Genomic DNA, 57,671 nt, shown 5'->3' on the forward strand with positions numbered 1-57,671 from the left:
TGTGGATGGCGGACAATATATTTATGTATTCAACCTGAAAGGAGAACCTCTCTGTAAATATGTACTCGACCATTTTATTTATGGTATATTTGTAAATGAGCAAAAAGGGACGATTCTTGCTACGGATGTGAACAAGGATGAACCGATAGTAGAATATCAAATGAAATAAAAGAAAATATAAATGGGAATGGAGAGGAGCGGACGGCAAACGTCTTGTTGGTGCATTACGAGCCGTCCGTTCCGATAGATTGGCGGAAGACAAGCTTTTCGGGATGCTAAAATCCTGATATCGTTATGCAAGCTTTATGCTTGCAAATTAATTAATTACAAAAGAAATGATACAATGAAGAGAATTATAAAACTTACTTTTGTTGCTGCCTTTGCAGCAGTAGCGGGATATGGCGTTTATGCCAATCAAAATTCAGAAGCAATGTCGGACATTATGCTGGCGAATGTGGAAGCATTGGCAAGTGGAGAAAGCCAAATAACTTGTGAATATGATCCGGGAGACACTTGTCGTGTTGGTTCTACAGACGTTAAAGATTGGGATGAAAAAAGTAACCCTTGGGGTTGATTAGAAAAAATAAAAAGAATGACATATATGCCGGATGGGATGAAATCTCTTCCGGCATATATAAATGGAAGTGGTGTATGAAGAATTTTTTTTATGTTTTATTATCGGCTTTTTGTATCGGGTGTACGGATGTGGAAAACGCGATCAAGCTTAATGATATACAAACAACTTTTGATGAATTCCCTTTAGTTGATTCGTTAGAGTTTATTCCTTTTTCAGATTCGTTATTGGAAGAGCCTTCTAATATGTTTATCAGCAACGACATGTTACTGATTCAAACATTTTGCAGGGCTCAAGATACGTATCTTTCTGTATTTTCATTGGATGAGAATCGGATAATTCGTGACATTGTAAAGAGAGGAGGAGGACCTAATGAAATGTTGTCTTGTGAAATGGGTTTAATGGATAATCAATTATGGTTATACGATATAAGTAAAAAGCGTGTGGGTATTGCTCCTATAGACTCTTTTGTTTTGTCGGAGAATCCGGATATAGCCTGGCATGAATTAAGCCACGGCTATTATAACACTGCAATGCTTAATGATTCCATATTCCTGGGGACGAATGATTTTGAGAGTAAGTTGAAGATAAACTTTGTGAATCTTTTTAGTGGGGAATTTTTTGAGAGAGGAAATTATTCGTATTTGGACAGCAGTATTGATTTAGGGGCATTGATAGATGCTTGTACTTGTTATGCAGATGTTAATCCTGTAACAAAAGACATTCTGTTGTCTTATCGTTATACCGATGTGATAGAAATTTATGATTCTAAAGGAAATATCAAGCATGCATTGCAAGGTCCTGCAAACTTTGCTCCGAAATTTCATATCCGTAGCAAACATGGTATGGGAAAGACACCGGAAACCAGAAAGGCGTTTGTGAATACTTATGTGACAGAAAATTACATTTATTTGCTATATTCCGGTTGCAAAAGAACAGAGAGAAACTGGCCTTATGGAAACGAGATTTTTGTATATTCTTGGGATGGTAAACCGCAAAAAAAATATGTGCTTCCTCAATTTGTTTATACGTTTGCTGTGGATGAATCAAAAGGTATAATTTATAGTTATTCAAGACAAACAGAAGAGCTGGTGAAGGCTGTGATGTAGTTGCTAATTGTGTGATTTGTTAGAATGAAAACGAAAAATATAAAATATCTTCTCTTTTTAATTTTTTTGGAGTGTGTCTGTGCTTGTGTTTCTCCTGAAAAAAATAGGATAAACAATACCGTTAGTTCTTGGAATGGAAAAACTATAAAGTTCCCCGAAGAAATGCGTTTTACTTCATTGATGCAAGACTCTTCAGATTTTTTCTTTTCAGAATCGCATTTCAGGATAGTAAGTTACGTGGATTCTTTAGGATGCATAAGTTGCAAATTACGACTTTTAGAATGGAAAAATTTAATGCAGGAATTAGATTCTCTTTTTGGTAAAAAAGTCTCTGTATTATTTTTCATGCATCCTAAAATCAAGAAACCTTTGGTGCAGACATTGAAGCGTGAAAACTTTACTTATCCAATTTGCATTGATGAAGAGGACTCTTTGAATAAATTGAATCATTTTCCAACAGACATGGCATTCCAAACTTTCTTGCTCGACAAAGACAACAAGGTACTTGCCATTGGGAATCCAGTCCATAATCCTAAGGTGAAGGAGTTGTATTTAAAAATCATCCGTGGCGATGATGTCTTTTCTTCTGAACAGCAAGCCGTAAAGACAGAAATCGTATTTGACAAAACTTCTTTTTCTTTTGGCAAATTTGATTGGCGTGAGGAGCAAAAAATAACTTTCACCTTGAAAAACATCGGTGATAAGCCATTGGTCGTAGAGGGCGTGAGTACTTCCTGCGGTTGTACCACGGTGGATTATCCCAAAGAGCCTGCACAGCCGGGAAAGAGTTTGGTGTTGGTTGTGACTTACAAGGCTGAACAGCCGGAACATTTCAACAAAACAATCACCGTGTATTGCAATGCGGAAACATCGCCTGTCAAACTGACGATTTCCGGTAATGCGGAATAAAAAGTACCGGTAAAAATAGCAGTGCGTATGTCGCTTACCCCCACAGATAAAGTTTTGTTGTGTGCTCTTGCTCTTTGTGGTTTCCTACTGTTTTTTGTGCAAGAATATATAATTCGGTTTTATCGTTATTTCCTTGCCAAGAGAGTGGAAGTTGTGATAGAAAAAGAAGTTCCAATAGTGGTAAAAGAAGAAATTCCGGTGATTGTTACAGATAGAATTGAGTCTCATGTTTATCAAATAGAAGAGGGCTTATGTTTTGATGCCGACTCAAGGATATTGAGAATACGTGGGTATTTGTCTCAAATGTCAAGTTGTACAATCAAAATGAAAATTATACTTATCAACTAAAAAAGCCCCATTTCATCGAAGAAAATCTCGTGTAAGCAGTTCTCTGCCATCGGCTGACAAAAACTGACAACCAAGGAAAAACACCTATTGTCAGTTTTTGTCAGCCCGAAAATTAGGATGAATCTTTTGTTTTCCACTACCTTTGCCATCATCATTCAAATAACAACAATTGATACAATGAAGAAGAAAGTTTTATTTAAATGAAATAAAAGAAAATATAAATGGGAATGGAAGCGTGATACGGATTCACATGGATGTCCGTACTGGAACTGCCTTTCAAACGGAAATGGCAACTCATGCACATGTGGCAGTGTTGAATATTAGTGAATTTATGAATACAGGATGCTTGAAGTCTATGCTTTGAGCATCCTAAATAAAAAATGAAATGATACGTATTCTAGTTATTTTACTTTGCTTTTTTGCCATAAGTTCATGCTCTCATGTAGAAAAAGAAAATGCCAATGCCGTCGTTCCTAATTTAGTTAGTTTCCAGAGTGAAAGTGGCCATCAGAAACTATCTGAAATTTTTACTAATTACAAGCTGGTGCAATTGGAAACCAATGATTCCTGTTTGCTTAACGGAAATGGGAAAATATTGAAGTGCGGCTCTATTTATTATGTTCGGTCGGCAAATAGTGTTTTTGAATTTGGAGCGGACGGGCATTTTATCAGATGTCTTTCGCGCGTAGGAAGTGCACCTCACGAATATGTAGAACTTTATGATTTTGATGTGCTGGAAACAAATAATTTGTATGAGATATGGATTTCCACATTGGGTGGGATAAAGATATACGATTCTGAGACACTGGATTTTAAAAGAGGTATTCCGGTTGAAGGGCATGTCAATCAATTCAAGTATGTAAATGACAATACGATTTTGCTGGTCACCCCAGGAGATATAACATTTAAGGTTTGTGATATACACGGCAATATTCGAAAGGAATTTATGGAGAAGGATTTGGCAAATGGTGCTTTTCAAATAGTCCAGTTTGGTAGATATGATGATAAAATGACGTACCATCTGGACTGTACACAAGAAGGGGTGATATACGATGAGAAGTCTGATTCTCTCTATGTAGGTCATTTATTTCCACCACAAGAAAATTTGGTAACTACTACCGTCAATAGGGAATATTACGAACAATATGGCTGGAAGGAACAGTATAAGAAGGTGGTAGAGAAATATTCTACTCTTGTGTCCTTCCGGACATGGAAAAAAAATGTCGCATTGACTATGAGGCATCCGGATGAGGAAATCACGATAACCCTATTTGATGGCAATAAGGCGAAAACTCATCGTTTCAGTAAAAATCCGTCATTACTGAATGATATAGTGCCGACTACGAGTTTGGGCTTTTTAGCCACTTTGGCTTGTTGCGAAAGTGATAGCGGATTCTTGTTTATGATAGGAGACGAAAGGATTTCGGAAGAGGAACAGGAAAAAAAACCTATCTTATTGGATGTCTGTGGCTTTAATTTATAATATCAAATAAAATATTCAGATGTTGAAATCTTTTTTGCTTGTTTTAGCTTTACTTGTTTTTGTCTCTTGTAATAATGCAGAACAAAATAGATTGGTAGATTTGGTGAAAGAATGGAAACAACATACCATATTATTTCCGGAAAATCCGGTTTTTACAATACAAGGTAAGGATACTGTGGCTTTCCCATTGGAGAACAGCTTGAAAATAGTATCATATGTGGATTCTGCCGGTTGCACAAATTGCAAATTGAGATTGCGCGATTGGACTGAATTTATTGCATATATGGATGTAAATATGCCCACTAAAGTTCCTGTGTATCTCTTTATTCATTCTCAAAAGGTGAAAAATGTCAAGTATTTATTGGAATGCGAAAATTTTGTGTATCCGGTATGTCTTGATTTGGATAATGAATTTTATGAAATGAATAAATTTCCTGATGATACGACATTCCAAACGTTTTTACTTGATAAGGATAATAAAGTGCTTGCTATAGGAAATCCGGTTCACAACCCCAAAGTGAAAGAACTCTATCTGAAGATAATCCAAGGTGGGAAGATTGGAGAAGAGGATAAAGAAAAGCTGATAAGAACCACAGTCAGTATAGACCAAACATTAGTTTCGCTTGGCACCTTCGACTGGCACCAACCGCAAACCGCCACCTTCACCTTGAAGAACGTCGGCGGCAAGCCGCTGGTCATTGAAGGCGTAAGCACCTCTTGCGGCTGCACCACGGTGGACTACCCCCAAGAACCTGTACAGCCGGGAAAGGAATTGCTGCTGACCGTGACCTATAAAGCCGACAAGCCGGAACATTTCAACAAAACAATCACCATGTATTGCAATGCGGAAACATCGCCTGTCAAACTGACGATTTCCGGTGATGCGGAATAAAAAGTACCGGTAAAAATAGCAGTGCGTATGTCGGATAGAGAAAAACTGGAAAAAGTGGCTGAGAAGTGGATGGACAGATTGGTGAATGCCATTTTGGCTTTCGTCTTTTGCTTCGTCGTTTATGTGCTTATGCAAGTATTCGTAGTTTGCTCTTTCAAGATACCTTCCGATTCCATGGAACCTGCTTTGCTTCCGGGTGACAATATATGGGTGGACAAGTGTTCGACCGGTGCACGCCTGTTTAATCTCTTCGATGTATTGGATGGCAAGGAAGTGGATATCCATCGGATGCCGGGCTGGCGGAAGTTTCGTAGGAACGACATATTGGTGTTCAATTTTCCTTATCCGGGTAGTTGGGACAGCATCGCATTGGACATGAGGCTTTATTATGTGAAGCGGTGCATCGCCCTTCCCGGCGATACGCTGGAGATACAGAATGCGCGCTATGCCATCGGTGGGGTGCGTCACCCTTTGGGCTGCGTGGATGCACAGGATAAATTGCAACGCTTGTTGAAGAGTGGCGCTGCGGAAGAGACGGGTATCGTGCTTAAGGCCTATCCCAACCGGGAAGAGGTGGATTGGAGCATTAAGGAGTTTGGCCCCTTCTACATTCCTTGCAAAGGTACTGTGGTGGAGATGGATACCCTAAACAGACTGCTTTATAGCAATGCGATAGAGTGGGAACAGAAGAAGAAACTGTCCTTTCGTGGAGATACGGTGCTTTTGGGTGACAGTGTGATAACCACTTATTGCTTCCGCAAAAATTACTATTTCGTGTCGGGCGACAAGATGGAAAATTCAAGGGATTCACGCTATTGGGGATTGCTTCCCGAGGATTTCATCGTAGGCAGGGTCTGGCGGATAGGCTATTCGGTGGACGAGCTAACGGACAAAGTGAGGTGGAACAGGATATTTAGAAAAACAGATAGATATGATGAAGAATAGACGTAACAGATGGATATACCTGCCGGGAGTATTGGTGGCTTGCCTGACATTGGTCTGCTGTCAAAGTCCGGACACGGCTTTGGAGCGGGCACTCATCCTGGCGGGCGACAACCGTGGGGAACTGGAGCGAGTACTCGACCATTACCGGGATGACTACTTGAAACTGGAAGCGGCAAAATTCCTGATAGAGAATATGTGTGGACATAGCTCTTATCAGGGGAATGAGATTGACGAATACTATGATGCCGTAGATTCTGTTTTGCAGGAGAAACATGGGATTCTGATACATGAACTGGTGGAGGAGATGAACACAGTGGGACGCAGATTTGCCCGGCAATATCGTATGACGTGTGATTTGAAGGTGATAACAGCCGATTATCTGATAGAGAACATAGAATGTGCTTTCGAACAGTGGGAACATGGCAGCTGGAGTACCCATCTCTCTTTTGAGGATTTTTGCGAGTGGATACTGCCTTATAAAGTGGTGGAGCTTCAACCCTTGGACGGCTGGCGCACCTATCTGAAGAACCGGTTTGATGAGGGCGTGGACAACCTGAAATACTGTTATATGTACAAGAAGTCGGCTGTATGGGCTACATGCCGCATTAATTCTAATCTGAAAGACAGCATAAGGCCGGATATACGTGGCAATGAAATGCTTCCGGTCCATCGGCTCTCCACTAAATTGCAGATGCCGTTTGGAATATGTCAGGATTATGTGGAGATTGCTGCAGCGGTGCTTAGAAGCGAGGGCGTTCCGGTAGCCATCGATTTTACTCCCCAATGGCCTTTTCGCGAGATAGGACATTCTTGGAATGTGGTATTGGCAAACAGTGGCAAGCCTATTCCGTTTGGCGGGGTTGAAAGTAATCCGGGAAATCCGCACAAACTTGATGAAAAAATGGCAAAGGTTTATCGGAATACGTATGCTGTCAATCCCGATTTGGAGAAGTTGCATAAAAATGAACAATGTGTGCCGGGAAACTTCCGGACGTTGTGTATCAAGGACGTGACAAGTGAGTATATGGAGACATCCGATGTGGAGGTCAAGGTGGATAGAGGGGCCGGTAAATATATTTATCTGGCCATATTCGATAATAAGGCGTGGAATCCTGTCGCTTTCGCAGAGGTTTGTCATGGCAAAGCTTTGTTCCGTAATTTGGGGCGTGATGTCTTGTACCTTCCGGTGGCTTATCAGAATTATACGGTTACCCCTTTGGGCAATCCTTTTGTGCTGACCTCAAAAGGCGAGGTCAGACAGATTATTCCGCAAAAGGAGACTATGGATGAAATGGTGCTCTATCGGAAATATCCGCTTTTCCCTCATGTGCAAGGCGTTGCCCATCGTATTGTGGGCGGGAAGTTCCAGGCAGCCAATACGGCAAACTTCGAGGACTCTGTTACCATTCATGAAGTAACGGAATGGGGAATAAGGGGCAGGGAGGTAGTGCTGTCTCCCGGAACGGAAGCCTATAGGTATTGGCGATTCTACCAACCGTCTCAAGAGAGCTATTGTAATATATCGGAAATCACTTTTGTGGATAGTAGCTCTCATCGGGCTGTTGCAGGAAAAGTGATAGGTACGGAAGGCTCTTATGGTGATAATCCCGGAACCCGCAAAGAGGTAGCCTTTGATGGAAATCTTCTGACTTACTTTGATGCTCCTATCGAATCCGGTGGATGGGTCGGTATGGATTTTGGACATCCCGTTGCCATGGAGAAGATTATCTATACTCCGAGGGGGATGGCAATACAATTGCTATAGGCGATACTTACGAATTGTTCTATTGGAAAGACGGGCAGTGGGTATCCTTGGGAAGGCAAGTGGCGACAACGGTTTCATTGCAGTTCAAGGATGTTCCGGCAGATGCCTTGTATTGGTTGAGGAATTTGTCGGAAGGCATGGAAGAGAGGATATTTTGTTATAAAGACGGCGAGCAGCTGTTTTGGTAGATAATGCGAATATAGGATGAAAAAACTCATAGGCATTTGCCTGCAAGTGGTGGCTGTAGCCGCGCTGTTCTCGTTGGCGGGTCTGCCTGGCGACGGTCTGGCTGCGGGCGAAACCGTCGGGCAGTGGGTGTGGTTCGACAAAATGGCGGTGCTGGCAGCTGTCTGCCTTTGGGGGGCATTGTTGTTGTGCTCTAAAGGGGATGTGTTGCCGGTTTCCAAAGCTGTTGCCTGGTCGTTGATGTTATGGGGAGCCGTTGAGGCCTTTATCGGCTTGCGCCAACTCTACGGTTTCGAGTCTTCTCGCCATTCGTTGTATGCCCTGACGGGGAGTTTCTTCAATCCCGGTCCCTATTCCGGATACTTGGCGATGGTGCTGCCTGTCTGCCTGTACCGGTGGCTGGGCGGCAAGGAAAGGGAGGAGATGCTTCGTTTGGTTCGGAATGACGGGAGAAGTTGGGAAAGAGTGGTTGCCAAGATAGGAACGATGTTTTCCGGTGGCGTGATGCTTCTTATCCTATGTGTGCTTCCGGCAGGAATGAGCCGTTCGGCATGGCTGGCGGCGGGAGTTTCTTGTTTTTGTGTATATGCATGGCATATGGATTGGACGGATAAGTTCAGATTATTATGGCAGCAGCAAAGGCTGCGGGTGGTGATGGCGGTGATTGGCGGATTATGTGTTTTGCTGTTGGCGGGTCATTTACTGTTTGCCTTGAAGCCCGATTCTGCACGTGGGCGTCTGTTTATGTGGAAGATAACCTGCCGCGCCATTGCGGAGAAACCGTTGGCCGGATATGGTGTCAACAACTTTGCAGTGGCATACGGTGATGCGCAAGAGGCTTATTTTGCGGCAGGCGATTATGAACCGTGGGAGGAGCGTGTGGCAGGAAGTCCCGAATATGCTTTCAATGAATATTTGCAGGCTGCGGTGGAGCTGGGCATTCCTTTGGCTGCTTGTCTGTTGGTTGCCGTCATATTGTGTCTGTATATAGGAGTTAGAAAAGAACGTTACGGCATCTGTGGTGCCATTCTTTCTCTGATGATATTCTCTTTTTCTTCCTATCCGTTGCAGCTACCGGCATTTATCGTTACATTTGGAGGGTTGCTGCTGGCTTGTATATTCGATGGAAGCCGTTGGCAATGGTTGGGATTGGCTGTATTGGTAGGTGTTGTGGGCGGTTTTCGCTTAAAGAATGATTTGCGGACGGAGCAGGCCTGCCGCGAATGGATGAACGCGCGGGTGCTGTATAATGCAGGTGCGTATCAATCGGTAGAGAAAGAGTATGAGCGCCTTTATCCTTCGTTGAGGAATAGGGCGGCTTTCTTGTTCGAGTATGGGCATGGATTGCACAAACAGCAGAAGTTCAATGAATCCAATCGTGTTTTGGAAGAAGCCTTGCGACGTAGTTGCGACCCGATGATACTGAATGTAATGGGTAAAAACTATCAGCAGATGGGTGACTGCTTATCTGCGGAAGACCGGTTTGTCCGTTCCACCCATCGGTTGCCGGGACGTATTTATCCCTATTATCTGCTTGCGAAGCTTTATGCGGAACCAAGCTTCAGGCAACCGGACAAGTTTGAAAAAGTGAAGCGGATGGTATTGACGAAAGAGCCGAAAGTGCATTCTACGGCAATACGACAGATGAGGGAGGAAGTAAAGAAAATACAGATAATTACGCCTTTTAAGTAATTTAACTATGGATGTTAGTTTTAAAACTAAATATTTTAGTTTATTTGTGGAGATATTATGAATATTGAATTTAAACACACGAAAATCATGAAGAAGAATTGGTTGTATATTGTCTGCTTTGCTTGTATGGCAACTGCTTGTTCCGGTACTCCGCAGACTGTGAATGAAAGATTATGTTCCGTTGACGTGGCAAGTGCCATGGAAAATCTTACAGAATTGAAACTTTCCGAATTGGGTAAGGATGTGCGCTATGTGGCTTTGGAAACAACAGATTCGTGCCTGATCGGGGCAGGTCCGGATATCTTGTTGCTGGATAAATATATAGTCGTTTTTTCCCATAAAGATTGTTTTGTCTTTGATAAGGCAGACGGACGGTTCATCAGCAAGGTAGGGCATACCGGAGACGATCCGGAAGCTTATTCTTATGCTGCTGCCACTTATAATGATGTGGACGGATTACTCTATTTTCAGCGTGCCCCGAATATGCTACAGAAGTATGATGTGCAGGGTAACTATCGGGGAAGGGTAACGATACCCACGCCTCCTGCGGCGCCGGGTGATTTTGCTTTCACTGATTCTCTGATTATAGGACATTACAATAATATTGCCATGGGCTATAATGCACGGGCTTTACTGTTTTTTAATGAGGCGGGCGAGCAGGTGGATACGTTCCCAGTCTATTTCCTGTCTTGCCGGAGAAGCAGGTGCAGGATATAGCCAGCATTTCCATTAAGAAGCAGGGAATTTCCGCTATCGTACTGACCATATTCAAGGATGGCAGCCAGTCTGCGGCTATCAGCGGACATCCTTTTTTATGGAAGATGGATGGGAAGATACAGTTTAAGGAGAGCTTCAACGATACAGTCTACACAGTGAAACGTGATATGCTGGAGCCGTCTGTCGTATTCAGTACCGGCAAGTGGCATTGGGGAGCAGAAGCGCGTACCGATTCGAAAGACAATGAATCGCGTCTGCTGGTGGGGGCTGTCTTTGAAACAGAGAATAATATTTTCTTCCAATGCACACGTGGACTGTATACCAGTGAACCGGAAGCATTCAACGGCATTCATGACCGTAAGTCTGGTACTACCCGTATGTATACTGAAAAGGAAGGTATAACAGATGACTTGACAGGATTTATGCCTTTTCACCCCAAGACATGCAGCATGCTGGGGGAATATGCGATGATTGTCGGCTCGGATGAAGTGCTTGGATGGCTGGAAGAGCATCCGGAAGAAGCCGGGAATGAAAAATTGGCCGTGTTAAAGACTCTGACGGAAGATTCCAATCCGGTAGTGGTTATGACATTGCCTTAAAAATATGAATATGAAGACACAGAACTATCGATACCTGCTATGCATGGCCGTTGCCCTGCTTGCCGCCTGCTCCGATGCCGGAAAGGGAAAAGAGTCCGAGGAAGGGGTGGCAACCGTCCTGCCAAGTGAAAGCAATGAAGTGACCGTGAAAGTCCTGAAGCGGGCGACCTTTGAGCATGAACTGGTGAGCAACGGAAAGGTGACAGCCGGAGCCATGGCGGAATTGCGGTTTGAGACGGCCGGCATAGTGGCGCATATCTATGTGAAGAACGGCGAGCATGTGCGCAAAGGGCAGAAACTGGCGGAGCTGGACAAGTTCCGCCTGAAGAACAAGACCGCACAAGCCAAGGATGCCCTGGACAAAGCGGAGCTCGAACTGCAGGATGTATTGATAGGGCAGGGCTATCCGGTGGGGGACACTTCCAAAGTCCCTGCCGACATCATGAAGCTGGCGCGCGTGAAGAGCGGTTACGACCAGAGCCTCTCCCTATACGAACTCGCCGTGTATGAAGAAGAGCACGCCACATTGGCAGCTCCTTTCGACGGGGTGGTGGCGAATCTCTTTTCCAAACCCTTCAACGAGGCAAGTACCTCGGAAGCCTTTTGCTCCATCATCGGCACGCAAGGCATGGAAGTGGACTTCACGGTGCTGGAAAGCGAACTGCCCCTGATAAAGAGTGGCGACAAGGTAATCATTACCCCTTATTCGGATGCCGGTTCCAGGCAGGAGGGGCGCATCACTCAAATCAATCCCCTGGTGGATGACAAAGGAATGGTGAAAGTAAAGGCATCCGTTGGCGGCAAGGGGGGGCTGTTCAGCGGCATGAACGTGAGGGTGAACGTGCACCGCTCTCTGGGCGGGCAGCTTGTAATACCGAAGAGTGCCGTGGTGCTGCGTTCGGGCAAGCAGGTAGTGTTTACCTTGAAAGACGGAAAGGCGCAGTGGAACTATGTGCAGACCGGACTGGAGAATGCGGAAAGCTATAGCATGGCCGATGATGCCTTGAAAGAAGGCGATACGGTCATCGTGACGGGAAATGTGAACCTGGCACACGAGGCGACGGTGAAAACAATTGACAATTGACAGTTGATAATTGACAATTGACAGTTGATGGTTGACAGTTGATGGTTGAAATTAGATAACTCATAACTTATAACTCATAACTCATAACTCTTCTGTGGTAAAGTTCTTGATACAACGGCCTATTGCCGTACTGATGGCATTTACAGCGTGCTTCATTGTCGGGCTGGTGACTTACTTCACCCTGCCGGTATCCTTGCTGCCCGATATTGCCATTCCGGAAATAACAGTGCAGGTGTCGGCGCAGAACACCTCGGCGCGCGAGCTGGAGAATACGGTGGTGAAGCCGCTTCGCCAGCAGCTCATCCAGGTGGCGAAGCTGAAGGACATGGATAGCGAGACGCGTGACGGGGCGGGCATCATCCGGCTGGGTTTTGACTACGGCACGAATACCGACCTTGCCTTTATCGAGGTGAACGAGAAGATTGACGCCGCCATGAACCATCTGCCCAAGGATACCGACCGCCCGAAGGTGATAAAGGCAAGCGCGACGGACATCCCCGTCTTCTACCTCAATCTGACGTTGAAGAACGACAGTGCATACGGCAGGACGGACGAACGCGCGTTTCTTGATTTGTGCGAGTTTGCCGAAAATGTCATAAAGCGCCGCATCGAGCAGTTGGCGGAAGTGGCGATGGTGGATATTACGGGCTTGGTAGAACGCCAGTTGCAGATTGTACCCGACCCGGATAAGCTTGCTGTATTGGGCCTCTCCATTGAAGACATCGAAAACGTACTGGCACAAAACAACGTGGAGCCGGGCAGCATGACCGTGCGCGACGGCTACTACGAATACAACATCAAGTTCTCCACCCTGCTGCGCACGGAGAAGGACGTGAAGGACATCCTGCTGCGTAAGGAGGGGCGCATCATCCGCCTGGGCGACTTCTGCCGGGTAGAGATTGTTCCTGCCAAGGAGAAAGGCGTCTCCATGAGTAATGGCAAGCGTGCCGTTACCCTTGCCGTCATCAAGCAGGCGGACGAGAATATGGACGACATGAAGCTTGCCATCAACAGTACGATGGACTATTTCAGACGGGTATATCCCGACATTGATTTCAATGTCAGCCGTAACCAGACGGAGTTGCTGGACTATACCATCTCCAATCTTCAGCAGAATCTGTCGTTGGGTTTCCTGTTCATCTGCATTGTGGCGGTGCTCTTTCTGGGTGACATCAAGTCGCCGTTCATCATTGGGTTGAGTATGGTGGTATCTATCGTTATCTGCTTCCTGTTTTTCTATCTGTTCGGGATGTCGCTCAATATCATTTCTTTGTCGGGACTTATCCTGGCACTGGGCATGATGATTGACAGCAGCATCATTGTCACGGAGAACATTTCGCAGTACCGCGAACGGGGTTACTCGTTGCGGCGGGCCTGCGTGACGGGGACGAGTGAGGTGATTACCCCGATGCTGAGTTCGTCGCTGACCACCATTGCCGTATTCGTGCCGCTGATATTCATGAGCGGCATTGCGGGGGCGCTATTCTACGACCAGGCATTCTCGGTGACGGTGGGACTGCTGATTTCCTACTTTACGGGTATCATGCTGCTGCCGGTGCTGTACTATCTGGTCTACCGGACGGGGTTGCGCGGCAGGTCTTGGTTCTCGCGCATCCGCATCCACAATCCGTTGAAGGAACATACGCTGGACCGCTTCTATGATGCGGGCATCGACTGGATATTCGCCCATAAGACGGCAAGTGTCGTGTTCTGTGTGGTGTCCGTGCCGCTTTGTGTCTTTTTCTTCTATGTGATAGGTAAGGAGCGTATGCCCGAGATAGACCAGAATGAACTGATAGCCCGCGTGGAGTGGAACGAGAATATACATGTGGACGAGAACCGCAGGCGGGTGGATGCACTGTTCGGCTTGCTGAGGGAAGAGACGGTGGAGCAGACGGCGGCTGTGGGTCGTCAGGACTATCTGTTGAATCGCGAGCAGGCACTCTCATCTTCGGAATCGGAGCTGTACTTCAAGACCCCCTCGCCGGACGGGATTGCCCTTTTGCAGAAGCGGGTGGGTGAGTGGCTGAAGCGGGAATATCCGTTGGCCGTGGTCTCCTTTTCTCCGCCCGAGACGGTGTTCGAGAAGCTTTTCGTGACCGGAGAGGCCGATGTGGTGGCAGAACTCTATGCCCGTAACAAGGAGCAGGCACCGGTGGCAGAGGAGTTGCGCGGACTGGAACTGTGGTTGACGGAGCTTACCGGAACCGCACCCGTGGGCATCGCCTTCGAGAACCAACTGGACATAAGCATCCTGCAGGAGCGGCTGTTGCTCTACAACGTATCGTATGACGAACTGCTGCGCACGCTGCGGACGGCGTTCAAGGAGAACAGTGTGGCGATGCTCCATTCTTACCAGCAATACCTGCCCATCAGCATCGTGGGCGAGGAGCGGACGGTGAATGATGTACTGCAAGAGACGCTGATACAGACCCGTCCGGACGAGAAGGGCGAGGTGGAGCATATTCCGCTTCGCGAATTGGTAAAGGTCCGTCCGACTGAGGACTTGAAGACGATTACGGCAGGCCGCAACGGAGAGTACATCCCTTTCCGTTTCTACGATGTGACGGACGCCCCGGCTCTGATGACGGAGGTGAAGCGGGAGGCGGATGCCACGGGCCGGTGGGATGCGGCCTTCTCCGGCAGTTTCTTCTCCAACCGGCAGATGCTGGACGAGCTGGTAGTGATTCTTTTCATCTCCGTCCTGCTGATGTATTTCATCCTGGCGGCGCAGTTCGAGAGTTTTGTGCAGCCGCTCATCGTGCTGCTGGAAATCCCGATAGATGTCGCCTTCGCTTGGGACTCTTATGGGTTTGCGGGCATACGCTGAACCTGATGTCCGCCATCGGACTGATTGTGACGTGCGGTATCATCATCAACGACTCCATCCTGAAACTGGATGCCATCAATGAGCTGCGGAGAGCAGGCATGCCGCTGCTCGAAGCCATCCATGAGGCGGGGCGCAGAAGGCTCCGGCCCATCATCATGACGTCGCTCACCACCATCTTTGCCATGGTGCCGCTGCTGTTCTCGTTCGACATGGGCTCGGAGCTGCAGAAGCCGCTTTCCATAGCGATGATCGGGGCTATGTCTGTAGGAACGCTGGTCAGCTTGTTCATCATCCCGTTGATATATTGGTTTATATATAAAGGTTCCACCACAGAGGACACGGAGGCGCACAGAGTTTAACTGTCTGTGAAGAAAAAAACTCTGTGCACCTCTGTGTCCTCTGTGGTGAATTATCATTTACTAAACGAAATAGCATGAAGAAACTGTTTTTTATATCTTGTCTTATCTTCGGAGTGTCTTCCGCTTTTGCCCAGCAGCGGATTACGCTTGATTTGCAGCAGACCATTGCCTTGGCAAACGACAGCTCGCTGGAAGCTTTCCGTACCAAGAACATGTATCTGGCCGGTTATTGGGAATACCGCACCTATAAGGCAAACCGCCTTCCCAGCCTGACACTGAACATGACTCCGGCACAGTACAACCGCGACATCACCAAGCGTTACGACTCCGGGCAGGACCTTGACATCTACCGCAGCCAGCAGTCCTTCTATGCCTACGGCAACCTCGCCGTCCGCCAGAACTTCGACTTGACGGGAGGTACGTTCTATCTGGATACGGAACTGGGCTATATGCGTAGCTTCGGCGGTAACAAATACACCCAGTTTACCAGTGTTCCGGTACGTCTGGGCTACTCCCAGAGCCTCGTGGGCTACAACCCCTTCCGCTGGGAATGCAGGATTGAACCGCTGAAGTACGAGAAGGTGAAGAAGGAGTACATCTACAACGCCGAGCAGGTGTCCGAGCAGGCCACCACCTACTTCTTCGCCCTTGCCATGGCGCAGGCGGAGTATGACTTGGCGCAGGACAATGCCCTCTCTACCGACACCCTCTACCGCATCGGCATGCAGCGCCTGAAGATAGCCGCCATCAGCCGCGCCGACCTGCTGACGCTGAAGCTCGACGTGGTGAACGCCCGCAACACCTTGCAGAATGCCTCCAGCGCCTTGAAGCGCGCCATGTTCTCCCTGGCCTCCTTCCTGAATATGGAGAAGAACACCGACATCCGCGTTTCCCTTCCGGGACGTCCGCAGACACTGACCATACCGGTGGACGAGGCTTTGCAGGCTGCCAAAGCCAATAACCCGGATTTTCTGGAGCTTCGCCAGGGCGTGCTGGAAGCCGAGCAGACAGTGGACAAGACGAAGAAGGAATCGCGCTTCAACGCCAGCATCAACGCCAGCGTCGGCTTCAACCAGGTAGCGGAGAAGTTCGGCGAAGCCTACAAGCACCCCATGCAGCAGGAAATGGTCTCCGTCAGTGTCTCCATCCCCTTGGTGGACTGGGGCGTGCGCAAAGGCAAGTATAACATGGCGCGCAACAATCTGAATGTAGTCCGCACCTCTGCCCGGCAGAGCGAAATCAGCATCGAAGAGGAAGTCATCATGACCGTGAGCGACTTCAACGTCCAGCAAGCCCTCGTTGCCAGTGCCGAAGAGGCCCTCGACCTCGCCATCCTGGCCTACAACGAAACCCGCCAGCGCTTCATCATCGGCAAGGCGGACATCAACAGCCTGACCCTCTCGCTTAACCGCCAGCAGGAAGCGCAGCGCAACTACATCTCTGCCCTGCAGGACTACTGGCTGAATTACTATAAGATAAGGAAACTGACATTGCACGACTTTGCCAGCGGATTCTCGCTGTCGGAGAAGTTCGAGTATGACAATTGACAGTTGACAGTTGACAATTGACAATTGAAAATTGACAATTGAAAATTGAAAGAATCATAACCAATAATTAATAACTAAATTTCAACATCTACTTAACCAATAACTAATAACCCCTAATGAAGACCACGTCCTCTTTCACCGTCATCGTCACCTTCGTCTGCCTTGCTTTGGTAGGGGTGGCGTTGATACCGTTGCTTCCCGTCAAGCTGAATCCGTCACGCAGCCTGCCCGGCTTTACGGTGGGTTTCAGTATGCCGGGCACCTCGTCGCGGGTGGTGGAGATGGAAGTGACCAGCAAACTGGAATCCATGCTGGCGCGTATCCGCGGAGTGAAGCGGCTGAACTCCACCTCGGGCAACGGCTACGGCAACATTACCGTGGAGCTGGACAAGCATGCCGATGTCGAGGCAGTCCGCTTCGAAGCTTCCACCATCATCCGCCAGACGTGGCCCCAATTGCCCGAAGGGGTCAGCTATCCCACCATTCACATGAAAGTGCCCGACGAGAACGCCTCACGCCCCTTCATGTCCTTCACCCTGAACGCCCCCTCTACCCCGATATTGATTCAGCAGTATGCCGAGGAGCATATCAACCGCGGCTGGCAAGTATCCCGGGCATCTATAAGGTGGAACTCAGCGGTGCCACACCCATGGAGTGGAGGCTGCAGTATGACAGCGAGCAACTGCGCCTGCTGGGAGTCACCCTCTCGGACATCAGCACCGCCGTGCAGCGCCACTACCGCAAAGAATTTCTGGGCACGCACAATGTGGATGCCGGCACCGGCGGCCAGGAATGGATACGGCTGGCACTGGTTCCGGAAAGCGACTCTACCGGCTTCGACCCTGCCGCCATCACCGTGACGACTGCCGACGGGAAACTGCTCCGGCTGGACGAACTGGTCTCTGTGGCCCACATGGAGGAGGAGCCGCAAAGCTATTACCGCATCAACGGGCTGAATTCCGTCTATCTATCCATTACTGCGGAAGAGACTGCCAACCAGTTGCAACTGAACCGTGCCGTCACGGACGCGATGGCAGGCATCCGGCAGCTGCTTCCCGCCGGATATGAAGTGCATACCGGCTATGATGCCACCGAATACATACGCCAGGAGCTGGACAAGATTTACTTCCGCACCGGCCTGACGGTACTCATCCTGCTGGTGTTCGTATGGCTCATTACGCGCAAGCTGAAGTACCTCTTCCTGATTGTCACCAGTCTGTCTGTCAATATCGCGGTGGCGCTCATCTTCTACTGCCTCTTCGGACTGGAGATGCAGCTCTATTCGCTGGCGGGCATCACCGTTTCGCTGAATCTGGTGATAGACAGTACTATCGTGATGACCGACCACATCCTGCACCGGCGCAATCTCAAAGCTTTCATGTCGGTGCTGGCGGCCACCCTCACCACGATGGGGGCGCTGGTCATCATCTTCTTCCTCGACGAGAAGATACGGCTCAACCTGCAGGACTTTGCGGCGGTGGTCATTATCAATCTGGCTGTTTCACTGATGGTGGCATTGTTCTTTGTTCCGTCCATGATTGAGAAGATAGGGCTGGTGAAGCGGGGTGCAGGAAAGAAGAAGAGCCGCTTTGCCTTGCCCGGGGTGACACAAATGTTCAGAACAAGGCCGGGACGGATTTTCCGCCGTTTGCCCGTTTACTTCTCCCGTTTCTACTCTGTCCTCATCCGTTTTCTGTGCCGTTGGCGCTGGGCTGTATGCCTGCTGTTGCTGTTGGGTTTCGGTCTGCCCGTATTTCTGCTGCCGGACAAGTTGGAAGGAGACGGGAGATGGGAGGCCGCTTACAATAAGGTGTTCGGTTCGCCGGCCTATAAGGAGTCGGTAAAACCCGTTGTGGACAAGGCACTGGGCGGCAGCTTACGGCTTTTCATACAGAAGGTGTACGAGGGCAGCTACTTCACCCGCAATGAGGAGGTGGTGCTCTATGCCAACGCCAACCTTCCCAATGGCAGCACGCTGGAGCAGATGAATACCTTGATGAAGCGTATGGAGACTTATCTGAGCGGTTTCAAGGAAATCAGGCAGTTCCATACTTCCATCTACAGCCCCCGGCGTGCCAGTATGCAGATTTATTTCAAGAAGGAAGCCCGGAACAGCGGTTTCCCCTATACACTGAAAGCCAATATGATAAGCAAGGCGCTGGAACTGGGAGGCGGCAGCTGGGGCATCTACGGATTGCAGGACCAGGGGTTCAGCAATGATGTCCGCGAGAATGCCGGCTCCTACCGCATCAGGATGTACGGCTACAACTACGACGAACTCTATGAGTGGGCGGAGAAGCTGAAGGCCAAGCTGCTGACGCACCGGCGCATCAAGGAAGTGCTCATCAATTCGGAGTTCTCCTGGTGGAAGGACGACTATCAGGAATTCTACTTCAACCTGAACAAGGAGCGCATGGCGCAAGAGGGCATCGATGCGCAAGTGCTTTTCTCTGCGGTGCGCCCCATCTTCGGCAGGAACCTGGAGATTGGCTCGGTGGCTACGGAGCAGGGGTCGGAGAAAATCAAGCTCTCTTCCCGCCAGTCTGCCGAATATGACATCTGGGCGATGCAGTTCTTTCCCTATGGGGCAGGCAACGGCAAGCATTACAAGCTTTCCGAACTGGCCACGGTGGAAAAGGGACAGATGCCGCAGGAGATTGCCAAAGAAAACCAGCAGTACCGCCTCTGCCTGCAATACGAATATATCGGCTCCAATGAGATGGGCAACAAGATACAGAAACGTGACCTGGAGGAATTCAACCTGCTGCTGCCGATGGGCTATACAGCCGAGTCGGACAGCGACAGTTGGGCATGGGGCGAGAAGGACAACCGCCAGTACCTGCTTCTGCTGGTGGTGATAGCCATCATCTTCTTTACCACCAGCGTCCTGTTCAACTCCCTGAAGCAGCCGCTTGCCATCATCTTTGTGATTCCGGTTTCTTATATCGGGGTATTTCTTACTTTCTATTGGTTCCGGCTGAACTTCGACCAGGGCGGTTTTGCCTCGTTTGTCCTGCTGTGCGGCATCACGGTGAATGCCAGCATCTACATCCTGAACGAGTACAACAGCATCCGCCGCCGCTTCCCCCGTCTTTCCGCCTGCGTGCCTACGTCAAGGCGTGGAATGCGAAGGTTGTTCCCATTTTCTTGACGGTGGTTTCTACCATTCTGGGATTTATCCCCTTCATGGTGGGCACGGATAAGGAGGCTTTCTGGTTTCCGCTGGCGGCAGGCACCATTGGCGGATTGTTGATGTCCGTCATCGGTATCTTCTTTTTCCTGCCGGTTTTTGTGCTGCGGCGGCGTGATTGTCTTCGGAAGTGTGCGGGGATGGAACCGGAAAGACACGGATTGGGCTGATTCAGCAGATTTTATTCTTAAAAGCCCGATTTATGCGCCTAAGCCGCAATATCCTATTATCAACTTACTTTTGAAGTCCTTGCTCCACTTTTACCGTTACATACATCTGGTTACGGCTTGTGGGATTGTTCGGCTCCGTCATTTCCAATACCCCTGCACCAATCATCGGATTGATATAGACATTCATTACATTTTTCCGGGCTTTCAGTCCCAGATACTGCATAATGTCAAACAAAGACTTCGGTTCGGAGCAAAACTCCAAAAGTTGCTGTTTTCTCACATCCTGCTTGTGTCGTTTTCTTGTGTCGTTTTCTTGTGTCGTTTTCTTATGTCGTTTTCTTGTGTCGTTTTCTTGCGTCGTTTTCTTAACGGTGGCTGTACCCAATTGCATGGTCAATACTACATAGTCCGGACGTGTTTCCTCGGCTACAGTAGGAAGCGGCCAGCCCAAAGACTGCCAACCGCTCACAATCTTATCCACGCCGCTACCGGCTTTCTCGGCACGTCCCAGCCGCATGAACATCTTTTGCAGAATCGGATTACGACAAATGCTGCGCCCTCCTTCGAAATACTGCTGTTTAGAAACCAGCATCATCCCCGGATTCATAAAGACAAGGCTCTCATCGGTACGTTCCACAACGATATGTCCTTGCGCATTTACATCTTGGTGGATAATGCAATTGATGAGTGCTTCTCTCACGGCATCGTGAGCCGGTGTCTCTTCCTGACGCACCCCGTCTTTCATCATGAACGGACGTGGCAGGGATTGTATCAGCCGATTATATACCCTTATATAGAATTGATAAAGGTTGGCTTCCCACAAGCCGTCCGGATAGATACGGTTTGTCCACCTTATATCTGGACTGTCAGTCGCTATACGTTCACGATAATCCACAAAATACATCGGGTCGCCCGAATTGTTAGTAATACTGTCGTATTTACCGAACATCAGAATACCGGCCAACGTGAATCCCTCTTTACCGGTTTCATATTCCGTAGCGTATGCTCCTAACTTTTTTAAGAAATCCATGTCGTTTATACCGATCCAAGGATGGGACGGCTGTAAGCTGGCGATGGTTTGTCGATATTGATGCAAGGATTCGATGTCTATGTCCCTTTCAAAGTCAAAGCCCACAAGGATACGTCCGTCCTGTGAATGACGGTCATGTTCGGCGTCCGCAAACATTCGTCTTATCTCCGCATCGGTACAGAGATAATCGCCCTCGTGATTCCTCCGGTAAGTGTTCCCGAATGGATTGGAACCGATATACACGGGACGTAACTCGTAACTCGCACGTGGAATATCGCATATCAGTATATACGATTCTCCGGCTTTTTCTATTCTTATATCTGATTCACGGGGAAGACAGGTGCTTATCTTGCCTCTGTTATGGGCGCAATCCCAAAAGTTCTTTTTATGACGTACAATGGTTTCTTCCGTAAGTCCATCAAAGAAAAATTGGTTGTTTTTTTCCACCACACCCAGTACAATCGTACCACCATTTGTATTGGCAAAAGCCGAGTAGCTCTCCCAAAAACTGCCGGGAAATCCTCCGCGTGCCGATTTGAACTCGATTTCCGAAGTCTCGCCTTGACTTATCAATGCCTTGATTCTTTCGTATTGATCTATTGTATGTTCTGCCATAATCGAACAATTTTAAGGGCGCAACAATTCCCTGCGGCTCACGTTGAGTAACTCTGCAATTCGTGAGAGGGTGTATAAATCCGGCTGACAGGTATTCGTACACCATTTCGATACCGTCGTCGGGTTTACGCCCAACTGTTCGGCCAACCACATATTCGTTTTCCCGGCTTCAGCCAAGACAGCTTTTATACGGTTTATCTCCTTTCCCATTTACCAACAAATTGTTTTTTAATGCAAAGATAATTGTTTTTATTGATAAATCAGCCTTAAATGACAGCTTTATCGAAACAGGGAATTTTCCGTTGTTTGATTAGGGGCGGGTCGCAAATACTCCTTGGTTTTTTTGTCATATTTCTCAGCACTCAGCACGAATCGCTGCAACGGTCTTTAAACCAAAGCATTAGACTGTGTTGAGAACCGTGTTGAGAGCGTGCTGAGAAATCGTCCTCAGCACGCTCTTTTGAGCTATTGGGGACTGTTTTCTTCTGTAACTTCCTTATTTACAGCCTTTATATACACTTTGTGCGACCCCCTTCCGATTATGTCCAAATAACCTTTATTAACAAGCAAATTGAGGTCATTCAGCGCCTTGTTCTTCAAAAGTCCCGTGATTCCACTGTAATTAAGTCGGGTGATGAAGGGATGCGTGTCCAGATACGCCATCAGGCGGCTGTATCGCTCCGCGCCGCTCAACTCCTGGCTTTGGCGGAAACCGTAGCCGGGACGCACGCGTTCCAGGAATCCTGCGCACCGCTTGCGGAAGGCGGGCGAGACGCGGAAATGCACCTTTCCGAAGAAAATGCTTTGCGCATGGATTTCTTTCTTGTCTTCGACGGGGCGGGCGGTGAGTCCGGCCGAGAAATATCCCATGTTTCCCAGTTGCACATGGTGTCCTTCGGAAAGATAATAGGAGATGCGGTCCTCCAGTGCCGCCAACAGTCCTTCGATGTCTCCGGGGCTGAAGCTGGACATCCCGCTGATGTCGCTCACCAGGCGTTGGGTGTCGATGGTGCCCTTGTTCACGATGCGCGGATACAAGAGCTGGGGTTTGTTGCCGTCCTTTGTCGGGTTCGGCATGGGTCGGAAGTCATACTGTGCTGCCATAATGCTACTGTTTTAGTTTAATGAATACCTGTTCTGAACCTTTGGAATATCTGTACTTTTTCTCTCCCGTGTAGATGGAAAATGTGGAAAGGAACCGTGCCGGATGCCCGAAAGCTTTATGCTTTTCTTCGTCCCCCGCACGTGGGCTGTCCGGCACCCGTCCGGCAACCGGCAGGCACACCCTTGTGTGCCCTGCAGCCCACGTCGGGGGAACGAGGTTTTGCATGTATCAAAGATACGAAAATAGTAGGGCGAATGCAAGTTTTTGACGTGTGTTTTCTTAATTTTCTTCAAGCATCTGACGCGCTGTGCAATGGCTGTCTCCATGAAGACAAAAGGCTTTGTTTATTTGCATATATGGGGCTTTGTCCGTACCTTGTAGCCGATTAGGAAATGGTTCCTTCTCACGGAATGTTTTTCAAGATAAGCGAAAATGAAAATAACCTTGATACGAACCGATGGAAACACCGGAAAAGAGTGCCTTAGCACCTGCGGGGCGGATGCGTTTATGGAACGGATACGAGTGGAGACGAGGGAACGGTGGGTCAGCGGATTGCGCACGATGGTAGCCTATACGAACGGCAGAGACGGAGGCCGTTACGAACATATAGACCGGTTGCCCCGCATCTGTCCCGGTGTGGAGTTGGGGCGGACGCGTGAGGGAGAACGGAGACTGAAACATTACAACGGCATCGTGCTGCTCGAGGTGCAGCAGCTTGCCGGACCCGCCGAGGTGGAACTGGTGAAGGGGCAGGCGGCGCTTCTGCCGCAGACGTGTGCCGCCTTTGCCGGAAGCAGCGGACGGAGTGTAAAGATTTGGGTGCGTTTTGCCTTGCCGGACGGAGGGTTGCCGCAAGAGGAGGAGCAGATGAAGCTGTTTCATGCGCATGCTTACCGCATGGCCGTGCAGTGCTACCAGCCGATACTGCCTTTCCGCATCTTGCTGAAGGAGCCTTCTCCCTGGGACAGTTTCCGGATGACGCTGGACACCCGCCCCTACTATCATCCGGATGCCGTGCCCTTCTGCCTGGAACAGCCGCTGGCCATGCCCGGCGAGCAGACCTTCCGGGAACGCAAGCAGACGGAGGCAAACCCCTTGCAGCGGTTGCAACCCGGCTACGAGGCTTCGCAGACCTTTACCATGCTGTTTGAGGCGGCCTTGGGCAAGGCGCTCGACGAGGTGGAGCACTGGCGCCGCGGTGACGACCTCCAGCCGCTGATGATACATCTGGGGGAGCAGTGCTACCGGGCGGGCATTCCCGAAGAGGAGGCGGTGAGGCAGATACTGATACACTTCTATCGCCAGGCAGACGAGCAGACGGTGCGTGCCACCCTGCACAACCTCTATCGGGAATGTAAAGGTTTCGGCAAGAAAACGGTCCTTACTCCGGAGCAGGCGACCTGCCTGCAACTGGAAGAGTTCATGGAGCGACGTTATGAATTCCGCCTCAACCAGTTGCTGGGCGACCTGGAATACCGTCAGCGCGATTCCGTCCATTTCTATTTCCAGCCGGTGGACCAGCGTGCCCGTAGCAGTGTGGCGATGGATGCCTTGCAGGAGGGCATCCGCGTGTGGGACCGCGACGTGAACCGCTACCTGACCTCCAACCGTGTCCCCCTGTACAATCCCGTCGAAGAATACCTCTGCAGCACAGGTCGTTGGGACGGGAAAGACCGCATCCGTGCGCTGGCCGACCTGGTGCCGTGCAGTAATCCGCACTGGCGGGAGTTCTTCTACCGTTGGTTTCTGAACATGGTGGCGCATTGGCGGGGACTGGGCAACAAAATGCACGCCAACAGCACTTCACCCCTGCTGATAGGCCCCCAGGGGTGCCGCAAGTCCACGTTTTGCCGCATCATCCTGCCTCCCGAACTGCGTTTCGGCTATACGGACAGCCTGGACTTCAAGAGCAAGCGTGACGCGGAGCTGTCTCTGGGACGCTTCTTGTTGATAAATATGGATGAGTTCGACCAGATAAGCGAGGGTCAGCAAGGCTTCTTGAAGCATCTGTTGCAGAAGCCCGTCGCCAATCTTCGCAAGCCCTACGGCACCAGCATCCAGGAGATGCGGCGCTACGCCTCGTTCATCGGCACGAGCAACCATAAGGACCTACTTTCGGACACCAGCGGCAGCCGCCGCTTTGTCTGCGTGGAGGTGACGGCAACCATCCGCACCAATGTGACGATAAACTACCGGCAACTCTATGCGCAGGCCATGCACGACATCCTGCAGGGCGAACGCTACTGGTTCGACGACGAAGACGAGGCCGTCTTGAAGGATTCCAACCGTGAATTTGAGCAGGTCAGCCCGTTGGAGCAGTTGTTCCACTGCTGTTTCCGTTCGCCGGAAGAGGGGGAGGCGGGCGAATACCTTTCTCCCATGCAGATGCTGGAGGTGATGCACGCCCGCAACCGGGAGATTAAGCTGAACAGTGGCAATGTGAAGTTTTTCGGGAGGATATTGAAGAAGAACGAGGTGAAGTCGAGGCGTGCCAACAAGGGAATACTGTATTGGGTGGTGAGACTGTGATGATTAAAAAATCCGTATATTTGTGTATGCTAAAAAATGAATAATGAAAAAACTGCTATATCTTGGGCTTTTGTCCGTTTGCGGACTGTTAGGTTCTTGCGTAGAGAAGAACGTATTCAATGCTTTTGATAAGGTAGAGAGGTGTATGGATGTATATCCTGACAGTGCATTGCTGCTGTTGGAGCAAATTCCTCATCCGGAGAAGCTTCGTGGCAAGCAGCGGGCAGACTATGCGTTGCTGTTGACACAAGCCCGTGACAAGAATTATCTGGACAGCTTGCAGTCCGATTCGTTGATAAAGTGGGCGGTAGATTATTATAGGGATGGGGAGGATAATGTGAAAGCTGGGAAGGCATTGTTTTATTGTGGGAAAGTGATGCATTTGCAAGGGAATGATACGCTGGCTATGAAAGCGTATCTGGATGCTCGGTCTGTATTGGAAAAAACAGAGGAGTATAAGATGCAAGGTTTGGCGTATGAGTATATCGGTGTTTTGAATGTGGATAGAAAGCTATATAAAGATGCTCTTGATAATTATCAAAGTTCGGTATCTTGTTTTCAGAAGGCAGCCGATACGTTAGGGGTTATATATGTTTATCGGGATATTGCTCGTATTTATTATGTGGAACAGCAATATGACAGCGTTTATAATTATATCAATCGCGCTTTGTCCTTGTGCGAGGAAAAGAGAGAATGCTGCAATTTTGAGCGAGTAATTCCTTCTTTATTACAGGTAAAGGGAATTGCAAAAAGAAATGAAGGGGATTTGGAAAATGCAATAATCTTGTTGAAAACGGCAGTAGAAACAGAGCAAGACAGGCATTCTATGTATCACTATTCGATGTCATTGGGGGATATTTATTTGAATCTAAATGAGTTGGATGAGGCAAAAAGATATTTTACTTTAGCTTTGAATTCTGAAAGGTCTCGTACTCTGGCGGGGGCATACCATTATTTGTATCTGTTGGAAAAGAAACAGAAAAAGTATGTAATGGCTCTCTATTTCAAAGAGAAGTCTGATTCGTTGTTGTCCGTTGACCTGGATGCTAAACATGCATCTCAAATTTTGACTTTGCAACGTAAATATGAAAAAGAAAAACTTCTTTTAGAAAAGGAACAGGTTGAGCGTGAAAAGAAAATGCAGCTTTATTTTTGGATGGCAGTAGTCTTGTCTATTATTTTGTTATGTCTTATCTCGTTTTTTCTTTTGAGAAAGAGATACGAAGAGATGTTCCGGAAAAATATGCAAGTAATAAAGGAGAATGAGTGCATGATTAAACGATATGTTTATGAACTTGATGTGTTGAAACAAAAAGCAGGTGAAACAGCGGAAATAGATAGAGAGAAGATTGGTAAATTGAATCAAAAGATTTTGCTGTTGGAGGGTGAGAATAGAAAAATACGTGAAAATTTATGTGTAAATGGTGTTTATCTCTTGGAGCAATTGAAGAAGGAAAAGTTGATTGTGAAGAATATGACCAAACAAGAGAAAGAACAGCTCCTTGAATACATGGATTTGATATATGGTAATTTGATTTCTCGGTTAAAGAAAGATTTTAAATTAACGAGTGGTAACCTGATATTGATAGCTTTGCTTAAAGTCGGTTTCACTACCACTGAGTTGATGTTTACTTTTGACTGCGAGATGAATTCTATTTTTACGAAAAAACGGAGATTGAGGGAGAGCTTAAATTTGGATACTAATGATAAATTGGAAGAATTTATAACTCTTTATTAGAAGAACTTCTTGCTTTTCGTCCACTAACTTAGTAACTTTTTATTTAGTATTTTCTTGATATATAGCTTGTTATTCCCTTTTGTATTGTCCACTTGTACTTTCCCTGAGAAGTGATTAAATTGCTATCTTTGTTACATTCAAAACTAAAGATACTATGAAATCATTTTTTATTTTGTTAGGTTTATACTGCTTCTTTGTAGTAAATGTAGTGAATGGAAAGTCAGTAACCTTTCCTTCGAGAGTAGAAATCATCATGGATGAGAATTTTGATTTACCGGATGGTCCGGGGAATGGTCACCGTTCTATTCCTCCAGTGACTCCTTTTTTAGCATTTTTGAATGATGACCACTCCATTGACTTGGAGTTCTATCAATCTATAGGTGAGATTGAAATTGTAATTTCTCAGAATGGGGATGTTGTTTACTCTTCTACTGAGAATATTGGCTCTCCAATATTGAGAAAAGTACAATTACAGAAAGGCTTAGTTGGTGATTTTTTACTTGAGGTAAAAGGTTTGGATGGAGCTTATGCATTCGGTAGATTTACTATTCATTAATAATGGCTATATAGCACTATGAAACAAATCTCATTTTGCATCACTTGTATGAATCGGCTTAAACATTTACAAGAAACTTTGGAGAAAAATATTCTTGATAATTTCTTAGTAGATGAGGTGGAGTTTGTTGTGCTGGATTATAATTCGCAAGATGGATTAGAAGAATGGATTGCTCAATCTATGATGAAATATATTGAGATGGGTATTCTTGTCTATTATAGGACTACTGAGCCGGTTCATTATTTGCGGAGTCATAGCCGGAATATGGTGTTTAGATTAGCCAAAGGTGATGTGGTATGTAACTTGGATGCAGATAATTATCTGGGGAAAGGCTTTGCTGAGTTTATGCTGAAGGAGTTTCAAGAGAAGAAGAAAATATTTTATATTAGTAATCTTTGTGTACGTGATGTTTTTGGACGAATATGTTTGAGGAAACAAGACTTTATTGCAATAGAAGGTTATAATGAGGCTTTGGTAGGCTATGGATTTGAGGATGCAGAATTATTTGACCGATTGTTGAATAAGGGAATTAAACACCATGTTTTTTTTCAGAAGGAGTTTTATGGTGCTGTGACACATCCTGATGAAGACAGAATATCGCAAGAAGCCATGTTTAAGAATCTTCAGTGTATATATCTGAATTATATAAATCCGTGTTTAACAGAAATTTTGATTTTGTATGTTGACGGTAGTGTCGGTTTTGGAATCATTCAAGATAATGTGACTTTGAACTGTAATCTTGTTGATGCGCCTTATGGAGTAAAACGCTGTATGGATGAAAGATTTCGGATAACGATAAAACATAAATGGGAAGAAGGAACGTGGACTGATATAGAAAATGAAGTAGTGTTGGATTTCAAAGATAAAAGGATGCTATTCAGTAAAAACTTGAACGGACTATTAAGCTGTCATCAACAATACTATAAAATTACTGATACTAACCTTGTTGTGAAAATAATTATGGTAGTTACAGAGGCCTTAAATTTCTATAGAATGAAAGAGATTGTTGATAGTTGTAAAACTGTGAATTCGGAAGGTTTCGGTTGGGGAACGGCCTATAAGAATTTTGATTATGCTCATCAAATCGTTTTATCGTAATATGAAACCAATATATAGAATTATAAGTGGAAAGGCTTGGTATTGTCTCTCGATTTTTTATTCGAGAAATGCTTGGCTTAATTTGCTATTGGAAATTTCCTCATTTTATTATGATAACGAAAAGCTGTTTCATCGTTGTTTAATTTATCTTTCTGAGGAGCGAGGCGAGCATATAAGGATAACTTTTTCATCAGATGTTGACAATATTGATGTTATACAAAATAGAATTGAAGGTCATTTTTTACTTTTTCTGAAAAATAATGCATCTGGTCTTTCTAAAGAATTGCCTTTGGGAAAAGAACTTTGGTGTCATTACTCTAATAATACTTTAGTTTGGAATCAATACGAAATGCAATATCAAAATATGGATTTATCATTTGACGCACAATTGTTGGCATGTCTTTCTGGTTTTCAGAATGCGGGTCAGACAAAAGAGAGAGAGCAGGAAGAGGAAAACGCTTTTGATTTGTTGGAACAAATACAACAAGAGGTGGCTGCTGCTCCAAGTGAAATAAGTCTTGCTAAGTGGGGATGTTTGGTAGAGTGTTTGGTGCAGAATTCTTTTGTGGATGCAGAGTTGGATGATTTGCTTGCGGAAACGGATGAGCTTCTGATATCTTTGTGGCATGAGTTGGATGTACCTTATGTGAATATATCTCAATTATTATTATGGATGGGTGATTATTTTCTGTTTCGTTTCTGCGATGAACGCTCGCAAATCCGTTCTCGCTTTTTTCAAGTCATAGAGCAGATATTGTTTCGTATCGTACAGCTTTTTCTGAAACCTGAACATTCGGATATATATATGGAACCTATTTTTTTGTTTCCAACTAATTTGTGGCAGGATATGGAATGGTGGCTACAGCGTATTGATGAATATAGTGTATGTCCATTGGCAAAAGAAGCTTTGAATAATTTGTATGTTTTGCGCGACTCGGAAGCTTTGTTGCATAGCAATTCTCCCAAGGATGTGCTACGTTGGCGGCTTCGTAACGGTTATTTCTCTAAATATAATATGTTTTGAGAAAAAAAATTGTGATTTTCTGCATGGAGGGTTAGGGATAGGATATTATTTGATAAATAGGCAGCAAAAAATAGGGGATTGATATGATGTTGAACTATTTGGACGTTTCTGCTATCTATGATTCAAATGATTCTGTAAAGTGGTTGTCATATTATTCTCCTGATTCCAGCAAGCTTGGTGTTAATCTGTCTCTTTCGCACGGGATATCAGGAATTATTGCATGTTTGTTGAGATTGATAAAAATGAATACTGATTATGAAAGAATAAATCTTGTCGTGGAGTATGCGATGCGCTTCGTCTTTAGTCAGCAAAATTCAGTGGAAGGGTTGTCTCGTTTCCCAACGTATTCTCAAGATAATACTGCTAAAACGTTGTGGAGTAGATTAGGATGGTGTTATGGAGATCTTGGCATAGCATATACATTGTTTCGTGGAGCTAAAGAAATCGGAAATGGATTATGGATGCGTGATGCTTTAGATATATTGCAATATAATGCAACGAGAAAAGATTTAAAAAAGAATGCAGTTTTTGATGCTGGTGTTTGTCATGGAGCATCTGGAATAGCTCATCTGTTTTTGCGACTTTACTTGGAAACAAACAATATGCTCTTTTTTGAAACTGCTGAGTATTGGTATGATAAAACTTTGGATTTTGCTAAATATAATTCAGGACCAGCCAAATATAAAAGGTGGATAGAGAGGGAAATATTGGTTGATGACTTCTCTTTACTCGAAGGTATTATTGGAATTGGATTGTGTATTATGTCCAAGTTGAAACCACAACTAATTGATTGGGATGAATGTATTTTACTTAGTTAGTAACGTTAACTCGTATTTGATGTAAAAATAATTGTTTAATTAAAACATGATGTCATGAAAAAAATTAAAAAGCTCACTTTGAATAAAGAAGTGATTTCTACCTTAAACAAAAAAGATATGTCCTTTATAAATGGAGGATGTAATGGTGCTACTACAACTGTTTGTGGAAATTCTGGAACACAGTCAATAGGATGTATGACTAGGGGGTCTTGTGACATCTACTCAATTTCTGATAGAGGATGTTATATACAGACTGAAGCTTGGTATTGCGTTGGCTGTATATGATTTGTGTGTAGAATATGAAATTTCCGTAAGTGCCGTAGTGTACTTGCGGAAATTGTATCTAAAAACTTAATATGTATTGTTATGAAAAAAATGATTTTAGTGTATGCTTTGATGGCTTTTATAGCCCTATTTCTAATACTTAGGTTCGTATCTATATCAAATAACATAAATTTGCAAAAAGGAATTGTTAGAAGTGTATCTGCTACAGAGCATAATGATATTATCATAGAATTGGAGAACGATTCTTTTTATTATATAAATAGAGGTATGGAAAGTAAAATAAATTATGAATGGTTTCAGAATTATTTGCCGGGTCATGAAATTGAGTTACACATTCAAAGTGAGCATTTGTTTGGGTCAAATAGCAACCGTATTCTTGAAGTGAGCATAAATGATTCTTGTGTATATAAAAGTGATTTATACTAGTATCAATAGTTCGTTAATAATTTGATAACGGCTATGCGGCTAGAGCCTCACAGCCAAATAGTTCTTTGACAAGTTTGATATTTAAAGTTGAATTCGGGTCAATCCCGCTTGCATCAAAAAATCTTTTTATGAAGTGAGCATTGACCATCAGTGACTTAATTCTCCCTATTGAGAGTGATGTATTAGTCTCCTTTCTCATCAGTTTGACAACGTTTATGGCCGCCAAAGAAGCATTATAGGCAAAATCTAAAGCCACTTCACTTCTTCCTTGACAATCAAGCAGTCCTGTAAACTGATGCCCATCACGAAAGCAAAATTCGATTTGAAACCTAGTGCGATAAATATCGTAGATATGGATTCCGTAAGCTGTTACATCAGTAGAGAAGTACAATCTGTAATCCCCATTCGGAAGGATATGTATGACGAGCTTTATCTTTTGTTCCAGCGCTTTGCTCCATACAATCAACTCGTATGCGCTACCTTCTGACAAATCAATGAACAGCCTGGTCATTCTGGAGGTATCAAGGTTTTCAAAATCAACTTTTCCATCGTACTTCTTTGGGCGTCCCCGTTTCCCGGTTCGTTCGCCTTCGTACATGATAGAAAAGAACAGAGTTTGCTCTTAATCGAGATATCAGTTCAAATCCTATTTCCTTGAGTCCTGTGACAAAAGTCTTATTGGAGAAAGCAGCATCAGCTACGACTACATTGGTTATTTTCAACAGGTTGTCTTTATATCGTTTCAAAACAGAAAGGTACCACTCGGGTAAGGTCAGATTTTCAGCGGCTAGTTCAATGGCATTTTTTGTTTGTACAGCACGAAGCATCATGCAGTCTTTAATGTCTGCATCAACTAAGCCAATGCCTAAAATCTCTAATCCATGTTTGACGGCTGAAGCACATCCTGACCAAAATCGCCCTATGTGTGCAGTTTTCTTCCCGGCTTTGGATACATAGCTCGGATCAATGGCTATTGCAAGACGCTTCAACCCGTATTGGAATCTGTTAGATGCAAGATTCATATTGAATTGCATCCAGTCAAAATCTCGGGCAAAAGTTTGCCGATAGCACTGTTCTGAACGTCTTCCGTAGCGCCCCAGCTGAAGGAAATTTATCTTTCTTGGTATACACATGATTAAAATAAGTATCTCAATGATGTTTCCTTTAATTCTTTTGTTTACCTTTGTGGAAACTCCGAAGAAACCTCTCTGGCAGATTCTCTCATAATGGTCAAGTAGCTCGAATATTTGCATAACTTTAATGTCCTAGGAAAACAGCAAAGTTGATGATAGTCAGCGACTTGACCAACTTTTTATCATCAAGTCATGTTAATAACTATCTAATTTTTAACGAGTTACATCAATCTGGTTAACGCCTCGTTGATGATATAAATTGATTAAATTAAAAATTTACCGAAGTATTGTAATTAATGATACGTAAGTTATGAAAAGAATAAATGTAGTTATAGTATTATTCTTAATACTGGGATGGATTGGATGCAGTAAGGATGACAAAGCTGCCAATGTAGTTATGGTAGATATTGCTGGAAATTATCCTAAAAGGGAGCTGCTTCTTCAGGATTTTATGGATGTGGAATACATTCCGTTGGAAACGAATGATGAATTCATTACGCAGGGTGATGTGATGGCTATTGGCAATAAATATATTGTAGTGAAAAACTGGAATAATGATGGTGACATCTTCCTTTTTGACAGAAAAACTGGTAAGGGTGTGAGGAAGTGGAATCGCCGGGGGCAGGGTGCTGAGGAATATACTTTTATCAACGGAATTGTGTTAGATGAAAGTAAAGAGGAATTGTTTGTGAATAATACTCCTTCCAAGAAAATTCTTGTTTATGATTTTTTAGGCAACTTCAAACGAAGCTTCAACCATGTAGAGGGTACTGAATTTATGGATGTGCTCAATTATGATGAAAATAGTTTAATTTGCTATGATATGTCTGTATATTACAATGAAGGAAAGTCGAAAGAAAAACCGTTTTATCATATGATAATATCGAAAAAAGACGGAAGTGTGGTGAAAGGGATTCCAGTTCCATTTGATATTGTCAAAGCACCTTTTGTGCAAAAAGGGGATGGTATAGCAGTAGCTTCTGTACGTCCGATAATACCGTATAAAGGTGATTGGTTGCTTGTAGAAACATCCACTGATACGGTGTACAACTATGTATCGAAAGAAAACAAATTATGCCCGTTTTTGGTGAAAACTCCTTCTGAGAATCCTGAAATTCTTCTTACCATGGGGGCGGTTACAGAACGTTATTATTTCATGCAAACGATACAAAAGGTATTCGATTTTGATAAAAGAAGAGGATTCCCTACTATCAGTGTGGTGTATGACAAGCAAGAGAATGCAGTATTCGATGCTATTGTGCGTAATGGTGACTTTGCTAAACTGCAAAGTGTAGATATGGTATCCCATCCGATAAATAGTGGTGAAATAGCTGCTTTTCAGACGTTGGCAGCCAATCAATTGGTGGAAACTTATGAAAATAATGAGCTGAAAGGGAGAGCCAAAGAAATTGCTGCAGGATTGAATGAGGAGTCAAATCCCGTTGTTTTGTTATATAAATATAAGAGTTTGACTGAAGAATAATTAATTTTAATAATTGGTGAAATCGGTTCATTAAAGATATGAAGCAGATATTCCCATATTATCGTCAGCTTGATGCTATGGATTGTGGCCCGGCTTGTCTGCGTATGATAGCTCTTTACTATGGAAAGAGCTATTCATTGCAGACTTTGCGTGCCCGTTCTTTTATTTCTCGCAATGGCGTTTCCATGTTAGGCATCAGCGATGCCGCTGAGTCTATTGGTTTCAGAACGTCCGGAGTTCGTGTCTCTTTTGAACAATTGGTGGAAGATGTTCCTCTGCCTTGCATTTTGCATTGGAATCAGAGTCATTTTGTGGTTTGCTATGATATTAAGAAAAAGAGAGGGCAATACACGTTTAGGATAGCGGACCCGGCAACTCAGTTGGTTACGTATAATGAACAGGAACTGAAACGATGTTGGTTGGCTATCAAATCGGACGGAGAAGAAAAAGGAACGGCACTTGCACTGGAACCCACTCCTGACTTTTATAATGGTGAGGGAGAACCGGAACTGAAAGAAAGAGGGCTGCGTTTTTTTTCCGTTATCTGACTCCCTATAGAAAAGAGTTGTTCCAGCTGATATTGGGCATGTTGGTGGTGAGCTTACTTCAGCTTATCCTGCCTTTTCTTACGCAAGCCTTGGTGGATGTGGGTATCAGTGACGGAAATTTGAGCTTTATTACTTTAGTGCTGGTTGCGCAGATTATAATCTCGGTATCACAACTATCGGTAGAGTTTATCCGTAGCTGGATATTGTTGCATGTGAATACGCGTATATCCATCTCCCTTATTTCGGACTTTTTGGCAAAGTTGATGAAGTTACCGCTTCATTTTTTTGACACGAAGATGGTGGGAGACATTATACAGCGCATTGGTGACCATGACCGTATAAAGAATTTTCTGACAGGTTCTTCTATTAGTACGCTCTTTTCCTTTGTCAGTTTTTTCATCTTTGCTATTGTACTTGCTTACTACAATTTGGTGGTATTGGGAATCTTTCTTTTAGGTAACAGCTTGTATATCGCTTGGATACTTGCTTTTATGAAATATCGCCGTGAATTGGATATCCGTCGGTTTGCACAAGCAGCCGGAGAACAGAGTAACCTTGTGCAGATGGTGACTGCCATGCAGGAGATAAAGTTGAACAACTGCGAGACACAGAAGCGCTGGCAGTGGGAGCGTATTCAGGTGAAACTGTTTAAAATCAGCGTAAAAGGGTTGGCGCTGGGGCAGGTACAGCAAGTAGGTTCTGTGTTTTTCAATCAGACCACGAATATTATAATCTCGTTTATTGCCGCAAAGGCGGTGGTGGAAGGGGAGATGACACTGGGTATGATGATGTCTCTGACTTATATCATCGGTCAGCTCAGTGCGCCGGTCTCTTCTTTTATAGGATTTGCGCAGCAGTTTCAGGATGCCAAGATAAGTCTGGAACGGCTGAATGAGGTACATGGGAAACCGGACGAGGAGCAGGATATTGCTTCAAAATTGTCTGTTTTGCCTGAGAAGCGGGAACTGAGAATGGAAAATGTGTGCTTCAGTTACGATGGAGCGGATAGAGACTATGTGCTGGATAATGTCTCTTTGGTGATTCCCGAACATAAAGTGACAGCTATTGTAGGTGCGAGCGGGAGTGGAAAAACCACTCTGGTGAAACTGATGCTGGGTTTCTATTCGCCCAATAAAGGAAGCATGAAGGTAGGGGATGCTTCGTTGGAGAACATAAATCCTCATTTGTGGCGTGCCAAGACGGGAGCGTGATGCAGGATGGGTTTATCTTTTCGGAAACCATTGCGCAGAATATTGCTGTGGGAGAGGAGCAGGTTGATGTGGAGCGGCTACGTCACGCCGTGACGGTGGCCAATATCCGTGATTTCATAGATTCTCTTCCATTGGGATATAACACCAAAATCGGTATGGAGGGGAATGGTATCAGCCAAGGGCAGAAACAACGTTTGCTGATAGCACGTGCTGTGTATAAAAATCCGGAATTTCTTTTCTTTGACGAAGCTACTAATGCCTTGGATGCAAATAATGAAAAAGAGATTATGGAACATCTGCATGAATTCTATAAAGGAAAAACCGTGGTGGTAGTGGCGCATAGGCTCAGCACGGTGAAGGATGCCGATAAGATTGTGGTACTGGATAAGGGATGCATTGTGAGGAAGGTACCCATCGGGAACTGACGGAACGGAAAGGACTATATTACCGGCTGGTTAAGAACCAGTTGGAATTGGGTAGTTAATGAATGGAGGAAGAAAAGAAATATAAAGATATAGAACTCCGCAGTGAAGAAGTGCAGGAGGTGATGAACCATATCTCTCCCTGGGTAGTGAGGTGTGGAATCACTGTCTTGGCGTTGATTTTGCTGATAATACTGGTTGGTTGTTGGATATTCAGGTATCCGGACACCTTGGCGGCAGAGGTGACTCTGGCTACGGAAGAGCCTCCCGCCTTTGTGCTGTCACATGCTACGGGGAAGCTGGATACACTTTATGTGAAGAATGGGAGCCTGGTGAATGCGGATGCGGATTTAGGAGTGATTGGCAATGCTGCGTCTTCTGAAGATGTGCGTTTTCTTAAGGAGAGGATGAAAGACTGGGAAGTGCAAGATTATGACTGGCGGAAAGGAGTGGAGTTTTTTGCCGGTAGGCGCTGGCAGTTGGGGGAACTGCAATCGGCTTTTGCAGCTTTCATTACTTCACTTACAGAATATGCACGTTTTATGGAGTTGGACTATTACGCTCGGAAACTTCGTTTTCAGGAAAAACAACTGGGTGGACAACGCTCCTATCTTCGGTTGGCAGAACGGGAATATGAGTTGATTGATAAGGATATAAAGCTTGCCAAGAACATGTATACCCGTGACTCTATTCTATATGTGCGCAAGGCTATGATTGCTGCGGAATTTGAGGAGTCTGGAAGCAGATATTTGCAAAGTTTGCGTGCTAAAGAAGAGGTACGTATGAGTTTGCTTCAGGCAGAAATGCAGTTGGTGCAACATGAGGAGAATATGTTGGATATACGTAAGCAAGCATACGATGAGGAACAGAGTCGCCGGACTGATTTAAAGAATGCCATCGGGCAGTTGTCCGCGCAATTAAGTGCATGGGAGCACTCTTATTTATTGAAAAGTCCGGTCAGGGGGAAGGTTACTTTTATGACGGTTTGGAGTCGTAACCAGAATGTGAAAGCCGGTGAGACGGTTTTCACGATTCAGCCATCCGACAGTTCAAGGGTATTGGGTAAGGCTCTACTTCCTTTGCAGGGTTCGGGTAAGGTACATGTGGGACAGCGGGTGCATATACGTCTGAATAATTATCCCGACCAGGAGTTTGGCTATGTAAAAGGGCAGGTTGCAAGTATCTCTCCTGCTCCAACGGAAGAGGGAATGTATATAGTGGAAATAACTTTGCCTGACGGCATGCAGACCAACTACGGCAAACTGCTACCTGTTTCGCGTGAGTTGAAAGGTACGGTAGACATTATCCTTGCTGACAGGAATGTGCTGGAAAGGTTGTTGGCTCCGTTGAGGAAAGTGGTGGAATATGAAAAATAGTTCTATGGAAATTTCGTAATTCATTTGTTTTTAGTATGTTTGTGCTATTCGTATATATATAGTATGAAATACTAAGGAAGAGGATGTTCTTATGAAAGTATGAAAAGAAGAGTTAAAGCATTGACTGTTGTTTTGGCAATATGTCTTATAACTGTTTTTATTCGATGTCAGTCGAATGAAACTCTTATTCAGCAACTTATAGTTGTTGTGAATGGGGATTCTATTGAGATGGTTTTTGTGAAAGGAGGTACATTTATGATGGGATGTACAGATGAACAGGGATGTGACTGTGAGGATAATGAGAAACCTGCACGTAAGGAGTCGGTATCTGATTTTTACATAGGAAAATATGAGGTTACTCAAAGGCTGTGGAGGGCGGTTATGGATACTGATTCCATTTTGCCGTTTAATGGGGGATGCGAAGATTGCCCGATGGAAAATGTAAGCTGGAAAAATGCGCAGGAGTTTATCGGTAGATTAAATGCTATGACCGGTAAAACATTTCGCCTTCCGACTGAGGCCGAATGGGAATATGCAGCGCGTGGCGGACACAAAAGTAAGCACTATAAATACAGTGGCAGCAATCAGGTAAGTGAAGTGGCTTGGTATGTTGGGAATTCCTCTGGTGGACAATATGGAGAAGCTGGAACTACCCGTCCGGTAGGTCTGAAAAAAAGCAATGAATTGGGATTGTATGATATGAGTGGCAATGTTTGGGAGTGGTGCGGTGATTTGTACACTAAAGAATACAAGCAAGGTGGTAAGTCTATCCATCCGGGATGGCCTTTTGAGGGTACTTATCTTTTTTTCCGCCGAATATTGCGAGGTGGAAGTTGGGGAGGAACAACAAAGGGGTGTCGGGTGTCGTACATTGATTACGACATTGAGAATTATAGTGACGAGTATGGAGGTTTTCGCCTTGTGATGGAGCCGGAATCGATTAAATAATGTAATTAATGATGATAAGTGATATTTTACTACTTTCAGAGTAATGAATAAAATGGTATGAGATATATGTGGAAATTCTTTTTATTATTGATGTTGGTTGTAACTTCGTGTTCCGAAAAGCAGATTGATAGCAATGTAATTAATGTTGCGGGAGCAATGAGTAGATTGTCAGAAGGACAATCTGTACAAAATTTGTTTTCCAGCATAAGTTATATTCCTTTGGAGACTAATGAGCAGGCTATTATTGGAAAATATCCGGAGTGCATAATTATGGATAGTGCGATATTGGTATCTTCTGTCCATCAGAATCTGAAGCTTTTTGACCGTACTAACGGGAAGTATATTCGGGATATTGGACACGTAGGTACTGATCCGGAAGGATATGCAAAGGATTCATGGGGAAAAGTGAGCTTTTGGACTGATACGGTTCGGAGAACCGTTTATCTATTGGGATGGAATAATGATTTCCTACTATATGGATTTGATGGGAAATATAAGGATAGAATTCGATTGCAAGATACAGTAAATTGTATTTTGTCCCAAAATTACTATTTGATGGATGCGGACAGAATTTGGGGACATAATAAAATGAAACTCTCTCCGGAGACACCATCAGTCTTTTATATGGATAGAAATACGATGTCATTGACCGGTATTGCTACATGGAATTCAGCCCTGCTTCCCATGGATGAGGTTTTGTCGGTTTCAAATTTGTTGGGGGCAATGTTGCTTATGGAGGTGACTTGGCAATGGCAGAATTTGTGGGTGACCGGAAATATTATACGGCAATCAATAGCCCTTCGTTATGGAAATCTAAGGATGCCATCCGAGTGAAACAAGCTTTTAATGATACTATCTATACTATTTCAGAGCAGGGACTTACTCCATATCTGGTTTTTGAACTGGGTGAGTGGCACTGGAATGAGCAGCAGCAATTGGATGTAGAAGGATGTGATAAAAAAATAGCCATAGACTATATTCTGGAGAATGCAGAGTACATCTATTTCCATTTTCATACAAGCTTATATTTAGAAGCAAGTCAGTCATATTGTGGATTTTACCATAAGGAAAAGAAAACTGTTGTTTGCCAAAAGGGTGATAGCTTATTTGATAAAATGAATAATCAGCATATCCAAATCAGGGGAGTCACTTCGGATGGACATTTTTTTGCTTTGTTACAACCGGATGAACTCAGTGATGATAATCAACGGAGAATGGGAGTAGAAGAGGAAGGTAACCCTATTATGGTCATGCTTTATTAAGTACTTATTCCGTCGTCTTCCCCCTTGCATCCAAATACTCTCTTTTAAACATATCCACGAACAGAAAGAATAGTGACAAGAGCAGCGGGCCGAAGATGATGCCCATGAATCCGAAGAGGGACAAGCCGATTACAACTCCGAAGACAGTGATAAGCGGATGAATGTCTGCCATTTTCTTCTGGATGATGAAGCGTATCAGGTTGTCGAGCTGTGAAATGACTGCACCACCATAGATGGCCAGGCCGATAGCTTGAACCCAGTTGCCTATCAATGCCATGTAGACAGCTATCGGAAACCATACCAGCGCTGTTCCTACCATTGGGATGATGCTGGCGAAGCAGGTCAGGAAACCGGCGAACAAGATGTTGGGAGCACCGAAAATCCAGTAGCCTATTATGGCTACTCCTCCTTGTATGACGGCGAGCAAGGGGATACCGATGGCATTGGAACGGACAATCATGTTGATTTCGTGGATGACGTTTTGTGTATTGTCATCGTTGAACGGCAGTAGGTCGTTGACGTACTGTTCCATCTTTTTGCCCCCTATCAGCATGAAGTAGAGTACAAAGACCAGCACGAAGATGTTGACGGCAAAACTGCTGATACCTCCCATGATGGCTTGCCCGATGCGGGGAAGAATTGAAATGACGTATGTCACCGTGTCTTTTCCCAAAATATAGTAGCCGGTTTTGGCTTTAATGATGTCGGCCGCTTCTTCGAAAGGAGCTATAATGGCTTGCGGGTCCAGATTGATGTTTTGCAGATTGACCACAGCCAGCCATACCACCAGCCAAGCGGGACCAGAAAGCAGAGAATTGCCTCTGCTGTAATGAGGGTGGCAGCTATGCTGCGCTTCATTTTCCGCTTGTCGGAAAGGTACATCATCTGCTTTCTCACCAGGATATAGATAGTCAAGGCTCCCAGCAGACCGCCCATGAATGGGGCTATTTGTCTGAAAAGAATGATTCCCAGCCCGATAATGATAGCTATCAATGAATATTTCCAGTATTGTTCTTTTATGCTCATAAAGTTCCTATATTTCTTGGTAAAGAAACATAAAAGAAGCTGGAAAGGTTTGGAAACAGTGCCCGGAATTCAATATTTATCCTTCGTCCAGCCAGCCTGCCCCCCGGCGTATGATTTCAGGCTCCCCATTGGTACAATCCACTACGGTAGAGCCTTCCGTACCGCCGATACCGCCGTCTATTACCAAATCGACAATATCACCGAATTTCTCGTCAATCAGTTCCGGGTCTGTGCAGTATTCAATGTCCTCATTGTCGTCATGCGGCAATGTCGTTGTCATGATGGGAGCATCCAGCAGGCGGGCTATTTCCTGAATGATGGGATTGGCGGGCATACGGATGCCGACCTCCTTGCGGTTACGGAATATCTTGGGCAGGCGGGTGGTGCCGTTCAGAATGAAGGTGAAGGCTCCGGGCAGATTACGCTTCATCAACTTGAAGGTGCTGTTGTCCACTTTGGCATATTCGCTGACCTTGCTCAAGTCGTAGCAGATGATGGAAAGATTGTTCTTCTTGGGGTCAATGTCCTTGAGGCGGCAGATGCGCTCGATGGCGCGCTCCTTCAGTCCGTGGCAGCCGATGGCATACATGGTGTCGGTAGGGTAGATAAGGATACCTCCGTCATTCAGCAGGTCGACCACCTGCTGCAGGTCGGCGGGATTGTTATTTTTTTCATAAAGTTTCAGAAGCATGGCGGAAATGGATTTGAGTTTTATAATACCTGCAAAAGTAGGTAATAATCGGCTTATAAACAAGCAATTCACCTTTTAAGCATCTCTTTCTCCAGTTTCTTTATCTTCTTCCAGGCCTCTTTGAATTTGGGACAGAGGGTGACGGCTTTCTCATAGTTTTTCATGGCCGCCTCCTTCATGTCATGCTTCAGGCATTCGTCACCCATAAGGATGTATTCGCGGGCATACTTCACGAGGGCTTTCTCTTTCTCCAGTGCCGCTTGTTTCAGTGCGCGGTTCTCCTCCCTCAGACGGTTGATGATGTTCAGCTTCCGGCGGATGAGGCGCTGCACGTTGGGCTTCTCGATGTCGTAGCGGGAATGGATGGCTTTGAAAAATTCATCCAGGAAAGTGCCGAAGTCCCCTTTGTCGAAGGCTTTGGCGGCGGCAACGTATTGGACGTCTGCCTGCGCTTGCTTCAAGGCGCGGTCGATGGCGGTGCGGTTGTTGAAGCGTTCGGAGAAGCTGACAATCTCCGGACGCACGAATACATCGGCACGGCTGATGGGCTTTTTCAGCTGGATGCCTTCCAGCGAGGTGCAGCGGCTGAGGCTACGTATGCCTGCCTCCGGCAAACACGCCGCCGGTAAAGTCGATGACTACCCGGCTGAAGGTCAGCCCTTGGCTCTTGTGGACGGTGATGGCCCATGCCAGGCGCACGGGATATTGTGTAAAGGTACCCAGTTCTTCCTCTTCAATCTGTTTCTTTTCTTCGTTGTATTTGTAGCGGATGTTTCGCCACGACTCCCGTTTGACGTCACATTCCTTGCCGTCGTCGGTGATGACGTAGAGGGTCTCTTCAATAGGGTCGAAGCCGCTGATGACACCGATGGTGCCGTTCACCCAGCGGCGATCGAAGTCATTCTTGATGAAGATGATTTGTGCGCCCGGCTTCAGTACCAGTTCCTGCGAGGTGGGGAGGCTGCTTTCGGGAAAGTCTCCCATGATTTCGCCGTGGAAGGTGACCGGGTCGCCGGGAAGTTCCGCCAGTTTCTTGTCGTTGATGTAGTCCACATTGTCGCGGCGGGTGGCGAGGGTGATGTACATGTCGGCTTCCGATTGCTCTATTTGGGTGCCATAGCGGGTGTTGAGCAGCTGAAGTTCGGAGGAGCCTACGGTGTTGTTGCGGATGTGGTCCAGTACGCGGATGAACTTGCTGTCTGTTTGCCGGTATACTTTCTGCAATTCGATGGAGACAAGGTCTATCTGGCCGAATACCCTGGCAGAGAAGAAGTAAGGGGTGGGGTAGAAGCGGTTCAGTATCTCCCGCTCGTCTCCTTTGACGACGGGTTCCAGCTGGAACACATCGCCCACCAATAGTATCTGTTTGCCGCCGAAGGGTTCGCGCAGGTTGCGGGAATAGACGCGCAGGATGCGGTCTACGGCGTCGATGATGTCGGCGCGTACCATGGAAATCTCGTCGATGATGACCAATTCCAGTTCTTCCAGCAGTTTGCGGTGAGGTTTGGTGTATTTGAAAAATTCGTGGATGCGTCCCCGTTGCAGGCTGAAGTTCGGGTCGTCGGGCAGCAGGGGGTAGAAAGGTAGTTTGAAGAAGCTGTGCAGGGTACTGCCTCCGGCATTGATGGCGGCTATGCCGGTCGGTGCAAGCACCACGTGCTTTTTCTTTGTATTCGCGCAGATGTATTTCAAGAAGGTCGATTTGCCCGTACCTGCCTTGCCCGTCAGGAATACGGACTGACGGGTATACTGGATAAGGTTCAAGGCGTCTTGAAACTCTTTGTTCTGGGTATCGGGAACGAAGCTCAAAAGATTTCAGATTTATGATGGATTCCCGACTATGCCGAAATATTTCAAGGCGTTGGCGATGCCGTCTTCATCAACAGAAGTGGTTGTGTAGTTACCGGCAGCTTTCACGTCGTCATTGGCATTGCCCATGGCTACACCGATACCGGCATGGCGCAACATGCTGATGTCATTTCCTCCGTCGCCGAAGGCCATGGTTTCTTCCAGCTTGATGCCGAAGTGGCGGATAATCTGGTCGATACCGTTCTGCTTGGTGTTTCCCCGGGCTGTCACGTCTACGAAGGCGGGATGCCAGCGGCCCATCTCGCAGTGGGGGACGGCGGGCAGGATGATTGCTTCTTCCTCGGCGTTGATGAAGGGAGTCAGCTGAAAGAAGGCTTTGTCCGCATGGCTGTCGGTATAGGGCTTTGCCTCGATGGGGTCCACTTTCAGTTGGCGGTGGAAGATTTCCTCCACTGCTTCGCCGGGCTGGTTCACGCAGATGTCATGTTCTCCCACCAGGATGCAGGGGATGTTGCGTTCGTGGCAGAAGGCGGTCAAGGCATCCACTTCCGCTGTCGGTATGGGGCTTTTGTAGATGACGGTATCTTCTACGAAGCAATAGGCACCGTTCATCGTGATGTAGCCGTCTATCAGATTCCGTTCCTGCAAGGCGGACAAGTTGTTGATGATGACGCGCGGACGTCCGGTAGAAATGAAGATATGTATGCCTTTGGCCTTGGCGGCGGTCAACGCCTCAATGGTGGAAACGGGAATTTCGTGGGTCTTGAAGCTGACCAAGGTTCCGTCGATGTCAAAAAACAGGGCTTTTATCATAAGAGTTTCTTTTATCTTGTGCGCGAAATTACTTAAAAAAGCGAAGATATTTCGTACTTTTGCGCGCAAATAAATGATAAATAACAAATGAAGAAGCATTCTTTTAAAGATTGGATGATAGCGGTGCGCCCATGGTCATTCCCTGCCTCGACAATGCCGGTGGTGGTGACGTTGGCATATCTGTACTGGATGCAGCAGGACATAAACTGGGTGAACGGTGTCTGGGCATTGCTGAACATCATTGTGTTTCACGCTGCCGGGAATACCTGGAGTGATTATTTTGACTACAAACATAAGGTCGATGCAAGGGATACCTTTGGCGCCAAGACACTGACCGACGGGATGTTTACCCCGCGCGAGATATACCGCTTGTCGATGGCATTGCTGGCAGTCGCTCTTGTTGCGGGGGTTGGCTTGTTGTGGCGTACCGGCTTGCCGCTGTTGTATATAGGTATAGGCGGTGCGGCTTGCTCGTTGCTTTATCCACCGCTCAAGTATCGTGCGTTGGGCGATGTCGTCATCTTTTTGGCGTATGCCTTGCTGCCGACGTTGGGCACCTGCTATGTGGCTACGGGAGTAGTTGACTGGAATGTCTTGTGGATAGCTCTGCCGGTGGGACTGATTACGGTGGCCATTCTGCATGCCAATAATACACGGGATATGCGTACCGATGCCCGTGCCGGGATTCAGACACTGGCCATGAAGCTGGGGGGAAAGGCGTCGATGTACGTTTATTGTGCCGAAGTCCTTTTCCCTTTTGGCTGGATAGCCGGCTTGATGGCTGCGGGAACTCTTCCTCTATGGACTGCTGGTGATGCCGGCACTGGTTCCTGCCATAGGCAATGTACGGGTGGTGTCCCGTTTTCCCGGAAAGGGGGAAGGTGCCATAGCCGGTCTGGATGAGATGACGGCAAAACTCCAGTTATTGTTCAGCCTGCTGTTCACGTTGTCGTTCGTTGTAGCCGGTCTGCTGTCATGAAGAAACTGATTTTTACCATTCTGCTGGCTGCCGTGCTGTGGACGGTCATGTTTTCGCCTTGGACGGCTCCTTTCGTGAATTTCTGGTGGATGATGACCGGTTCTGCACTCACGCTGTCCGTGTTTGCCACTTTGTTCAATCCCGGCTGGTGGCGGGAGGTGAAGTGGAGCTTGCCGAATGTCTTGCTGGGAATTGGCATTGCTGTTGCTTTGTGGGGCGTTTTCTGGGTGGGCGACAAGGTGTCATCTTGGATGTTCGATTTTGCCCGTCCGCAGGTGGACTCCATTTATGGGATGAAGGAGGGAGAGTCTCCTTGGTTGCTGGCGGCATTGCTGCTGTTGCTGATAGGGCCGGCGGAAGAGATTTTCTGGCGCGGCTATGTGCAACGCACGCTTTCCAAACGCTGGAATCCAAATGCGGGTTTTGTGGTGGCTACTTTGATTTATGCACTGGTGCATGCCGGTTCCTGCAACTTCATGCTGGTCATGGCGGCTCTGGTGGTGGGAGCGGCATGGGGTGCGCTGTACCGTTTTTTTCCGAACCGTTTTGCCGCTATAATCTTGTCCCATGCGGTGTGGGATGTGGTGGTCTTTGTGTTTTTTCCGATATGATTATTGTTTACAAAATATAAGGTAGTGATAATGGGTCGTATACCGAACCCTATTCAGTCGTATACTGAGCCTATTTCAGTCGTATACTGAATAGGGCTCAGTATACGACTGAAATAGGCTCTATTTATACATACTGATAACCAGATAGTTGCAAATCCTCTCCCGGATGGTATAAAAACAAGACAAATTGATATACTGAATTTGTGGAACTACAATAAAAAAACAAGCATATGACTTACAATTTTGATGAAGTAATAGAGCGCCGTGGTACCGATTCCGTGAAATGGGACGGTGTGAAGAATGTATGGGGGCGCGATGACCTCCTCCCCATGTGGGTGGCGGATATGGACTTTCGCACGCCTCCGTTTGTGATGGAAGCCTTGCGGAAACGTCTTGAACATGAAGTGCTGGGCTATACGTCTGCGTGTGAGGAATGGTATACTTCCATTTGCAGCTGGCTCAGTCGTCGCCACGGTTGGGACGTCACTCGCGAGATGCTGACCTTTGTACCCGGCATTGTCCGGGGCCAGGCTTTTGCATTGCAATGTTTCACCAATCCTGGTGACCGGGTGATGGTGATGACTCCCGTTTATCATCCTTTCTTCCTGGTGACGCAGCGCATGAAGCGTGAAGTGGTTTACTCTCCGCTCGACCTGAAAGACGGACAGTATCAGATTGACTTTGAACGTTTCCGTAAGGATATACAAGGATGCAAAGTATTGATTCTCTGCAATCCCCACAATCCGGGCGGGCGTGTATGGACGGTGGATGAATTGCGCCGGATTGCTGATATCTGTGCGGAAAGCCATACGTTTGTCATCTCCGATGAAATTCATGCCGACTTGACTCTGCCGTCTTACAAACATCATCCTTTTGCTACTGTTTCGGAGGTTGCTGCGCAGAATTCCCTCACCTTCATGGCACCCAGCAAAACATTCAATATGCCGGGATTGGGAAGTTCATACGCCATTATCCTCAATGAGGACATCCGCCACCGTTTTCAGGAGTTCATGGAAGCAGGCGAGTTCAGCGAAGGGCATTTGCTGGCCTATATCGGTGCGGCTGCTGCCTATATGCATGGTGAGGAATGGTTGGAACAGCTGCTGGACTATATAAAAGGTAATATCGATTTCACGGAGAACTACCTGCGCGAGCATATTCCGGCCATCGGCATGATACGTCCGCAGGCTTCTTACCTGATTTATCTGGACTGCCGGGGATTGGGGCTGACTCAAGAGGAACTGGTGAGATTGTTTGTGGACCAGGCACATCTGGCGCTGAATGACGGTACCATGTTCGGTGAACCGGGCAAGGGATTTATGCGGCTGAATATCGGCTGCCCGCGTTCGGTGCTGGAGCAGGCGTTGAAGCAACTGGAAGCTGCGGTTGCAGACAAATGATAGAAAAAACTATATCTCCTATATTATGAATAGATTACCTTTCCTGGTACTATTGTTTGCGTTGCTGTGCCTTGTTTCCTGCCGGCAGATGAATGAGGCACATTTGTTACATCTGGCAGAAGGACAAGTGGAAGTGGATGTGGACAGCGTTTATGCCTTGCTGGCACAGATAGAGAAGCCGTCGCAGCTTTCGGATGAGGAGAGTCTGTTGTATGGATGGCTGAATGCTTATGTGCACTATAAACGGCACAACTCGATGGCGGAAGACTCCTTGATATTGCCTGCTTCCGATTATTATGTCCTCCGCAACGACACGGCGAAGAATCTGTTTTCCTATCAGTTGAAAGCCTGGTACTGGCATTGGCTGAAAGAGCACGAACGGTGTATAGCTGCCATCGACAGCGGCATAGCTTTGGCCAAGACGCTGCAGGACACGGGAAGAATGGCTGATATGCTGATTGATAAGGCATACTGGTATGTGTATGTCTGGAAAGATTATGAGAAAGCGATAGGAACTTTCCGTACCGCCATAGCCTTGGACGCAAGAGCCGGAAGCTTCTTCTCTATGGGAATTGCCATGGGGCTGAACAAGAATGATTCTGCATCCTATTACATGGAGCGCAGCATAGAACTGGCTGTGCAGGCAGGAGATACCAGTAAGATAGTGCATTATTTGCGTAACTATGCCCAGCTGCAGGCTTACTCTTTTGATGAACCTTCCGGTGCAATAGCTACTATTCGTCGTATGGAGCAGTATGTTGTCGACCCGGTGCAGTTGCGTATGGGAGATTTGGTGAAAGTGGAAGTGTTCTTGAAAGAAGGGCTGCTTGATTCGGCGGAATACTATTTGAATAAGGAGAGGAAACGTGGCGAGGGTCGGAACCGGTTTCTGACGGAAGAGAATATGGTGGCGGTATATAGGGCATTGATAGATTATACACGTCACCGTACGTTTGATGTGCTGGACGTGGCACGCTATAATGATTCTGTTGCCAATGCTCTTACTGCGCTGCAGAGTACCGTCCGGCGTAAGGACGAGTCGAAGGAGACGCTTTCGCAAGCCAACTTGATTTTGACGGTGGAACGGAAACAGGCACAGTTGAACTTGTTGCTGGCACTGCTGATACTGGTGCTTGCAGGTGGCGGTGTGTCCCTTTATATCCGTAACCGGCGTAATAGGCTGATTGAAGCGGAAGAACGGGCGGAAACGCTGACCCGGTTGCTGGAAGATGCGACCAAGAACCAGTCGAAAGGGGAAGACGGGCAGTTTTTCCGGAAATTACTGTTGCAGCAATTAGGCATGATACGGCTGGTGGCTAAACAACCTACCTCACAGAATCAGGAGCTGCTTCGCCGCATTTCCGGTATTACCAGCCATGAACTGCCGGTAGAGAGTTTGCTGGTATGGGAGGACTTGTACCCTATCATAGACCGGATTTATGATAACTTCTACACAAAGATGGACAGCCGTTTCGGCGATGTGCTCATTGACAAAGAGAAGCAGCTTTGCTGCCTGCTCTGTGCGGACTTCTCGACGAAGGAGATTAGTGTGGTGACACAACAAAGTATTCCCACCATTTACCAGCGGAAAACGAATATCCGCAAGAAGCTGGGGATGGGGGAGAAAGAGGGCATCGTAGAGTTTATAGGCGGCATATAGACCGGAAAAGGCATAATATAGACTTTTGTAAAATTAAAGTGTTGATATGTAGTAATTTGTAATCTTGGGATATAGACTTTTTATTCCCCGATATAGACCGTTTGAGGCATGTTTTACCTCTACCTTTGTATCAACGAAATACAAGGAGTGAAACATTAAAATCAAACGTATAATGAAAGAAAATCTACTGAGCAACGTTAGAAAAAGAGTGATGGTATGGGTGGCCTTGGCAAGTATGGCAACTCTGCTTCCCGCTCAAACTTACCGGCTTTCCGGTTGTGTGCAGGACGAGAACCGCCAACCGGTAGAGGTGGCGAATGTGCTGCTGAAGCAGGCAAAGGACAGTACCTATATTACCGGTATGCTGACCGACACACAAGGTTGTTTTTCCTTTGACCAGCCACTGGGAGAATACTTGTTGCACATAACCCTTATCGGCAGCGAAGACCTCTACGTTCCCGTTGTGCTGCAAGGAAACAAAAACGTTGGCGAATTGACATTGAAATCTTCTTCCGCTTTGCTGGACGAAGTGACCGTTACGGCTGCGCGTCCCGTTATCAAGCGTCTGGTGGATAGGGTGGTGTTCGATGCACATAATACCATAGCCTCTGCCGGAGGCAGTGCACTCGACCTTCTGCGTGAAGTGCCCGGCCTGCAGGTCGGACAAAACAGTATTGGTATTATAGGTAAAGGGGGCATCAAGGTTTATATCAACGACCGTGAGACGAAGCTGTCGGGAGATGAGCTGATAGATTACCTCCGTTCCTATGACGCCTCCCAGATACTGAAGGTGGAGGTGATTACCACGCCTCCGTCCAAATACGATGCCGCCGGAAATGCAGGCATCATCAATATCCGCTTGAAGTCGCGCCCCAAAGATTACGTGGGCGGTACGGCTTCCGCTTCCTACAGCACCGGTGAAAAGGACAATTACGGATATGGAGGGATAAACTTGAACCTCAGCAAGGGGCGCGTGTCATCCTTCCTCAACGGAGGTACTACGCAGGGCAACTATGAGACGCGTGAGAAGAATTACCGCTATTTTCCGCAGGACACCTGGAACAGCCGTGCCGACTACACCAATTACATGAATAGCTTCTACCTTCAGGGAGGTGTGGACGTATCGCTGGAACGGGACTGGACTGTAGGTATGCAGGCCATCTATAACCACAGTGCCCCCAAACCGAACAACGCCCTTTCATGGACGGAAGTTTACGATGCCTCTACCGCCGTACTGGATTCTCTGCTGTACTCCAACAGTGACAAGGATACCGGTTCCGACCGCCTCAATCTGAATTTCCATACCGATAAGGCTGGGATGACAAAGGCAAGAAAATGACTTGGGATGTGGATTACCTGCGTGACAACCGGGACGAAAATATGGGCTTTCTCTCGAAAACCCTCCTGCCTGACGGTACGGAGATTCCGGGTACAAACTTCGACTACAACTATCTGCAACATCGCAAGGTGGATGTAGTCTCCTCCGCTCTTGATTTCATCCTTCCTTTTGAGAAGTACAAGATAACGGCAGGTGCCAAGGTCTCCTTTACCAACACTCGCAACGGCATCAATTACGATACGTCGGACCCTACGCTGGTGCAGGATGATTATTTCCGTTACAAGGAGCAAATCTATGCCTTATATGCTGATTATAGCCGTGAATTTTCCGAACGTTTTTCCATGCAGTTGGGCTTGCGTATGGAGCACACCCGCACTACCGGTATTTCCGAAGCGAAGGATACGGAGGACAAGCACGATTATACGCGCTTGTTTCCTACTGTCTATCTGCTTTATTCGCCTACAGACGGGCATGCGCTGAACTTCAGTTTCTCCAACCGCATCTCCCGTCCGTCGCAGAATATGGTCAATCCTTTTCCGTTCTATCAGAACAAGTACACTTATGCTTGTGGTCGTGAAGACTTGAAACCCAGTTATACTTACAATGCCGAACTGGGATATACGTTGAAGAATAACTTCAATGTTTCTGCCTATTATTCTTATTCGGACGATGTCTTCTTCCAGGTTGTGGACTTGGATGCTGAAACGAATGTGACCTCTTTCCTCTGGGAGAATTTCATGCAGACGCATGCTTTCGGGCTTAACAATTCGTACACTTTCCGTACCAAGTGGCTGCAAACTTACGCCCAGCATGGAGTGAGCTATCGCCGGACTACCTCCAGCGCTGCCACCACCTCTCCCGAGGAGAAGGGGTGGGCTTATAACGCCAGCCTGCGCAACACTTTCTTCTTCAATGAAAAGAAGACCCTTCTGGCCACGTTGTCCGGTTCCTATTCTTCCCGCCAGTATCGGGGCATCTATCTGATGAGTCCCACTTACAGCGTCAGTACAGGTATGCTTTACCGGTTGCTGGACAATAAGCTCAGCCTCAGCCTGAATGTCAACAATTTGTTTGTCAGCCATTCCAAATTGGAAACCATGTCCAACGGGCTGAAAATAATTGCCGACAATCAGTTTGCCTTTACCAGTTTCCGTATCGGTGTATCCTATACTTTCGGCGGGGATATACGTAGTAAGGGCCAGCGGAATAGTAACGAGGATATTCAGAGGAGGCTATAACGCGGAAAGGGTGCTACCCGGTTTCCCCCTTTTGTTGCTAAGTGAGAGATTGTCGAACTTTCATTGTGGAACGTTATTGTATAGGCTTTCTAATGTATATGCAGGTTCATTGGAGAAATACCCTTTGGTCATGACATCTATCACATCCTTTCCATTGTTGACATAAGTTCCTGTGGCGTGATTCATCAGCCGGAACATTCCCGTCCGGCGCCGGCATTGCCGTTGTCCCAATAGAATATGGCCATGCCATTGGTGCGTGCTGCTTTGCATACATATTCCAGGTAGTATTTGCGGAATGCTTCAGAACGGTTGTTGTTGCGGTGTACGCACCCCATTTCTCCAATGTATACGGGAATCCCTTTTTCTACGTAAGCGGTTCTTAATGCTGCAAAGATTTTCTCAAGATGCTCTTCGTCTCCCCAGTTCTCTTTTTTGCTGGGGGCGCCGGTGTGTCCCCACTCTGCAAATTTATCTTCCAATGCGAAGGTGGCAGGGTCGTAGTAGTGTACTGATATTAACAGACGGTCTTTTGCTTGGTCTGTTGGGAGTTGCAGGTGGTTTATGGTAAGATTAGGGCTTGTGCAATAGCCGCTGATACCTAAGTAGCGGGTTGCATTGTTGCCACCGGTGGCACGGACGGCATCTACAAAAACTTGTTGCCATTCATTGAGTGTGGCATATTGTTTGCCTCCATCGGTGGTATTGGTGCCAGAGCCCCATCTTCCGTCATGAATTTCATTGAGGCCTTCAAAAATGAGGAACTCGCCTTTATTCTCGAAACGTTGGGCTATTTGTGTCCACATGGATTTGAGTTGCTCTTTGATGGCGGTATTTACGTCTTTGTTTTGTGCTGCTTCTACGATATCAAGCCAGCGGTGCTCATCAAAACCGTCTTCGTGGATGTGGCGGTGTCCGTCATGATGGATGTTGATAATGGCTTTCAGCCCGGCTTTTTCAGCATATTCCACTACTTCGGCTACACGGTTCATCCAGTCCGTGTCGATATGATAGTGTGGGGCCTCGCCTACTTTTCCCAACCAGGTAACGGGGATGCGGACTGATGTAAATCCGGCTTGTTTTACTTTCAAGAGTGTCTCTTGTGTAACTTTACCGTTACCCCATGAGGTTTCGTCGGCTATTTCGTTTACATGGGCATCAAGCTGGTTACCCAGATTCCATCCGAGCCCCAACTCCTTTGCCACTTTTACGGCAGGAAGATTCTCGTCTATGGCAGGTTTGCTCTCTTGCTCATTATTTGCAGCCTGGGTGATGATGATGCTGGTTTCTTTTTCACCGGCCGTGATAGTTATGTCGGCTTCACGGGCATTCCCTTTATTGGCTTCTGCTGTAAATGCAAATGACGTAAGATTATCGGAAGAAGTATTTGATTTCAGTGTTATCCACCCGGCATTGGATTGGGCTGTTGCGATGGGATAGGATGAAACACGGATGGTTATTTCTCCACCGGCAGCTGCGAGATTTTGAGGGGATACACTTTTCACGGTGAGATAGGGCAACTCCTCTATGGAGGAATTGGAGCTGGAACAGGACAAAATGTTTATGGACAATAGTATTGCCATTACATTCTTCAAGCAGATGAATTTTGTGCTCATAAAATCAGTTTTATAGGTTTATGGCGACAAAGGTAGTGGCAATGGGGTTATGTATAGTTTGAAATCCTGCATATAGAGGTTTGAAATCCTACAAATCAGCCTATATTCATTCTTTGCCCGGTGTATCGGCTGGGTTGGACACCGAAATATTTCTTGAATAAGGTGCTGAAATATTTGGAGTTTACAAATCCCGTTTGTATGGAAACATCGGTCACCGGTATTCCTTGTTGCAGTAGGGCGGCAGCTTGCTCAAGGCGGATAATACGGATGAAGTCTTGCGGAGTATGCCCGGTAAGAGCTTTCAGCCGTTCGTGGAAGAGAGTCCGGCACATGGCCATGTTTCGGCAGAGCCGGTCAATGTCGAATTCAAAATCGCTTATGTTATCTTTCACGATTTGAGTTGCTTTTTCCACAAAGGCACTGTCCGCATTATTGGGCATGGCGGATTGTACAGGCATTTCTTTAATGGTCTTGTCTGTCGAAAGGGTATGTTGCAGGGCAATCTGTGTATAGTATTGCCGCAGGCGTCTGCGATTCTCTATTTGTGCCTGAATTTTGGCTTTCAGTATATCTATGTCGAAAGGTTTGGCTATGTAGTCATCGGCTCCTTTCTGCAATCCTTCTATGATGGATGTCCTGAAGGTCTTGGCGGTAAGTAGTATGACCGGTATACCTGAAGTGGCAGGAGTGCTTTTTATACGGTGGCACATTTCGTCACCCGGCATACCGGGCATCATTATATCAGACAACACTAAACTGGGATATTGCGTTTCCATATATTCCAGCGCTTCTTGCGCATTGGATTTGTCTATGACCCGGTAAATCGGTTCAAATATACGGCGCATATAGAGGCGGAGTTCATCATTGTCTTCTACAATGAGCAATGTATCCTTGTCCGAGTCACAAAGTGTGGTGTTTTCGGTGGTAGTGGAATCTTTCGTGATTGGAGTGGTAGCGGGCACGGCGGAGGCTGTGACTGCGGCCTTGTTGAGTATGAGCATGAACTCCGAACCTTGGTTTACGATGGAGTTGACTTTGATGTCCCCTTTCAGTAAAGTGGCAAACCGCTTGGCTTGTAATAGTCCCAAGCCGATGCCCGGAGTGCCGGAACTGATGGCATTGCTGGCACGGAAAAAACTTGTAAACAGTTTCTTTTGTGCTTTGGGGGAGATACCGATACCTGTATCGCTGACGATAATCTGTACTTTGTCAGCTTCGGCTTTCACGTCGATGCTGATTTTTCCTCCAGCAGGAGTGTATTTAAGAGCGTTGGATAGAAGGTTGGTAAGTATCCGGTCCAGTAATTTACTGTCGGCCCACACCCCCAACTGGCAGTCAATGCTGCTTGCCTGCAATGTTTTCTGTTGCTGCTGGCAGAGCGGTTGAAAGATAGTGAAGAGATTGTCGATATTCTGTTTTAGTGGCACAGCTTCCATTTGGGGTTTCATACTGGAATGGTCTATTCGTTCAAAATCAAGTAGCTGTGATAATATGTCCAGTAGCTTGTTGAGATTGGAATGTGCCAGCCTATAGACCGGATGGCGTCTGCATGAAGTGTGGAATCTTGACGCAATTCGTCCAAAGGAGCTTTGACAAGCGTAAGCGGGGTACGGATGTCGTGGGCTATGCTTACGAAGAAGGCAATCTTTTCGTTCATATAGTGGCGCACCAACTGTTGCTGTTTGCTTTTGATAATCACTCCTATAATACTGCATAGGGTTGTGGTATATAATAGCCAAGTCCACCAAGTGTTCCACCATGGCTGGCAGATGGTGATGCTTGTTGTCCGGTTGCTTAATATAAGCCCGCTGTTGAGGCTGTATGACCGTATGCAAAGTTGGTATTTGCCTGGTGATACATTCGTGTAGCGCAGTTGCTCATTGTTTTCCAACTTGTTCCAGTCACGGTCAAACCCTTCAAGCATGTATTCGTATGCAATGTCTTCCTGATAACGGAAACTTACTGATTCAAATCCTATTGTGAATGAATTGTGTCGGTATGATAAAGTGATGGTGCTATCTGCCAGCATTTGCATGAGCTCCGGACGCATGTCTGTGGATTCTCTGCTGTCTATATTGTCTATCCGGAAGTTGGTGAGCTGTAAAGACGGGGCTTGATAGGAAGTGAGTGAAATGTGGGGTTTGAAAATCAGTACTCCGGTGGTGCTTCCCAGTGCTACACGTCCATCTGCCAATAGGATAGCGGCGGAACGGTTGTAGAATCTCGACATCACATGCTCAAAGTTTTGGTTGTATATCTGCATGGACGGCTGTGGGGGAAGGCAGGCCAGTCCGTGATCGGTAGTTATCCATAACATCTTGCTGTGGTCGATGAGCAAGGCACTTACACGGTTGGAGGGCAGACGTTGCTCGGTAGAGAAAGCCCTTTTTTCAAGAGTTTGCAGATTGCACAAATAAAGGCCTCCGCCATCACTTCCCAGCCATGCTTGTTCATCGTCTATAAATGCTATGGATTGAATGAAAGCATTGAAATCCTCCCCTTTGTTGTCGGTGCTTTTAAATATATGTGTCTGTTTACCAGTTTGTTTGTTTATCAGTACCAGCCCGTCCACTGTGCCTACGGCAATGGTATGTACATCCTTTTGTGCTATGCAACGTGCTTTAATTACGTTGTACGATTTCCACTGCCGGGTAGGGTACTCCAGTTGCAGCAACTGGTTGTCCATTGTCCCTATCCATAAATCTCTGTCTGTATCAAACTGTACTGTAGAGAGGTAGTCGGAAGGCAAACTGCTATTGGTGCTTAAGTAATGATGTAAAATTTCTCCCTGGCTGTTGAGAAGAAAGACTCCATTGCCATAAGTGCCTGCAGCGATGATATCCTGGGAATCGATGGAGATACTTAATACCACATTGCCTGGAAGTATCTGTCTGCATCGGTTATTTTGGGCATTGTATATGCTGATACCATTATCGGTGGCAATCCACAATTCACCGTTGCTTTGTTCGCAGAATGCATTTACATTGTCATCGGCTAAGGATGGTTCTTCTCCTTTGCGATGTCTCAGTAAAGTTGTACTGGTTTCCTCGGGCATCATGAGAAATGCCCCGCCGGTATAAGTCCCTATCCATATATTGTCTTCGCAATCTCGGCATAGGGAGTACACTCCCATGGCAGTAAGCATCCGGTTGGTGCGCGTGAAGAGTGGCTCCGCTTCGCCGCTGGATAAGTTGTAGGTGTACACTCCATCTCCATCAAAACCCAATAAAACGGTGGACGGTGTCATTTCTATCATGGAACGGATAGGAGTGTGGGGGAGAGAACCGTTTTTGGCAGGCTGCTCTTGCCATGAACTGAGACTGATACTTTTCACTCCACAGTTGAAAGTCCCTATTAATAATATCTCCTTGTCTGGAAGTGTCAGGAGACTTTGTACATAGGTGTCCGGGCAGAGTTTTTGTAATAAATTCCTATTCTTGGAATAGATACGTAAGTCACATGTGGTACCTATGGCTATACTTTGAGGTAACTCTGTGATATAGGTCGCATGGCAGTCGGAATCAATAAGTTGGGGCGTTTCACCTGATAAACAACAGTAGAGACCGCTATTGAGCCCTATCCACAACTGTTCCTGCGAGTCAATAAAAAGGTACTGGAGAACCAGGCCCATATAAATATGTTCGGCTAAATCAAGGTAGAGCTCAAATTGATCGGTAAGCAGGTTATATCTGTAAATCCGTCCTACGTTATTATAAGCATAAAGTGAGTTGTTGGGGCTTATGGCTAACATGGTAGTACTTCCTGAGGCATCGGAAAACCTTTGGTTGGTCCCTAATTTATAGCTTTTCATCGAGCGCCCGTTGAAACGGTTGATTCCATCAAGTGTGCCCATCCATATGGCTCCTGACTTGTCTGTTGCGATGGAAAAGACCCGTAGCTGCTCAACCCCTCTTCTGTACCAAATTGCAGGCTGGAAAAACGCTGGACATACTTGTCTGCATGGGCTGTGGTTGAGAACAGCGTGAAAAAAAGTAAGACCAGAGTCTGTAGAGTTTGTTTAGTGCAGATATACATTTGCTATGCAATGTTGGTTAACGAGTACAAAAGTACATTAACTCTGTGAATGTTCAAAACAATAATCCAATAAGTTCGAATTGTGAAAGTATTTGTATTGAAAATCAGTGCTTTGTGATAAAATGCAAGCATTCAAACCTGATATGTGGGGATTCAAACCTGATGAATGGATACTTTAATGAACTTTGCGGCCTGACCGAAAATCTGGTTTACAAATTTTATTATTAATATTATGAAAGTAAAGAAATGTAAAAACACGTTACTCTGCGGCACACTTACTCTCTGTTTGTGGGGAGGCTTTTCGCAAGTGAGGGCTGCTTCATTTGAAAATTTTGCAATAGAACAGCAAAGCAACAAAGTAACAGGTATTGTGAATGATGAGTTTGGCCCGGTGATAGGAGCCTCTGTCGTTGAAAAAGGAACCAGCAATGGTGTAGTTACTGGCCTGGAT

General features: G+C 46.3%; 40 protein-coding genes and 8 pseudogenes (1 of these 48 running past the window's edge). 36 read left to right on the forward strand and 12 right to left on the reverse strand.

Annotated features, from left to right (window positions below):
* The 16 genes and pseudogenes from JCM16496_RS21420 to JCM16496_RS04595 all read left to right on the forward strand — a co-directional run.
* Positions 1–169: BF3164 family lipoprotein (locus tag JCM16496_RS21420; RefSeq protein ID WP_244440252.1), on the forward strand; the 169-nt coding region annotated here is incomplete at its 5' end.
* A 174-nt stretch (positions 170–343) separates the two neighbouring features.
* Entirely contained in the window at positions 344–574 is a 231-nt protein-coding gene (locus tag JCM16496_RS04520) for an NVEALA domain-containing protein (RefSeq protein ID WP_025832594.1), read from the forward strand.
* A complete protein-coding gene (locus JCM16496_RS04525) occupies positions 565–1,683 on the forward strand; it encodes a BF3164 family lipoprotein (RefSeq protein WP_145973816.1) in 1,119 nt (372 codons plus the stop codon). Before JCM16496_RS04520 ends, JCM16496_RS04525 begins: the two co-directional genes overlap by 10 nt.
* A 24-nt stretch (positions 1,684–1,707) precedes the next feature.
* A complete protein-coding gene (locus JCM16496_RS04530; protein WP_025832597.1) occupies positions 1,708–2,592 on the forward strand; it encodes a DUF1573 domain-containing protein in 885 nt (294 codons plus the stop codon).
* A gap of 27 nt (positions 2,593–2,619) precedes the next feature.
* Complete coding sequence (locus tag JCM16496_RS04535; RefSeq protein ID WP_025832599.1) at positions 2,620–2,940, forward strand: hypothetical protein; 321 nt, start codon at positions 2,620–2,622, stop codon at positions 2,938–2,940.
* A gap of 385 nt (positions 2,941–3,325) precedes the next feature.
* Positions 3,326–4,423, forward strand: coding sequence for a DUF4934 domain-containing protein (locus tag JCM16496_RS04550; protein ID WP_025832601.1), 1,098 nt, complete (start codon positions 3,326–3,328; stop codon positions 4,421–4,423).
* 421 nt (positions 4,424–4,844) lie between these two features.
* Positions 4,845–5,315 carry a DUF1573 domain-containing protein gene (locus JCM16496_RS23470; protein ID WP_244440238.1) on the forward strand — a complete coding sequence of 157 codons (471 nt, stop codon included), beginning with the start codon at positions 4,845–4,847 and terminating at the stop codon, positions 5,313–5,315.
* Positions 5,316–5,342: 27 nt separating this feature from the next.
* Positions 5,343–6,260, forward strand: coding sequence for a signal peptidase I (gene lepB / locus JCM16496_RS04560; RefSeq protein ID WP_025832606.1), 918 nt, complete (start codon positions 5,343–5,345; stop codon positions 6,258–6,260).
* On the forward strand, positions 6,247–8,025 hold the full coding sequence (locus JCM16496_RS04565; RefSeq protein ID WP_244440239.1) for a hypothetical protein: 1,779 nt from the start codon (positions 6,247–6,249) through the stop codon (positions 8,023–8,025). Before lepB ends, JCM16496_RS04565 begins: the two co-directional genes overlap by 14 nt.
* Before the next feature lie 204 nt (positions 8,026–8,229).
* Positions 8,230–9,903, forward strand: a complete 1,674-nt coding sequence (locus JCM16496_RS04570; protein ID WP_025832608.1) for an O-antigen ligase family protein — start codon at positions 8,230–8,232, stop codon at positions 9,901–9,903.
* 87 nt (positions 9,904–9,990) lie between these two features.
* Positions 9,991–10,620 carry a DUF4934 domain-containing protein gene (locus JCM16496_RS23475; RefSeq protein ID WP_244440240.1) on the forward strand — a complete coding sequence of 210 codons (630 nt, stop codon included), beginning with the start codon at positions 9,991–9,993 and terminating at the stop codon, positions 10,618–10,620.
* Complete coding sequence (locus tag JCM16496_RS23480) at positions 10,608–11,219, forward strand: DUF4934 domain-containing protein (RefSeq protein WP_244440241.1); 612 nt, start codon at positions 10,608–10,610, stop codon at positions 11,217–11,219. The genes JCM16496_RS23475 and JCM16496_RS23480 overlap by 13 nt, the downstream gene beginning before the upstream one ends.
* Before the next feature lie 10 nt (positions 11,220–11,229).
* Positions 11,230–12,303: an efflux RND transporter periplasmic adaptor subunit gene (locus JCM16496_RS04580; protein WP_025832610.1), complete on the forward strand. Its 1,074-nt coding sequence runs from the start codon at positions 11,230–11,232 to the stop codon at positions 12,301–12,303.
* Between the two features lie 94 nt (positions 12,304–12,397).
* Positions 12,398–15,492, forward strand: a pseudogene (locus JCM16496_RS04585) (efflux RND transporter permease subunit).
* 74 nt (positions 15,493–15,566) lie between these two features.
* Positions 15,567–17,039, forward strand: coding sequence for a TolC family protein (locus tag JCM16496_RS04590; protein ID WP_025832612.1), 1,473 nt, complete (start codon positions 15,567–15,569; stop codon positions 17,037–17,039).
* A 116-nt stretch (positions 17,040–17,155) separates the two neighbouring features.
* A pseudogene (locus tag JCM16496_RS04595) lies at positions 17,156–20,399 on the forward strand (efflux RND transporter permease subunit).
* Positions 20,400–20,463: 64 nt separating this feature from the next.
* On the opposite strand, the gene JCM16496_RS04600 reads toward JCM16496_RS04595, so the two are convergent.
* The 3 genes from JCM16496_RS04600 to JCM16496_RS04610 form a co-directional block, all read right to left on the reverse strand.
* Positions 20,464–22,044 carry an RNA/DNA-binding domain-containing protein gene (locus JCM16496_RS04600; RefSeq protein WP_025832615.1) on the reverse strand — a complete coding sequence of 527 codons (1,581 nt, stop codon included), beginning with the start codon at positions 22,042–22,044 and terminating at the stop codon, positions 20,464–20,466.
* A 12-nt stretch (positions 22,045–22,056) separates the two neighbouring features.
* Positions 22,057–22,254: a helix-turn-helix transcriptional regulator gene (locus JCM16496_RS04605; RefSeq protein WP_025832617.1), complete on the reverse strand. Its 198-nt coding sequence runs from the start codon at positions 22,252–22,254 to the stop codon at positions 22,057–22,059.
* 255 nt (positions 22,255–22,509) lie between these two features.
* Positions 22,510–23,148, reverse strand: a complete 639-nt coding sequence (locus JCM16496_RS04610) for an HU family DNA-binding protein (RefSeq protein ID WP_025832619.1) — start codon at positions 23,146–23,148, stop codon at positions 22,510–22,512.
* A gap of 433 nt (positions 23,149–23,581) precedes the next feature.
* Here JCM16496_RS04610 and JCM16496_RS04620 point away from each other — a divergent pair, with 433 nt between their 5' ends.
* The 8 genes from JCM16496_RS04620 (at position 23,582) to JCM16496_RS04650 (ending at position 31,623) form a co-directional block, all read left to right on the forward strand.
* Complete coding sequence (locus tag JCM16496_RS04620) at positions 23,582–25,678, forward strand: VapE domain-containing protein (RefSeq protein WP_025832621.1); 2,097 nt, start codon at positions 23,582–23,584, stop codon at positions 25,676–25,678.
* Between the two features lie 43 nt (positions 25,679–25,721).
* Positions 25,722–27,416, forward strand: a complete 1,695-nt coding sequence (locus JCM16496_RS04625; RefSeq protein WP_025832623.1) for a tetratricopeptide repeat protein — start codon at positions 25,722–25,724, stop codon at positions 27,414–27,416.
* Between the two features lie 154 nt (positions 27,417–27,570).
* Entirely contained in the window at positions 27,571–27,972 is a 402-nt protein-coding gene (locus tag JCM16496_RS04630) for a DUF3244 domain-containing protein (RefSeq protein ID WP_244440242.1), read from the forward strand.
* A gap of 18 nt (positions 27,973–27,990) precedes the next feature.
* Complete coding sequence (locus JCM16496_RS04635; protein ID WP_025832627.1) at positions 27,991–29,070, forward strand: glycosyltransferase family 2 protein; 1,080 nt, start codon at positions 27,991–27,993, stop codon at positions 29,068–29,070.
* 1 nt (position 29,071) lies between these two features.
* Positions 29,072–30,094, forward strand: a complete 1,023-nt coding sequence (locus tag JCM16496_RS04640; protein WP_025832629.1) for a hypothetical protein — start codon at positions 29,072–29,074, stop codon at positions 30,092–30,094.
* Between the two features lie 83 nt (positions 30,095–30,177).
* A complete protein-coding gene (locus tag JCM16496_RS04645; protein WP_025832631.1) occupies positions 30,178–30,912 on the forward strand; it encodes a lanthionine synthetase LanC family protein in 735 nt (244 codons plus the stop codon).
* Positions 30,913–30,966: 54 nt separating this feature from the next.
* The gene (locus tag JCM16496_RS21425) at positions 30,967–31,197 is read left to right on the forward strand and encodes a class I lanthipeptide (protein WP_128809454.1); all 231 of its coding nucleotides are present in this window, start codon (positions 30,967–30,969) and stop codon (positions 31,195–31,197) included.
* An 81-nt stretch (positions 31,198–31,278) separates the two neighbouring features.
* On the forward strand, positions 31,279–31,623 hold the full coding sequence (locus JCM16496_RS04650) for a hypothetical protein (RefSeq protein ID WP_025832633.1): 345 nt from the start codon (positions 31,279–31,281) through the stop codon (positions 31,621–31,623).
* Positions 31,624–31,654: 31 nt separating this feature from the next.
* Here the strand turns inward: JCM16496_RS04650 and JCM16496_RS23485 are convergent, their stop codons facing one another.
* Both JCM16496_RS23485 and JCM16496_RS23490 read right to left on the reverse strand, forming a co-directional pair.
* The gene (locus tag JCM16496_RS23485) at positions 31,655–32,221 is read right to left on the reverse strand and encodes a hypothetical protein (RefSeq protein ID WP_025832635.1); all 567 of its coding nucleotides are present in this window, start codon (positions 32,219–32,221) and stop codon (positions 31,655–31,657) included.
* Positions 32,160–32,876, reverse strand: coding sequence for a transposase (locus JCM16496_RS23490; RefSeq protein WP_025832637.1), 717 nt, complete (start codon positions 32,874–32,876; stop codon positions 32,160–32,162). The genes JCM16496_RS23485 and JCM16496_RS23490 overlap by 62 nt, the downstream gene beginning before the upstream one ends.
* 190 nt (positions 32,877–33,066) lie before the next feature.
* On the opposite strand from JCM16496_RS23490, the gene JCM16496_RS04665 reads away from it, so the two are divergent.
* The 6 genes and pseudogenes from JCM16496_RS04665 to JCM16496_RS23500 all read left to right on the forward strand — a co-directional run bounded on the left by JCM16496_RS04665 (position 33,067) and on the right by JCM16496_RS23500 (position 40,006).
* Entirely contained in the window at positions 33,067–34,239 is a 1,173-nt protein-coding gene (locus JCM16496_RS04665) for a 6-bladed beta-propeller (RefSeq protein ID WP_025832639.1), read from the forward strand.
* 38 nt (positions 34,240–34,277) lie between these two features.
* A pseudogene (locus tag JCM16496_RS04670) lies at positions 34,278–36,482 on the forward strand (peptidase domain-containing ABC transporter).
* 3 nt (positions 36,483–36,485) lie between these two features.
* A complete protein-coding gene (locus JCM16496_RS04675; RefSeq protein ID WP_025832641.1) occupies positions 36,486–37,796 on the forward strand; it encodes an HlyD family secretion protein in 1,311 nt (436 codons plus the stop codon).
* 99 nt (positions 37,797–37,895) lie between these two features.
* Positions 37,896–38,744, forward strand: a complete 849-nt coding sequence (locus JCM16496_RS04680; protein ID WP_025832644.1) for a formylglycine-generating enzyme family protein — start codon at positions 37,896–37,898, stop codon at positions 38,742–38,744.
* A 66-nt stretch (positions 38,745–38,810) separates the two neighbouring features.
* Positions 38,811–39,578, forward strand: a complete 768-nt coding sequence (locus JCM16496_RS23495) for a DUF4934 domain-containing protein (RefSeq protein ID WP_244440243.1) — start codon at positions 38,811–38,813, stop codon at positions 39,576–39,578.
* Positions 39,494–40,006: a DUF4934 domain-containing protein gene (locus tag JCM16496_RS23500; protein ID WP_500778593.1), complete on the forward strand. Its 513-nt coding sequence runs from the start codon at positions 39,494–39,496 to the stop codon at positions 40,004–40,006. The genes JCM16496_RS23495 and JCM16496_RS23500 overlap by 85 nt, the downstream gene beginning before the upstream one ends.
* Positions 40,007–40,010: 4 nt before the next feature.
* Here the strand turns inward: JCM16496_RS23500 and JCM16496_RS04690 are convergent.
* The 4 genes and pseudogenes from JCM16496_RS04690 to JCM16496_RS04705 all read right to left on the reverse strand — a co-directional run bounded on the left by JCM16496_RS04690 (position 40,011) and on the right by JCM16496_RS04705 (position 44,345).
* Positions 40,011–41,032: pseudogene (locus JCM16496_RS04690) on the reverse strand (AI-2E family transporter).
* Between the two features lie 76 nt (positions 41,033–41,108).
* Positions 41,109–41,723, reverse strand: coding sequence for an L-threonylcarbamoyladenylate synthase (locus tag JCM16496_RS04695; RefSeq protein ID WP_025832646.1), 615 nt, complete (start codon positions 41,721–41,723; stop codon positions 41,109–41,111).
* Positions 41,724–41,791: 68 nt separating this feature from the next.
* Positions 41,792–43,532: pseudogene (locus JCM16496_RS04700) on the reverse strand (ATP-dependent DNA helicase).
* A gap of 12 nt (positions 43,533–43,544) precedes the next feature.
* A complete protein-coding gene (locus tag JCM16496_RS04705; RefSeq protein ID WP_025832648.1) occupies positions 43,545–44,345 on the reverse strand; it encodes a Cof-type HAD-IIB family hydrolase in 801 nt (266 codons plus the stop codon).
* An 87-nt stretch (positions 44,346–44,432) separates the two neighbouring features.
* Here JCM16496_RS04705 and JCM16496_RS04710 point away from each other — a divergent pair.
* The 5 genes and pseudogenes from JCM16496_RS04710 to JCM16496_RS24870 all read left to right on the forward strand — a co-directional run bounded on the left by JCM16496_RS04710 (position 44,433) and on the right by JCM16496_RS24870 (position 51,572).
* Positions 44,433–45,324 (forward strand): annotated as a pseudogene (locus JCM16496_RS04710) (prenyltransferase).
* Positions 45,321–45,935 (forward strand): CPBP family intramembrane glutamic endopeptidase, encoded by a 615-nt coding sequence (locus JCM16496_RS04715; RefSeq protein WP_025832650.1) that lies wholly within the window; start codon positions 45,321–45,323, stop codon positions 45,933–45,935. The pseudogene JCM16496_RS04710 and the gene JCM16496_RS04715 overlap by 4 nt, the downstream one beginning before the upstream one ends.
* 230 nt (positions 45,936–46,165) lie before the next feature.
* Positions 46,166–47,335: a MalY/PatB family protein gene (locus tag JCM16496_RS04720; protein ID WP_025832652.1), complete on the forward strand. Its 1,170-nt coding sequence runs from the start codon at positions 46,166–46,168 to the stop codon at positions 47,333–47,335.
* A 25-nt stretch (positions 47,336–47,360) separates the two neighbouring features.
* Positions 47,361–48,995, forward strand: a complete 1,635-nt coding sequence (locus tag JCM16496_RS04725) for a helix-turn-helix transcriptional regulator (RefSeq protein WP_025832654.1) — start codon at positions 47,361–47,363, stop codon at positions 48,993–48,995.
* Between the two features lie 172 nt (positions 48,996–49,167).
* Positions 49,168–51,572: pseudogene (locus JCM16496_RS24870) on the forward strand (TonB-dependent receptor domain-containing protein).
* 185 nt (positions 51,573–51,757) lie between these two features.
* Here JCM16496_RS24870 and JCM16496_RS04735 read toward each other — a convergent pair.
* From JCM16496_RS04735 to JCM16496_RS04745, 3 genes are all read right to left on the reverse strand, one after another.
* Entirely contained in the window at positions 51,758–53,185 is a 1,428-nt protein-coding gene (locus tag JCM16496_RS04735) for a cellulase family glycosylhydrolase (RefSeq protein WP_128809455.1), read from the reverse strand.
* Positions 53,186–53,280: 95 nt separating this feature from the next.
* Positions 53,281–54,633, reverse strand: coding sequence for a hybrid sensor histidine kinase/response regulator transcription factor (locus JCM16496_RS04740; protein WP_159102436.1), 1,353 nt, complete (start codon positions 54,631–54,633; stop codon positions 53,281–53,283).
* Positions 54,634–54,644: 11 nt separating this feature from the next.
* Complete coding sequence (locus tag JCM16496_RS04745; protein ID WP_025832657.1) at positions 54,645–57,038, reverse strand: two-component regulator propeller domain-containing protein; 2,394 nt, start codon at positions 57,036–57,038, stop codon at positions 54,645–54,647.
* A gap of 414 nt (positions 57,039–57,452) precedes the next feature.
* On the opposite strand from JCM16496_RS04745, the pseudogene JCM16496_RS04750 reads away from it, so the two are divergent.
* Positions 57,453–57,671, forward strand: a pseudogene (locus JCM16496_RS04750) (SusC/RagA family TonB-linked outer membrane protein) (it continues 2,965 nt past the right edge of the window).

Origin of the sequence: Bacteroides rodentium JCM 16496 (assembly GCF_000614125.1) — a bacterium.
GTDB classification, from domain to species: Bacteria; Bacteroidota; Bacteroidia; order Bacteroidales; family Bacteroidaceae; genus Bacteroides; species Bacteroides rodentium.

What these genes read in the sequence shown, in the direction of transcription:
- JCM16496_RS04605 (WP_025832617.1), bottom strand. Translation starts at nt 22,254, where the DNA reads ATGGGAAAGGAGATAAACCGTATAAAAGCTGTCTTGGCTGAAGCCGGG.
- JCM16496_RS04620 (WP_025832621.1), top strand. Translation starts at nt 23,582, where the DNA reads ATGAAAATAACCTTGATACGAACCGATGGAAACACCGGAAAAGAGTGC.
- JCM16496_RS04610 (WP_025832619.1), bottom strand. Translation starts at nt 23,148, where the DNA reads ATGGCAGCACAGTATGACTTCCGACCCATGCCGAACCCGACAAAGGAC.
- JCM16496_RS04695 (WP_025832646.1), bottom strand. Translation starts at nt 41,723, where the DNA reads ATGCTTCTGAAACTTTATGAAAAAAATAACAATCCCGCCGACCTGCAG.
- JCM16496_RS04720 (WP_025832652.1), top strand. Translation starts at nt 46,166, where the DNA reads ATGACTTACAATTTTGATGAAGTAATAGAGCGCCGTGGTACCGATTCC.
- JCM16496_RS23490 (WP_025832637.1), bottom strand. Translation starts at nt 32,876, where the DNA reads ATGCAAATATTCGAGCTACTTGACCATTATGAGAGAATCTGCCAGAGA.
- JCM16496_RS04535 (WP_025832599.1), top strand. Translation starts at nt 2,620, where the DNA reads ATGTCGCTTACCCCCACAGATAAAGTTTTGTTGTGTGCTCTTGCTCTT.
- JCM16496_RS04705 (WP_025832648.1), bottom strand. Translation starts at nt 44,345, where the DNA reads ATGATAAAAGCCCTGTTTTTTGACATCGACGGAACCTTGGTCAGCTTC.
- lepB (WP_025832606.1), top strand. Translation starts at nt 5,343, where the DNA reads ATGTCGGATAGAGAAAAACTGGAAAAAGTGGCTGAGAAGTGGATGGAC.
- JCM16496_RS04745 (WP_025832657.1), bottom strand. Translation starts at nt 57,038, where the DNA reads ATGGGCACACTTGATGGAATCAACCGTTTCAACGGGCGCTCGATGAAA.
- JCM16496_RS04740 (WP_159102436.1), bottom strand. Translation starts at nt 54,633, where the DNA reads ATGAAACCCCAAATGGAAGCTGTGCCACTAAAACAGAATATCGACAAT.
- JCM16496_RS04640 (WP_025832629.1), top strand. Translation starts at nt 29,072, where the DNA reads ATGAAACCAATATATAGAATTATAAGTGGAAAGGCTTGGTATTGTCTC.
- JCM16496_RS04675 (WP_025832641.1), top strand. Translation starts at nt 36,486, where the DNA reads ATGGAGGAAGAAAAGAAATATAAAGATATAGAACTCCGCAGTGAAGAA.
- JCM16496_RS23495 (WP_244440243.1), top strand. Translation starts at nt 38,811, where the DNA reads ATGTGGAAATTCTTTTTATTATTGATGTTGGTTGTAACTTCGTGTTCC.
- JCM16496_RS04625 (WP_025832623.1), top strand. Translation starts at nt 25,722, where the DNA reads ATGAAAAAACTGCTATATCTTGGGCTTTTGTCCGTTTGCGGACTGTTA.
- JCM16496_RS23470 (WP_244440238.1), top strand. Translation starts at nt 4,845, where the DNA reads ATGAATAAATTTCCTGATGATACGACATTCCAAACGTTTTTACTTGAT.
- JCM16496_RS04530 (WP_025832597.1), top strand. Translation starts at nt 1,708, where the DNA reads ATGAAAACGAAAAATATAAAATATCTTCTCTTTTTAATTTTTTTGGAG.
- JCM16496_RS23500 (WP_500778593.1), top strand. Translation starts at nt 39,494, where the DNA reads ATGGCAGAATTTGTGGGTGACCGGAAATATTATACGGCAATCAATAGC.
- JCM16496_RS04715 (WP_025832650.1), top strand. Translation starts at nt 45,321, where the DNA reads ATGAAGAAACTGATTTTTACCATTCTGCTGGCTGCCGTGCTGTGGACG.
- JCM16496_RS04635 (WP_025832627.1), top strand. Translation starts at nt 27,991, where the DNA reads ATGAAACAAATCTCATTTTGCATCACTTGTATGAATCGGCTTAAACAT.
- JCM16496_RS23485 (WP_025832635.1), bottom strand. Translation starts at nt 32,221, where the DNA reads ATGTACGAAGGCGAACGAACCGGGAAACGGGGACGCCCAAAGAAGTAC.
- JCM16496_RS04590 (WP_025832612.1), top strand. Translation starts at nt 15,567, where the DNA reads ATGAAGAAACTGTTTTTTATATCTTGTCTTATCTTCGGAGTGTCTTCC.
- JCM16496_RS21425 (WP_128809454.1), top strand. Translation starts at nt 30,967, where the DNA reads ATGAAAAAAATTAAAAAGCTCACTTTGAATAAAGAAGTGATTTCTACC.
- JCM16496_RS04725 (WP_025832654.1), top strand. Translation starts at nt 47,361, where the DNA reads ATGAATAGATTACCTTTCCTGGTACTATTGTTTGCGTTGCTGTGCCTT.
- JCM16496_RS04550 (WP_025832601.1), top strand. Translation starts at nt 3,326, where the DNA reads ATGATACGTATTCTAGTTATTTTACTTTGCTTTTTTGCCATAAGTTCA.
- JCM16496_RS04645 (WP_025832631.1), top strand. Translation starts at nt 30,178, where the DNA reads ATGATGTTGAACTATTTGGACGTTTCTGCTATCTATGATTCAAATGAT.
- JCM16496_RS04565 (WP_244440239.1), top strand. Translation starts at nt 6,247, where the DNA reads ATGATGAAGAATAGACGTAACAGATGGATATACCTGCCGGGAGTATTG.
- JCM16496_RS04680 (WP_025832644.1), top strand. Translation starts at nt 37,896, where the DNA reads ATGAAAAGAAGAGTTAAAGCATTGACTGTTGTTTTGGCAATATGTCTT.
- JCM16496_RS04580 (WP_025832610.1), top strand. Translation starts at nt 11,230, where the DNA reads ATGAAGACACAGAACTATCGATACCTGCTATGCATGGCCGTTGCCCTG.
- JCM16496_RS04600 (WP_025832615.1), bottom strand. Translation starts at nt 22,044, where the DNA reads ATGGCAGAACATACAATAGATCAATACGAAAGAATCAAGGCATTGATA.
- JCM16496_RS04630 (WP_244440242.1), top strand. Translation starts at nt 27,571, where the DNA reads ATGAAATCATTTTTTATTTTGTTAGGTTTATACTGCTTCTTTGTAGTA.
- JCM16496_RS04735 (WP_128809455.1), bottom strand. Translation starts at nt 53,185, where the DNA reads ATGAGCACAAAATTCATCTGCTTGAAGAATGTAATGGCAATACTATTG.
- JCM16496_RS23475 (WP_244440240.1), top strand. Translation starts at nt 9,991, where the DNA reads ATGAAGAAGAATTGGTTGTATATTGTCTGCTTTGCTTGTATGGCAACT.
- JCM16496_RS04650 (WP_025832633.1), top strand. Translation starts at nt 31,279, where the DNA reads ATGAAAAAAATGATTTTAGTGTATGCTTTGATGGCTTTTATAGCCCTA.
- JCM16496_RS04520 (WP_025832594.1), top strand. Translation starts at nt 344, where the DNA reads ATGAAGAGAATTATAAAACTTACTTTTGTTGCTGCCTTTGCAGCAGTA.
- JCM16496_RS04665 (WP_025832639.1), top strand. Translation starts at nt 33,067, where the DNA reads ATGAAAAGAATAAATGTAGTTATAGTATTATTCTTAATACTGGGATGG.
- JCM16496_RS04570 (WP_025832608.1), top strand. Translation starts at nt 8,230, where the DNA reads ATGAAAAAACTCATAGGCATTTGCCTGCAAGTGGTGGCTGTAGCCGCG.